Source organism: Pseudoalteromonas sp. Of11M-6, assembly GCF_022347905.1.
In the GTDB taxonomy this organism is placed as follows: domain Bacteria; phylum Pseudomonadota; class Gammaproteobacteria; order Enterobacterales; family Alteromonadaceae; genus Pseudoalteromonas.
The window spans coordinates 1-57,671 of sequence record NZ_JAKRFW010000028.1 but is presented as its reverse complement, the minus strand read 5'-3'; the positions used below and the strand labels follow the sequence as shown (position 1 = coordinate 57,671).

General features: G+C 43.3%; 39 protein-coding genes (1 of these 39 running past the window's edge). 14 read left to right on the top strand and 25 right to left on the bottom strand.

What is annotated here, in order from left to right; all coding sequences use genetic code 11:
• The 7 genes in view from MHN32_RS14355 to MHN32_RS14325 are tightly spaced (at most 28 nt apart) and all read right to left on the bottom strand, a layout consistent with a single transcriptional unit that may run on beyond the window.
• A protein-coding gene (locus MHN32_RS14355; protein ID WP_239422173.1) for a phytanoyl-CoA dioxygenase family protein crosses the window boundary here: on the bottom strand, window positions 1-735 show its 5' portion. It extends 36 nt beyond the left edge of the window; 735 of the gene's 771 nt are visible here — the first part of the coding sequence; the start codon lies at window positions 733-735; its stop codon lies beyond the left edge, outside the window.
• On the bottom strand, window positions 732-4,142 hold the full coding sequence (locus tag MHN32_RS14350) for an amino acid adenylation domain-containing protein (protein ID WP_239422172.1): 3,411 nt from the start codon (window positions 4,140-4,142) through the stop codon (window positions 732-734). The genes MHN32_RS14355 and MHN32_RS14350 overlap by 4 nt, the downstream gene beginning before the upstream one ends.
• A complete protein-coding gene (locus tag MHN32_RS14345) occupies window positions 4,139-7,432 on the bottom strand; it encodes a type I polyketide synthase (RefSeq protein ID WP_174171041.1) in 3,294 nt (1,097 codons plus the stop codon). Before MHN32_RS14345 ends, MHN32_RS14350 begins: the two co-directional genes overlap by 4 nt.
• A 6-nt stretch (window positions 7,433-7,438) precedes the next feature.
• The gene (locus tag MHN32_RS14340; protein WP_239422171.1) at window positions 7,439-12,844 is read right to left on the bottom strand and encodes a type I polyketide synthase; all 5,406 of its coding nucleotides are present in this window, start codon (window positions 12,842-12,844) and stop codon (window positions 7,439-7,441) included.
• On the bottom strand, window positions 12,834-15,971 hold the full coding sequence (locus tag MHN32_RS14335) for an amino acid adenylation domain-containing protein (protein WP_239422169.1): 3,138 nt from the start codon (window positions 15,969-15,971) through the stop codon (window positions 12,834-12,836). The genes MHN32_RS14340 and MHN32_RS14335 overlap by 11 nt, the downstream gene beginning before the upstream one ends.
• A complete protein-coding gene (locus MHN32_RS14330) occupies window positions 15,961-17,691 on the bottom strand; it encodes a cyclic peptide export ABC transporter (RefSeq protein WP_010604331.1) in 1,731 nt (576 codons plus the stop codon). Before MHN32_RS14330 ends, MHN32_RS14335 begins: the two co-directional genes overlap by 11 nt.
• Window positions 17,692-17,719: 28 nt before the next feature.
• Window positions 17,720-19,903 (bottom strand): penicillin acylase family protein, encoded by a 2,184-nt coding sequence (locus tag MHN32_RS14325; RefSeq protein ID WP_158299088.1) that lies wholly within the window; start codon window positions 19,901-19,903, stop codon window positions 17,720-17,722.
• Window positions 19,904-20,827: 924 nt separating this feature from the next.
• Between MHN32_RS14325 and glnA the strand changes: the two genes are divergently transcribed.
• From glnA to MHN32_RS14295, 6 genes are all read left to right on the top strand, one after another.
• Window positions 20,828-22,234: a glutamate--ammonia ligase gene (glnA, locus tag MHN32_RS14320; protein ID WP_010604329.1), complete on the top strand. Its 1,407-nt coding sequence runs from the start codon at window positions 20,828-20,830 to the stop codon at window positions 22,232-22,234.
• A gap of 266 nt (window positions 22,235-22,500) precedes the next feature.
• Window positions 22,501-23,007, top strand: a complete 507-nt coding sequence (locus tag MHN32_RS14315; RefSeq protein ID WP_239422167.1) for a DUF4124 domain-containing protein — start codon at window positions 22,501-22,503, stop codon at window positions 23,005-23,007.
• A gap of 547 nt (window positions 23,008-23,554) precedes the next feature.
• Window positions 23,555-24,637, top strand: coding sequence for a nitrogen regulation protein NR(II) (gene glnL / locus MHN32_RS14310; RefSeq protein WP_102055862.1), 1,083 nt, complete (start codon window positions 23,555-23,557; stop codon window positions 24,635-24,637).
• Window positions 24,634-26,031: a nitrogen regulation protein NR(I) gene (ntrC, locus tag MHN32_RS14305; RefSeq protein ID WP_010374447.1), complete on the top strand. Its 1,398-nt coding sequence runs from the start codon at window positions 24,634-24,636 to the stop codon at window positions 26,029-26,031. Before glnL ends, ntrC begins: the two co-directional genes overlap by 4 nt.
• A gap of 316 nt (window positions 26,032-26,347) precedes the next feature.
• A complete protein-coding gene (locus MHN32_RS14300) occupies window positions 26,348-26,524 on the top strand; it encodes a hypothetical protein (protein ID WP_157757218.1) in 177 nt (58 codons plus the stop codon).
• Window positions 26,525-26,684: 160 nt separating this feature from the next.
• Window positions 26,685-27,146: a cyclic nucleotide-binding domain-containing protein gene (locus MHN32_RS14295; protein ID WP_010374445.1), complete on the top strand. Its 462-nt coding sequence runs from the start codon at window positions 26,685-26,687 to the stop codon at window positions 27,144-27,146.
• Between the two features lie 33 nt (window positions 27,147-27,179).
• Here MHN32_RS14295 and MHN32_RS14290 read toward each other — a convergent pair whose 3' ends face one another.
• From MHN32_RS14290 to MHN32_RS14260, 7 genes are all read right to left on the bottom strand, one after another.
• Window positions 27,180-28,415 (bottom strand): cysteine desulfurase-like protein, encoded by a 1,236-nt coding sequence (locus MHN32_RS14290; protein ID WP_239422165.1) that lies wholly within the window; start codon window positions 28,413-28,415, stop codon window positions 27,180-27,182.
• Window positions 28,416-28,424: 9 nt separating this feature from the next.
• Complete coding sequence (locus tag MHN32_RS14285) at window positions 28,425-29,057, bottom strand: 2OG-Fe dioxygenase family protein (protein WP_010604322.1); 633 nt, start codon at window positions 29,055-29,057, stop codon at window positions 28,425-28,427.
• Window positions 29,058-29,302: 245 nt separating this feature from the next.
• A complete protein-coding gene (gene acnB, locus MHN32_RS14280; RefSeq protein WP_045989411.1) occupies window positions 29,303-31,900 on the bottom strand; it encodes a bifunctional aconitate hydratase 2/2-methylisocitrate dehydratase in 2,598 nt (865 codons plus the stop codon).
• Between the two features lie 310 nt (window positions 31,901-32,210).
• Window positions 32,211-33,260 carry an OmpA family protein gene (locus tag MHN32_RS14275; protein ID WP_102055859.1) on the bottom strand — a complete coding sequence of 350 codons (1,050 nt, stop codon included), beginning with the start codon at window positions 33,258-33,260 and terminating at the stop codon, window positions 32,211-32,213.
• A gap of 151 nt (window positions 33,261-33,411) precedes the next feature.
• Complete coding sequence (locus MHN32_RS14270; protein WP_211859019.1) at window positions 33,412-35,190, bottom strand: ABC transporter ATP-binding protein; 1,779 nt, start codon at window positions 35,188-35,190, stop codon at window positions 33,412-33,414.
• Complete coding sequence (locus MHN32_RS14265) at window positions 35,191-36,612, bottom strand: YdiU family protein (RefSeq protein ID WP_239422163.1); 1,422 nt, start codon at window positions 36,610-36,612, stop codon at window positions 35,191-35,193.
• A gap of 23 nt (window positions 36,613-36,635) precedes the next feature.
• On the bottom strand, window positions 36,636-37,316 hold the full coding sequence (locus MHN32_RS14260; RefSeq protein WP_239422161.1) for a DNA-3-methyladenine glycosylase I: 681 nt from the start codon (window positions 37,314-37,316) through the stop codon (window positions 36,636-36,638).
• A 498-nt stretch (window positions 37,317-37,814) separates the two neighbouring features.
• On the opposite strand from MHN32_RS14260, the gene MHN32_RS14255 reads away from it, so the two are divergent.
• A complete protein-coding gene (locus tag MHN32_RS14255) occupies window positions 37,815-38,327 on the top strand; it encodes a sigma-70 family RNA polymerase sigma factor (RefSeq protein ID WP_010604316.1) in 513 nt (170 codons plus the stop codon).
• 9 nt (window positions 38,328-38,336) lie between these two features.
• On the opposite strand, the gene MHN32_RS14250 is transcribed toward MHN32_RS14255, so the two are convergent.
• The gene (locus MHN32_RS14250; protein ID WP_010604315.1) at window positions 38,337-38,786 is read right to left on the bottom strand and encodes a TerB family tellurite resistance protein; all 450 of its coding nucleotides are present in this window, start codon (window positions 38,784-38,786) and stop codon (window positions 38,337-38,339) included.
• A 54-nt stretch (window positions 38,787-38,840) separates the two neighbouring features.
• On the opposite strand from MHN32_RS14250, the gene MHN32_RS14245 reads away from it, so the two are divergent.
• The gene (locus tag MHN32_RS14245; protein ID WP_239422160.1) at window positions 38,841-39,215 is read left to right on the top strand and encodes a hypothetical protein; all 375 of its coding nucleotides are present in this window, start codon (window positions 38,841-38,843) and stop codon (window positions 39,213-39,215) included.
• Window positions 39,216-39,426: 211 nt separating this feature from the next.
• On the opposite strand, the gene MHN32_RS14240 is transcribed toward MHN32_RS14245, so the two are convergent.
• From MHN32_RS14240 to fabR, 6 genes are all read right to left on the bottom strand, one after another.
• Window positions 39,427-40,020, bottom strand: a complete 594-nt coding sequence (locus MHN32_RS14240; protein WP_239422159.1) for a hypothetical protein — start codon at window positions 40,018-40,020, stop codon at window positions 39,427-39,429.
• An 87-nt stretch (window positions 40,021-40,107) separates the two neighbouring features.
• Window positions 40,108-40,707, bottom strand: a complete 600-nt coding sequence (gene leuD / locus MHN32_RS14235; RefSeq protein WP_010604312.1) for a 3-isopropylmalate dehydratase small subunit — start codon at window positions 40,705-40,707, stop codon at window positions 40,108-40,110.
• Window positions 40,704-42,107, bottom strand: a complete 1,404-nt coding sequence (leuC, locus tag MHN32_RS14230) for a 3-isopropylmalate dehydratase large subunit (protein ID WP_174171030.1) — start codon at window positions 42,105-42,107, stop codon at window positions 40,704-40,706. The genes leuD and leuC overlap by 4 nt, the downstream gene beginning before the upstream one ends.
• A gap of 15 nt (window positions 42,108-42,122) precedes the next feature.
• A complete protein-coding gene (leuB, locus tag MHN32_RS14225; protein WP_239422157.1) occupies window positions 42,123-43,199 on the bottom strand; it encodes a 3-isopropylmalate dehydrogenase in 1,077 nt (358 codons plus the stop codon).
• Window positions 43,196-44,743 carry a 2-isopropylmalate synthase gene (gene leuA / locus MHN32_RS14220; protein WP_211867459.1) on the bottom strand — a complete coding sequence of 516 codons (1,548 nt, stop codon included), beginning with the start codon at window positions 44,741-44,743 and terminating at the stop codon, window positions 43,196-43,198. The genes leuB and leuA overlap by 4 nt, the downstream gene beginning before the upstream one ends.
• 376 nt (window positions 44,744-45,119) lie before the next feature.
• On the bottom strand, window positions 45,120-45,743 hold the full coding sequence (gene fabR / locus MHN32_RS14215; RefSeq protein ID WP_010374371.1) for an HTH-type transcriptional repressor FabR: 624 nt from the start codon (window positions 45,741-45,743) through the stop codon (window positions 45,120-45,122).
• 125 nt (window positions 45,744-45,868) lie between these two features.
• On the opposite strand from fabR, the gene MHN32_RS14210 reads away from it, so the two are divergent.
• On the top strand, window positions 45,869-46,996 hold the full coding sequence (locus tag MHN32_RS14210) for a fatty acid desaturase (RefSeq protein WP_239422155.1): 1,128 nt from the start codon (window positions 45,869-45,871) through the stop codon (window positions 46,994-46,996).
• Window positions 46,997-47,031: 35 nt separating this feature from the next.
• On the top strand, window positions 47,032-48,468 hold the full coding sequence (gene sthA, locus MHN32_RS14205; RefSeq protein ID WP_019647413.1) for a Si-specific NAD(P)(+) transhydrogenase: 1,437 nt from the start codon (window positions 47,032-47,034) through the stop codon (window positions 48,466-48,468).
• Window positions 48,469-48,518: 50 nt separating this feature from the next.
• Here sthA and MHN32_RS14200 read toward each other — a convergent pair whose 3' ends face one another.
• Window positions 48,519-49,760 (bottom strand): hypothetical protein, encoded by a 1,242-nt coding sequence (locus MHN32_RS14200; protein WP_239422153.1) that lies wholly within the window; start codon window positions 49,758-49,760, stop codon window positions 48,519-48,521.
• Complete coding sequence (locus tag MHN32_RS14195; protein ID WP_102055850.1) at window positions 49,741-50,388, bottom strand: methylamine utilization protein; 648 nt, start codon at window positions 50,386-50,388, stop codon at window positions 49,741-49,743. Before MHN32_RS14195 ends, MHN32_RS14200 begins: the two co-directional genes overlap by 20 nt.
• A 201-nt stretch (window positions 50,389-50,589) precedes the next feature.
• Between MHN32_RS14195 and MHN32_RS14190 the strand changes: the two genes are divergently transcribed.
• Both MHN32_RS14190 and MHN32_RS14185 read left to right on the top strand, forming a co-directional pair.
• Window positions 50,590-52,623 carry a glycoside hydrolase family 97 protein gene (locus MHN32_RS14190; RefSeq protein WP_239422176.1) on the top strand — a complete coding sequence of 678 codons (2,034 nt, stop codon included), beginning with the start codon at window positions 50,590-50,592 and terminating at the stop codon, window positions 52,621-52,623.
• Window positions 52,624-52,738: 115 nt separating this feature from the next.
• The gene (locus MHN32_RS14185) at window positions 52,739-52,939 is read left to right on the top strand and encodes a hypothetical protein (protein WP_010374359.1); all 201 of its coding nucleotides are present in this window, start codon (window positions 52,739-52,741) and stop codon (window positions 52,937-52,939) included.
• Window positions 52,940-53,064: 125 nt separating this feature from the next.
• On the opposite strand, the gene MHN32_RS14180 is transcribed toward MHN32_RS14185, so the two are convergent.
• A complete protein-coding gene (locus MHN32_RS14180) occupies window positions 53,065-54,477 on the bottom strand; it encodes a glycosyl hydrolase family 18 protein (protein ID WP_239422151.1) in 1,413 nt (470 codons plus the stop codon).
• Between the two features lie 272 nt (window positions 54,478-54,749).
• On the opposite strand from MHN32_RS14180, the gene MHN32_RS14175 reads away from it, so the two are divergent.
• Complete coding sequence (locus MHN32_RS14175) at window positions 54,750-55,403, top strand: S24 family peptidase (protein WP_010604302.1); 654 nt, start codon at window positions 54,750-54,752, stop codon at window positions 55,401-55,403.
• Between the two features lie 34 nt (window positions 55,404-55,437).
• Here MHN32_RS14175 and MHN32_RS14170 read toward each other — a convergent pair whose 3' ends face one another.
• Window positions 55,438-56,610, bottom strand: a complete 1,173-nt coding sequence (locus MHN32_RS14170; protein ID WP_239422149.1) for an MFS transporter — start codon at window positions 56,608-56,610, stop codon at window positions 55,438-55,440.
• An 80-nt stretch (window positions 56,611-56,690) separates the two neighbouring features.
• Between MHN32_RS14170 and MHN32_RS14165 the strand changes: the two genes are divergently transcribed.
• The gene (locus MHN32_RS14165; protein ID WP_039491539.1) at window positions 56,691-57,503 is read left to right on the top strand and encodes a helix-turn-helix transcriptional regulator; all 813 of its coding nucleotides are present in this window, start codon (window positions 56,691-56,693) and stop codon (window positions 57,501-57,503) included.
• The last annotated feature ends 168 nt before the right edge of the window (window positions 57,504-57,671 follow it).

The following is a 57,671-nucleotide window of genomic DNA, read 5'->3' as shown; positions in this document are numbered from 1 at the left end:
GCTTGAAAGAGACTTGCTTACGTTACTCACTTTGTTGTAGGTCAGAATAAGCAATCGTCTATCCGTTGGCCCTAAGTTATTAGGGCTACCATGAATAGTTTGTGGATGGAAAACGATGACATCGCCTTTTTTACCTATTGCGGGAGCAACACCATTCATCTGAATTTGCTTGTCAACTTCTTCAATTGGCACTTGGAAAGTAAGCGCTGAAGCCACATCATTCGACCATGATTTATCAGGCTGAGCTTCAAGCGTTATATTTTGGCAGAGGTTCCCTTGCGTATGCGAGTTTGGAATAAACCACAAAGGACCAGAAATAAAGTCCACATCATCGAGAAATATGGCGATATTGACTAGTTCTTCTTTCTCTATATGGTCATTATTATGCCAAAACACAAAATCTTGATGCCATGGCCAGAATTCCCCAACCCCTTTTTTCTTAACATTTACTTTGGATTGATGCACATAGCAGTTGTCACCTAGGGTTTTCCGAACGATACCAAGTAATTTTTCCTGTTTTACTAATGTGGAGAAAAACTCATGGTACAAGTGAATACCATGAATGCCGCGTACCGTAACTCCATCTTGCTCATAGACAATCCCCCGTTTTTCAACACCAATATGATCTCGAAGGTGCATTTCTAAGGTCTCAATATCGTTTTGAGAAAACACGCCCTCTAACTTAACCACGCCTTCATGTAGATAATTTTCTAGTGATAGTTTAAGTTCTTTCATAGCACCCCCTCCTCCTTGATTGTTTGTCCAGCCTTTAGGCTCTCAACATTCTGCAAATAATTTAGCTCATCGAATAAGCGCGCTTGCTCCCTCAAAATAGGGGCTTCCATAATCGTTTTTACTGATAGTTTTATGCCGGTTTCTTGCTGGATCCCAGCAGAGAGTTGTGATGCAAGTAACGAGTGCCCACCTAAGTTAAAGAAGTTATCATTACGGCCTACTTTCTCAACATTGAGCAATGATTGCCACGCACCTTGAAGGCGGTACTCTGTCGGAGTTTCAGGTTCACTATAGTGACTTTCTAGTACCGAGAAATCAGCCTTAGGCAACGCATTTTTGTCTACTTTTCCGTTGATATTAAATGTAAATGAAGTGACTTCGATAAATAAGCTTGGACACATGTAGTAAGGTAGCTTGGAAAGCAAAAATTCATTTAGCTCAGTTTGTGAAGGTGTTCTTCCCTTTACAGTAAAGTAAGCAATTAGCTTGCTATCTCCGTTGAATTCATCACATTTTACGGATGCCATATCTACGTCTGGATGCAATGCTAAGGTAGTCTCCACTTCACTTAGTTCAACTCGGAAGCCTCTCAGTTTCACCTGTTGGTCGCTTCTACCTAAATACTCTAAGTTGCCATTTGACGTCCAACGAACCAAATCTCCCGTACGATAAAATCGCTCACCCAAATGAGGATAATGAGGTAGCTCAGTAAACTTTTCCTTCGTCAGCTCAGGCTCTCCGAGATACTGATCGGCCAAGCATGCACCTGTGATATACAACTCCCCCATAGCGCCTACAGGTACTTGATAGCCAAACTCGTCAAGTACCAAGCAGCTCACATTCGCTATTGGCGACCCAATATTAGGTATATCAGCCCAAGTCTCTGGTACTTTTGAGAGATTTAATGCAGTCACAACGTGTGTCTCTGTAGGACCATAATGATTAACAAGTTGTATTCGATTATTGCGTGAAAAGAACTTTCTGATCGCTGGAGTTATTTTTAGTTGCTCAGCCGTAGATATCACACAATTCAGTTGCGCTGGATTGACGTGACTTTCTACCCAATAACTCAATAAAATGTGCAGCATTGAGTGTGGCAAATTTAAAACGCTGACATCATGATCCACAATCGTTTTACTAAGATAGTCTAGGTCACTCATACACTCTCGACGAGTTAGTACCAACTTACCATGGTTACTAAGTGCCATAAAAATATCAGTAAAGCTCATATCAAAACCGATTGATGCGTATTGCAACCAAGTAGGCTGTTTCGTTAAAAGAGGTTGAGCAACCCCAATGGTCACAATCAAATTCAACAGCGCTTTATGTGACATCTGTACCGCTTTTGGCTTACCTGTAGAGCCTGAGGTGTGTAAAACATAGCAGGGCGACTCTAGTAGCCCCACTTCGAGCACCGGATTAGTAACTAGGTAATTACTCAAAATTAGCGATGACAGTTGCCTTTTATTATTGTGCTCACTGATGCACGCCTGAGAGCAGTCTCCATATATCAACAAGCTATTTGGGTAATTTTGTAATATCTGATCAATACGCTCTAAAGGTAATGCTTCGTCGATTGGAATATAGCCTGCACCCGCTTTCAATATGGCCATCAACGTTATGATTTGATCTATGCCCCTCGGAACTAAAAATGCCACTAAATCACCAGGTTTAACATTCTCAGTCTCAATTAAGTAATGGGCTAATTTATTCGCTTGCGCGTTTAAACTGCCATAGCTAATTGTCTCTTCTTTATCAACTAACGCGATACTCTCTGGGTAATCTCTAGCCGTGCTCTCAAATGCTTCTTGCACAGAGGCACCAGCAAGAGGAATCGCTTCTTTCGTCTGTAATTTCTCTAGCTGTATTTGTTGCTTCTTATTAACTATCGAGAAATCTGAACAATTTATTTCGGGATTATTTAAAAAGGTATCAATGAGCAGTATGAAGCTGTCATGCAAACTCTTAATCGTTTCTTCTTTAAAAAGTGCTGTTGCATACATCCAACTAATATTGAGCTCATCATTAAGCTCCGTGATGTGAAGCTCTATATCAAATCGCACAGTATGGGCATCAAAGTTTTTCAGCTCCATTTTTGTGTCAGCGAACTCAAGCATCATCTCAGGCGTGTTTTGCATCACAAATAGCACCTGAAATAGATTTGAACCGCCTACCAAGCGCTCTCCCGCCCTCTCAGAAATAAGCACATCGATTGGCACTTCTTGATGCGAAAAGTCATTCAATAGATTAGTTTTATTCTGTCGAAGAATATCAATTAAGCTTTGTTTAGCATCAATTTGTACTCTTGTTGGTAAGGTATTAACAAAAAAGCCTATTAATGACTCCAGCTGAGGATTCAGCCTATTTGCAATGGGTGCACCTATAGTGTTGTCGTATTGACCACTCACTTTAGCGATTAGCACACCAAGCAGGCCATGTAACAGCATGAACAAGGTTGTCTCTTCTCGTGCAGCAAGTTTTTTCAGTTTAGCCAGCCTCAGGGAATCAAGCTTAAACTGCTGTGTCCTACCGCTATAATCCAACTGACGTGGGCGTGGAAAATCATATGGAAGTTGATTTACTTTTGGCGCACCCTCTAGCCTTTCAAGCCAATATTCAATCCCTTCATTTTGCATTTCCATCCATTCAGGGGAACGCTGCCAAAATGCATAATCTGCATACTGAATATCTAATGGAGCCAAACTCTCATCTGATTTCTCAACCGCATGAAGATACAATTGACATAGCTCTTTACTACAAACACCACCGGAAAATCCATCTGTTGCGATGTGGTGTATAACAAACAACACTAAATATCTTTCTTTCGTTCTAAATAATTTAACTCTGATAGGAGCATCACGTTCCAAATCAAAATAGATATTTATACTTGTTCTAATCTGCGCTTCTATTTCTTCATCGTTTTTATGAACCACGGAAACAAGCTCGCAGATTTTTGTCATGTCGATACTTTCCATTGGCATCACAAACTGAAACGGCATTCCTAAATTTTCGCCATAACAAGTCCGCAATATTTCATGCCGCTCTATCAACTTGCGCACAGCAAGTTCAAAGCAGGAAAAATCAATCTCACCACTAATATCGAATAAGAAGTGACTGTTGTAATACTCGTTGCCTGACGCAAACTTTTGCGCTAAGTACAAGCTTTGCTGTGAAAATGACAGTGGTATTTCACAAGCTTTATCGACCTTTTGAATCGTGTGGCGTTTCTTATTATCTTTATAAAGCTTATTTAAAAACGACTTCAACGCTTCTTTATTACTTATCAGTGTCGTCTTCAGGCTATCAGGAATTCCCGTTTTTGGTAATTCACAAACCAGCTTGTCACCTTTGATATTTAATTTAACGTGATGAGCCCGAAGCTCTTGTAAAAGTGCCTCAACATTCATAGTTCAAGCACCTCAACAGGTTCAGTCGTATCGGCCTCACTATTTTCTTGCTCAAGTAACCACATCCGAGTTTCAATTAATTCGGAAAGTGCAGAAATAGTTGGTAATTGCAATAACTCCTGAAGTGGTATCTCAAATTCAAACTGCTTGCGCATTTTGGTTACTAAGGCAGCCGCCATTAAGCTATGCCCACCCATTTCAAAGAAATTATCTTCTATTCCAACTGGGCTATACCCCAAAACTTCTTGCCATTGCTGCGCTAGTAGTGATTCAAGCTCCGTTCTTGGTTCAACATAATCAGGCGCAAAACTTGGACGGCTATGATTGGAAGCCAATGCAAGGTCATCACTACTACCATCAATTTGAGACTCTATATTTGCAAACTTTAACTCTAAGCCTTCACCTTTGACATCCATACTACTACCAAGAATAGTCGCAAGCTGCTCTGTAACACCTTGTTGCATCGCCTTGATAGCTGCCAATTGTGCGTCTGACAACGTCGTATGTTGTTCAACCGCTTTTAACTCCCAACGTAATGCCCCCTCTACAAGCGGTTTTGTGGTGCTGGGCATATCAGAATCTTTCGTTAAAATTAAATCAGGTTTAAATAACTGCTTACCTGTTGCTGCAGGTTCAATCCAATATCTCTTTGGCTCAAATGCATAGGTAGGAAGACGAACTCTGTGGCGCTTTTGCGTAGAATAATACTCTTCAAAAGGTAGTGTGATCCCCGCTGCCCATATTTCAGCACGCGTAAATGCGATACTTTCCAGAGTCAACTCTTGCTCTGCAGGTTTAGGTAATGTACTTGCAACATGAGCTTGGTTATTGCTCAACGTCTTTATAAATGATCGTAAGGTAGTCCCTGGGCCAACTTCAACGTACACACGGCTAGTATCCTCAGACCATAATGTCTCTAATCCATCGTTAAATTTCACAGTTTGACGCAGGTGTTTAGCCCAATATTCTGGGCTGCAAACTTCTTCCTCAGCCCAATCACCCGATACATTTGAGATAAACGGGATAGTTGGTTTATTCATCGGTATTGTGCTTGCAAACTCTATGAATGGCTGAAGTGCAGCAGCCATCATCCCGCTGTGAAACGCATGAGATGTATGTAGCAGAGAAGCTTCAATTCCTGCTGCATTTAGTTCAGCTAATAAAGCGTCAACTGCTTCAGGCTGCCCTCCCAAAACCTGTGAATGTTCGCTATTTTGAACGCAATGCCAAACTCCCTCTCTTACCCAGTTAGACACTTCACTTGCAGCGATTGGAATCGACAACATTTTGCCATGTGGCATACCCGCCATGAGCTCACCACGCTTTGCAACGAGTCTTATTGCATTCTCCAGAGTAAATACACCGGACAAACACGCTGCAACATACTCACCGATACTGTGACCAATCATGCTTTGTGGTTTTACATCCCAACTTATTAGCAGTTTAGCTAGTGCATAACTAACACTAAATAAACTTAATTGAGCATTCTGAGTTTGTTTAAGTTGTGTACTGGCAGCAGTTGAATTCTCACAAAACAAAAGTTCTTTTAAGGACAAAGAGCAATGCGTGTGTATTAATTCAAAGCACTGATCTAAATGCTTTTTGAACTCAGCTTCATTTTCATATAAAGCTTTCGCCATACCGACATACTGACTACCTTGACCGGGGAACATAAAACAAATATCTCGCTCTGTTTTGTTCTGGGCACTTTGGATCGTGAATCGCTTGTCGTCTCCTGTCAGCTTATTCTTTAATTCATCTATTGAACTGACAACAGTGACAAACTTGTGTTTAAAATTTCTCCTACCGACTTGTAACGTGTAAGCAACGTCAGCAATATTTAGCTCTGGGCAGCACTTCAAGTGCTCAAGCAGGTTTTCTTTCGTTTTTACTAATGAGGATGCTGTTTTTGCAGACAACACGATTAGATGAAGTCCACTAGCTGAATCAGACTTAGGTAACTCAGGCGCTTCTTCTACGATTAAATGTGCATTCGTTCCACCAATGCCAAATGAACTAATACCAGCTCTTAACTTGTCACCTGCACTTGGTTCCCACGGGATCGTTTTATCAACAACGAAAAATGGGCTATTAGCAAAATCAATTTTTGGATTAGGTTGTTCAAAGTTTAGACTTGCAGGTATCTTGTGATGCTCCATCCCCTTCAACGTCTTTATCATACTGGCAACTCCCCCCGCTGATACGAGGTGCCCAATATTTGTTTTCACAGAACCAATGCCACAGAATTGCTTTTTATCCGTATAGCGTTGAAATGCTCTAGTCAAACCAGATACTTCTATCGGATCCCCCAAGTTAGTACCTGTTCCATGTGCTTCTATATAGCTAATCGTCGCAGGATCTATCTCTGCGCTTTCAAGAGCTTCTGTAATACACCTCGATTGCCCTTCAGGGCTTGGCGCGGTATAACTTGCTTTGTCCCCGCCATCGTTATTAATTGCACTGCTCTTTAGTACGCCAAGGATCTGATCGCCATCTTCTAGTGCATCTTCCATGCGTTTCAAAGCAACAAGCGCAATACCATTCCCAGCAACTGTACCGGCAGCCCTCGCATCGAAGGCTCTACAGTGACCATCAAAGGACCCTATGCCGCCCTCTTGGTAAAATAAAGCATCTTCTCTTGAGTTTGATATTGTAACTCCTCCAGCTACCGCAATGTCACATTGATATGCAAGCAACGCTTCCCTCGCATAGTGAACAGCAACAGCTGAAGACGAACATAAAGTATTAATATTGATACTAGGTCCAGATAAGCCAAGCTTGTAGCTTGCTCTTGTCGAGACAAAGTCTTGTCCCGTTGAGAGAGAGACTTTAAAGGTCCCAACGTCCCTTACATAGTCTTGGTGTGATAATAAGTTTCTCGACAGATAGGAACTAGCACCGGCTCCACTATAAACACCAATGATGTTGTCGCCTTCTTCAGCACCATAACCCGCTCTTTCTAACAGCTCCCAAATTACCTCAAGGAAGATCCGATGCTGTGGGTCTAACAATTCAGCTTCTCTAGGCGAGAAACCAAAGAATTCAGCATCAAAATTCTCAACGCCTTCAAGTACCCCCTCAGCACCAACAAAGTTCGGGTTTTCTAAAAGTGCAGGATCAACCCCTAAGTTCAATAGCTCTTCTTGACTAAAAAACCTGACTGACTCGACACCATTTTCAAGGTTATGCCAAAACTCTTCGACACTGTTTGCACCGGGGAAGCGACCAGCCATTGAAATAACGGCAATGTCATCCTGATAATATTCTTTTAATTCTTCTGTTGATTTCATTTTCTGTTAGTCCTTTTGTTGTTTTTTTCTGCGGCGAAGGGCTGCTGCTTTTTTCTTCTCAACTCGAGAAGAAACCTGAGATAAAGTATCGTCATCTTCGTTAGATGAAGAGTCTATATATTCGGCGAGTTTTTGAATTGTCGGATAGTTATACAGTTCAACAACCGCTATTTTTTCATCAAATGTTTGTTGTACTTTTTTATGGATCTGCATCAAAACGAGAGAGTCCCCACCAAGCTCAAAGAAGTCGTCTTGAATCCCTACTTTTTCTAATCCAAGCATTTGCTCCCAAATTGACACTAATGATTTTTGAGTGGGAGTTTTTGCTGCAACAAAATCCACTTCCAAATCAGGTCTAGGTCGTGTTTGTTGTGGTAACGCGTCATTCAGGTCGAATAAACCAGTGTCACCATCTGCGGAGTTTTCATAGCGCTTTATAAAATCCGATGCTGCATACAAAGTTACTGGCTGACGGTGAGCTAATGTCTGTTCGATAACACTCATTGCAGTACTATTATCAATGCCTGCAGGCATCGCTTTATGTTTATATACAAATTCACTAAGAGGTATATTGCTTACCTTACTTGAAGAGCTAGCTAAGTCTGTTTCAATTTTCTTCATCGTGAAATTTGAAATAGTTACTAGCTGCTCTCCTGTTAAGCTGAGTAAACAAATATCAAAGCTCATGACTCCCGATTTGCTGTCCTGACTCTGCAACTCGACAAAACTATAAAACTGACCTTCTAGCTTCGAATATTGGGTAAGCTTTGCATAGCTAATTGGTATATAGACGCCACCATCAATAAAAGCTCTCAGATAAGAGGTTGCGCAATCCAGTAAGGCAGGATGTAAACTGTAGTCATTAATATCAGTATCGAACTGTGCAGGTAAGTGCATTTTAGCTAGGCCTGAGCGCTCGCCGATCCACACCTTTTCAAAACAGTTCCATCTCTCACCATACTTCATCAACTGATCGTGCTGCTCTGCATTTCGGCTCACACCAAGAGCTTGAGCCCCAAGGTCTGCAGCACCAGAAACATTGTCGAATACTCTTCCTTGAATTGAATTAATTAGCTCATTAATCGACATGCTTTCTGGCTGCGCGCTCGAAACTCCACTTACCTGCCCTTTCGCATGAATTTGGTACAACTCATTACTCGGCTGATAACTCGTAATTTCGAATTGAGTACCATTGCCATCGACTGTTAGGTTGGTATATAAATCAGACCAATCTCCTGCAGATAGGGCTGCACCAGATAAAAAGTATACGTCTTTTAAAGTGATGTGCTTTGAAGGGGTTGAATGCTGAAATGCAGCTGCAGCCATCTCCAAATAGGTTGCACCAGGAATCGTTGGTAAACCCATAACCCAATGCTCAGCAAGCGGCCAATCCCTCTCTGTATGAAATTGCTTACAGTAGACTGTCTGGCCTGACTCATTGATAATTTGATCGCCCAACAGTGGATGAGTTTGATGCGCTGTAATCCGTCTTCTGCCATTTAATGCCTCTACAGCCATTCCAGCTTCTTTCCAAGCATCCCAGCGAATACTGAAAACTCTATCTATACCTCTACTGTGAGCTGCTTCTGCTATACAATCCAAACCAGCATTGGCTGAGCTATAGTCACTTTGACCCATGCCACCTAAAATCCCCGTAACCGAAGAAAATAGTACGACGAACTCCATCTCTTCACGCTCGCAAATATCAACCCAAGCGTTGGCAGTTCCCAGCTTTGCAGCTAGTACCTTATGCACAATTTCATTTGTTTGGTTCATCACCATCGTTTCACCTGGCAGTCCCGCTAGGTGAAATACACCGCTAACTTGGCCAAACTCAGTGACGGCTTTGTCCCAGATTATTTGAGCTGATCGCGGTGTACTTACATCCGCCTCAAGGCAAGTTACATTGGCACCATAGGAGTTCAATTCAGCAATAAGAGGAGAAGATGAACGGTCTGTTCGACTCACTAACACTAAGTTTGCTTTATATGTTGACGCTAAATAACGAGCAAGTTCTTGTCCTGCACCTCCGAATCCACCTGTAATTACATAAGTCGCATTATCACGAATAACTACAGGTGAACTGCTCTTTTCTAGCTCCTTGCCAATTTTTAGAAACTCTGGTTGCCAAAGATTTCTGCCTCGCACCGCACTTACAGTGGACAATTTTTTAGAACGTATTATTGGAAGTAACTGAGACTGACTAAAACTTGAACTATCAAAGTCAATTTGATGCGCTGAAATGTTCTGATGCTCTTGAGAAATTACTTTCAGTGTGCCGTACACCAGCCCTTGTTCGGGTTTAAGCAACTCTATACCTGTAACGTTACAAGCTTCTGTTGTTATCGCAAACCAACTCATCTCATCTTGGTAAGAGACATTTGAGAATGCTCTTGCTAAATGGAGATATGTGAGGATGCTATGATAGTTGTCAATAGTGCTTAAACTTGGCCAAAATGAGATAATTTTTGTCGGTAATGTCACTAACCGCGTTAATTCCGCAACTAGCTTTTCATAATCTTCAAATATTTCCGCTCTCATAATGTAGCGGTTTTCATCCTCTCGCTTAAATACTTCTCCAACCCTAACAGTCGTTATTGTGCTTGCTGTTTCCAACTCTAACTGCTTGATAATATTTTGGGAAAAATGACTGTTATCATCGAGAACGAGTATATTACCTTTATTGTCACTATCCTGTGATAGGAGTGATAGCGCTTGTTTACTCCACTGTTGCTTATAAAATCCTTCAACATCCTCTTCTGCCGTTTCTCTAAAACCTGAAAACTGAGTTTTATAAACTTTGCTATCAAATTGATAAGGAGGAAGGTCGGCGATCTTGTTAAAACCTTGAAGTACCCTGCTCCAATCAGGTTCAATATCAAGCGTATAAAGCTGCCCTAAACACTTATTGAATGCTGTATGTTCATTCTTTTCGTTTCTTTTTGCGCGGGTGGTATGCAGGACTAAACTCTGACTTTCTAATTGCCCATGGCGTGACACAATGTTGGCTAGCGTATTACCTGGACCAACTTCAACAAAAGCTCGACTTGGTCCTGACAACAGCGTGCTGATACCTTTGTGAAATTGAACCGTATGACGCAAGTGCTTAACCCAATAAGAGACATCACATAGTTCCTGCTCACCTGCCCAATCACCTGTCACATTTGAGATAATCGGCATATTGGGAGTATTCAGTTGAATCCCTTTGAACTCAGCTTCAAAGTCACTTAACAGTGGATCCATTAATGACGAGTGAAATGCACTTGATGTACTGAGCTCTGTAGTTTCTAATCCATTGCTTCGTGCATCTGAAATAAATATCTCAATATCCTGGACTGCTCCAGCAACAACATAGTTCTTTTCAGAATTAATAGCCGCAATTGATACATTCGACCACTTTGAGGTGTCAAACTGAGTCCAACTGCCATTCACTGCAATCATTTTCCCCGGCGTAGCACGAGACATAATTTGGGCTCTAGCGCTAATAACCTTTATCGCGTCTTGAAGGCTGAATACCCCAGCGACTGTCGCAGCAACATACTCACCAAGACTATGCCCAATTAACGCACTAGGCCGATACCCTTTATCAATTAGACTTTGAGCAATTGCAAACTCAACGGTGAACAGTGTAAGTTGCGCAAGTTTTGTTGCTCGTAACTGTTCGTCACTTGCTATCTGCTCAGTATTTCCCCAAAGTAATTCGCATACATTAACACCTGTGAGCTCATCTATGTGTGTAGAGCATAACTCTGCTACTTCTCTAAATTTTGTATCATTCTTATATAGCCATTGTGCCATCTTAGAGTATTGAGAGCCTTGACCACTAAACATGAATACCAGTGATTCAGGGTGCAGCTCCTTATTAAACGCTGTCGCTATGTATTGATTGTCGGCATCATGAACAAGTGCAGACTTAATACTCTGCTTTGAACGCTTAAATAACATAGTATAAGCAGCAGATAGTGAATCGTTAGTATTTGACCGCAACCAGCTCTGCATTGCGGCTAAGTTACGTTGTAGACTCTCTTTAGAATGACCAGTAACAGGAATAAAGGCAGCACTTTGTTGCACTGATTCCATTGCGGGTTTTCGATACTCTTCTAAAATAATATGCGCGTTTGTTCCACCAATCCCAAACGAGCTGACGCCGGCACGTTTTACCCCTGCTGATGGCCATTGCTGGAAGTGATCCGATACCATTAGCCCAGATTCAGAAAACTGGCACTTCTGATTTGCATCCTTGTAATGCAAGCTTGCTGGAATCCCACCATGCTTTATAGCGAGTACCGCCTTAATAAACCCAGCGATACCTGCTGCGGTATCTAAATGGCCAAAGTTGCTTTTTACTGAGCCAATTAAACAAGGCGTTGATCTATTAACGCCATATACTTGGTTCAAAGCCTGCACCTCTATAGGGTCTCCCAGCTTTGTTCCTGTTCCATGAGTTTCAATGTAACCGATGCCTTGTGGCTCAACACCAGCAATCTGTAGTGCTGTACTTAACACATCTCGCTGGCCTGCAACACTTGGTGCGGTATATCCTACTTTATTATTACCATCGTTATTAATTGCTGAACCTTTAATAACAGCATGAATTTGATCACCATCGGTAATTGCATCATGTAGTCGCTTTAAAACGACAAACCCGACTCCATCACTCAAGACCGTCCCCTGAGCACTTTCATCGAATGGCCTACATTGACCATCAGGAGCGAGGATCATTCCCTCTTGATAAACATATCCTTGTATATCTGGTTCAACTAAAGCTGGGTTGGTAGATAATGAAACAGCTCCAGCTAACGCAATATCACTATCCCCACTTAACAGACTTTGACAAGCTTGGTGAATTGCAACTAAGCCTGTTGAACAAGCTGACTGTACAGTCACAGCAGGGCCATTTAGATTGAACTTGTATGCCAAACGAGTATTAAAAAAGTCTCGACTAACGAGATTAATTATCTCGTAAGCTTGTGCACCACCTTCAGAAGCGGCTTGGCTAAATTGAGCTGTCCATAATGGGTTTGCTGAAGCTCCACCAAAAACGCCCAGCAACCTCTCATTTAACGTCTCTCTCCCACAACCAGCATCTTCAAGAGCTTGCCAAGCAGTCTCATGATAGAGCCTCAATTGAGGATCCATTAAAATAGCTTCACGCTCACTATATCCAAAAAACTCTGCGTCGAAGGCCATCGCATTTTCCACAACCCCCTTAACTGGAACATAAGAGTCTTGCGATATCAGCTCACTATCCACACCTGCACGCTCTAACTCTTCAGAAGAGAATGTTGACAATCCACACCGGCCTTCTCGCAACAATTGCCAAAACTCTTGTGTCGAGTTCACTTTGGGGAATCGCGAAGACATACCTATGACTGCGATTTCAGCACCATGATAATTTTGATTAGTACTCATTGACTTGTTTCCTTGTATTCAATCTTCTTTGAAGCCTTGATTTGCCTGATTGAAGTTGCTCTGTTCGGCTTTTTGCCTCGGAGTTGCGGGTCGCAGAGGCATCAATGACTTGAGCCAGCGCGTTAAGTGAGGGATAACTAAACATATCGACAACAGTTAGTGACAAACTCAATGCTTCATTCAACTTTGGCACAAGCTCAACCATTTCTTGGGATCTTGCTCCTGCATCAAAAAAGTTTGTCTCTGCATCAAGGTGAGGTATCTGAAGGTGATGGCAAATAACGGCTGCCAGCTCCTGTATCAAACGATCTTCATTTTCAGTTGTGCTTACTTGTGCAAAACTCGAAGGTAGTGAAAGCGACTTACTATCTAGTTTGCCACTTGGTGTTAAAGGAAACGCTTTAAGTGCTTGCCAATGGCTTGGAAGCATATGTAATGGAAGGTATTCAGAAGCGGCGGCTCTCAAATGTTCAGAGGATAACTCATCATTTTCAGAGATATAGTAAGCACATAAACACTGATGACCAGAGTCAGATGTCTTGATTAGAACAACTGCGTCAGAGATATTCGGTAACTTTTTCAGTATTGACTCTATTTCACCTAGTTCTATTCTGTACCCTTGGAATTTAACTTGAGTATCTATTCGTCCTACAAATTCAACACTACCATCTGGCTGTATTTTCGCTAAATCTCCCGTATTATACCAACGCTCTCCATTACAACTAATGAAGCGACTAGCAGTTAGCTCAAGTTGATTAAAGTAGCCTTTTGCCAACCCCTTACCACTGATGTATAACTCCCCCGTCCAACCCACAGGCATGAAGCTATGCTGGCTATCTAGAATTGCCATCTGTGTATTAGCGATTGGATGGCCTATTGAATTTACACTCCAACTCTCTTCCACTCGGATACAGCTTGACCAAATTGTTGTTTCAGTTGGCCCATACATATTCCAAAGCGCATCAACCTTGCTTGTTAGCTCAGTTGCTAAATGCTGTGGCAGAGCTTCTCCTCCCACAAGCGCCTTTAAGCTAGGTTTACCTTGCCAGCCAGAAGCTAATACCAACTTCCATGCGCTAGGAGTCATCTGTACGATGCTGGTATCAGGTTTGTTAATTTCATCAACCAAACCTTGCAGATCATGGGTTATACGTGAAGGAAATACTTTGACCGTCGCTCCACTTATTAACGGAAGTAATAGTTCTAAAATAGATATATCAAAACTAAATGGAGTGACGGCTAATAATCTATCTCCATGGCTGATTCCTGGTTTTTTCCTCATTGAGAGCAAAAAGTTAGCTAAAGATAGATTCGAAATTTCAACGCCTTTTGGCGTACCTGTAGAGCCCGAGGTATATATAACATAAGCAGTGCTATCGTTTTTGGCTACGGTAGTCGAGCCGATTTCAACAGCGGTATTTTCACAAAGTGACTCTACAATATAAATCTTATCTGTTAGCTCAAATGCTAACTCAGAGAAATCACTATCGATGACAAGCAATGAAATATTACTGTCATGTGCCATATGCTTTAGGCGGCTAACTGGATAGCTCGGATCCATCGGCACAAAACCAGCTCCAATTTTACTCAGCGCTACAATCGCTTCCACCATTCTTTCTGAGCGATGAAGCATTAGCCCTACGAGATCACCGGCTTTGACCCCGATTTCCTTGAATCTCAATGCAAGCCGCGTTGAAGAAAGATCTAAGGCTTCATAAGTAAGTTCTCTGTTTTGACACGACACAGCTACGGTATTCGGAGATTTCCGCACTTGCTCCAAAAATAAGGTAATAAATGGTTGTATTTCCTCATCAAGTCCAGTGTCGGACAGAGATAACGATTTATTTTTCTCAGATGTAAGCATTAATTCAGAGAGTTTTACCTCTGGATTATTTGAAACTTGTTCTAGAAGAGAAAAAAGTATTTCTAAAAGCTGTGCAATTTCCTCTTTTGAAAAGTACCCCATGTGATAATCCACCTGTAGCTCAACAGGCTGCACTTCTCCATTGTCCCAAATGGTTAAGTTAAAAGGAGTAGTTTGGAAAGGGTTTTCGATATAATGGTAAGATGCATGCGCTTTAGCAAAGCGACAACTATTATTTAATTTTAAGAAGTTCACACACACATCATAGAGACCACTTCTTGCTTCAGGGCCCATACCAGAAACAATATGACCAATTGGGTATTTCTGATGTCGATATATTTTTTTTTGCTCAGAAGCTACATAGCTAAGAAACTGATCAAATGAGGTGTCTGATGTATAAGCTAGTGATATAGGGCTAACACTTGTATATAGAGCTATATCATTCTTTTGTTTCGCTGATTTTCGATTGTGAGCTGGTAACCCTACATTAAAATTACGCTCTCTATATAGTCTAGAGAACATTATAAAAACAAGAGACAAAAATACAGTACCAGGGGACTTAGCTAGAAACCCTTTGTTTGAAAATAAGCTTTCATACTTATCTCGCGCTACTGAAAAAACAACTCTCTCACTTGAGCTTTTCGATTCCAACTTCCTATTTGGAACAAGTATATTCCTTTTAGAACAATGCAAGTAAGACTTCCAAAATTCCTTATCTTTCTGATACCGTTCTGACTCCAAGTATACTGAGTCTTGTTCAAAATAGTTTTGCTGCGCGTGCTCATTAACCTGATATTCTTTTGATTCATAAGCTTTTGAAAGTGCCTCAGCCCATAGCGCAAACCCCCAGCCATCAATCAGCAAATGATGCGCTACACCTACAAACCAGATCCTTTGATCTGTCAGTTGAATGATATAAGTTTTGTAGAGGCATCTTCCCTTAAGATCAAAGGGCTGAGAAAATATTTCTTTCACAAGCTCCTGCGCTGACTTAATCGGTTCAATAGCGTCTCTATAATCAACCACCGTAGACTTAATATGTAAAGCGTTATCAAATCTTGCCTTGGGACCATCATGCTCATGCTCAATAGTCAAACTAAACATAGGGTTACTTGCTATAACCTGATCACTTGCTTCTAATAAAGATGTGACATTTGCCGAGCTTATATCAACATATCCACCAATATTATATTTAGCATTACCAATACAATGTAGCTGATCGAAGTAAACATCCTTCTGCGCTAGAGAAAAATCAAACCTCATATGCGTTATCCTTATTATTTTCTGAGTTTTTAAAATTTGATTTTTCAGCCTTAGCCTCGCCATAATTTAACCTTGAAGCACTTAGCTGAACCTCTCCTTTATCTAAATGAACGAGCTGATCTGATAAGTTATAATATCTATCATCATGAGTTATAACTATAATCAACTTATTTCTTGACTTTAAAATAGGTAGGATTTCTTTGTAAAAAATCTCTCTGAATTGAGGATCTTGATCTGCAGCCCATTCATCAAATAAATAAAAATCTTTATCTTCTACAATACTAGCTATTAATGCTAACCTTCTTTTTTGACCATCTGAAAGTTCTAAAGTAGAGAATCCATCTCCTTCTAAAAACACCTTCTCATCGAGGTTAAGCTTCACTAACCAATAATTAATTTCATCTATAACATCACTATTTTCTAAATCAATTCCATGCAGCTTTTCAAATAAGTGATAATCACTATAGATAACACTTATTGACTGGCGATAACTATCAATATTGCTTTCATCAACTTTCACATCATCAAAGATAATATTTCCTGATGTTGCCCTATAATGAAGTGTAGCGACCTTACAGAAGGTTGATTTACCCGATCCATTCCCTCCAACAATAAAAGTTATTTCTCCGCGTCTACAACTAAAAGAAATTGGGCCAACTTCAAAATTAGATTTTTTATAAGAAAAGCAAGTATTATCGAAAGTTACTTTTTCCCAGTTACTAACCGGGGTTAATTCACTCTCTACCTCCTTAGACAAAGATGCAAGAATCAGATCTACTTTATTATATGACGCATTAGCTCTATAAATTGGAGCTATTGATTGCAATATCCATCGAATTGGGCCGGATATATATAGCAGAACCATAACTATACCCAGTAATTCACCATGACCAATCGAGTAGTAATTAACAAAAGAGAAAACCAAAACGGCGATAATTAGATAGGTTAATAGCATCCCATAGTTTTCAGCAAAGATTGTATAGTTATACGTTTTAGTAAGTGTTTCACGCATTTCATTTTCAGCTTTAAGCAACTCATTTTTAATAAATGACTCTCGCTTAACATTATTAACTTTCAACTCTTTCGCTCCCATTAGTAAAGAGCGAAATGATTTTTGAAGTTCATCTGTTTCTTGTCTTGATTTATTAAAAAACCTCATGGAATAGATGATAGGAATTTGATAGGTAATAACTGAAACAACTAAACAAACCAATAAAAATAGAAATGCCCCCATACTTAAAAAGTAGATATATAAAAATACACCTAACAAAATAACTGAACTGACTAACAGACCAGGAACTGCTTGCGCCCCCATCATAATTCGACTGATATCTGTACTTAATACAACGAGTAATTTAGAAGTTCCAACTGACTCAAGGTTCTCGATTGGAGCCCCTAGAATCTTTTCAAACAACCTTTTTCGGATATTACTCGCAAGCATTAATGCTGACTTTTGTAATGCAATCATTGACACTGATTGCAAAATAAAAATCGCAGCGCAAATACCTAAAAATAACAGCGCTAAATTTGGATGTGCTATTTGCACGCCCAGCACCTCAACAAAATCTGCGGTGCCGTCTAATACATAGCTAAACTCTTCAATTGCGATTAGAATAACTGGAACTAGCGACGCGTAGATAAGGCCTGCGATCGCGCCGCTCAACAGTGAAATAAAGACAGAGTTAGGCGCCGTCTTTCCTAATTCGGAGAGTAACCTCATTACAATTCCTTTTTATTAATTATTATATTTATTGCGGTGTTTCAGTAACTAATTGATTACTTTCATATAAGTCGATCATGTCATCATAGTGTGGGCTCATGATATTGCCGGACTGACCCGTTGAATTGATGTACCAAGACTTAAACCCTTCCTGCTTACTCGACACCATAATTTGGCGAAACCCAGCACCAAATATCTGCTCATATCCATCAGCACTATCAAACCGATAACCGGCGGCATTCACGGTATCTAATGAACCAGCTCCAGTGATCTGCCGCTCAAAAATTCGTCTCGAAAAGTCCGCTTCACTAAAGGGTTGATGCGCGAAAGTTCTCGGCGCAAGCTCTCCCCATGACCACGGCCTAGCGCCAAACTTACGCTCAAGTTCAACTAAAGTCGCTTGATAGGAATCCCTAATTTCATCTGTACATTTTTCTGAAGTGTCAGAACACCATAATTCATGGTCTTGTAAGGCGAGCAATAACTGTTTGTCGGTTAGACTAGATGCGGTTAGCCCGCCACCAAATTGTGTAGCAAGACTTTGTGAATGGAATAATTTGACTTTTAAATTTCTGATCATGACTTGGTATATAGCACCAACGTCAGGGTCAGATTTATAATCTCCGTCCCAATGTAGTAGCTCACCAAGTAAAGGCTTCAGATTTGGATAGTCATTTCTAAGAAGGTTGAGTAGATCTATCGCCCCTAAGTCAAGTACATCACCTTGAATACTCCGGAAAGTATCGATGGAAAGTTTGTGTCCTCGCTTTAACTCACCTTCTATAAGAGATGCTATACGTTCCGCTCTATATGAAGGAGCCCAGTCCATAGAAATGAAGTAAGGATAATCCTCAGAGACATGTTTTTGGTTGGCATTAATGATATAGCCTTTTTTAGGGTTGAATTCCGTTGGCATACTTTCCCAAGGAATGTACCCAGTCCATTCAAACTCATACTGATTAACAGGTATGGCTCCAGAATGTTTTTTGCGAAGCGGAACTTTACCCGCGCTATTGAGGCCTATATTGCCTAGGCGATCTGCATAAACAAAATTGATTGTCGGCGTGATAAGAAGCTGGAGCGCATTCCTGAACTCTTCCCAATTAGAAGCATAATTCAGGTCGATCAAGGCAGAAATAGAAGTATCACTGTCATTTAAAGCTGTCCATCTCAGTGCATACCCATGAGACGCGCCAGCACTATAATCTAGAATAGGCCCATATTTTGATTGTGCAACCGTATGTTTTATAGTCTCTGGGGCTTTTCTAAATTGAGCTGGGAAGTCAGCCTTAACCGCGATCTCCTCTACCCTTTGAACAATTTTCTCTCCTGCAGAATTCCCTCCTCGATTAAGGTCCACTATGACCAAATCTTGCGTATCCGCGGGCATGTTAGTACCGCCCCAAGCAATATGAGCATTATGTCCAAATACAATTACAGGCAATCCTGGAATGGTCATACCTGATGCGTTTACTTCGCCGCCTAACAAAGACGCTCGATACCATAATGAAGGCATTTGGAAAGAGAGATGAGGATCATTCGCCAACATCGCATCGCCCGAAGCACTTAACTCCCCAGAAATTGCCCAAGCGTTACTCCCGGCAAATTTGCCTCCAATCCCATGCTCTAGCAATAAAGCTTCTTCGATACTCGCTAACTGGCTTAACGTCTCATCCAATTTAGCGACACGTGATATATCCTCTGATAAAGATTGCTGATCATTAAGCTCTGGATAGATTGAGTGTAAATAGTCCACTGGTAATTTAGCGGCAGCTTGTACTCTGGCGCGTTCATAATTAGCAGCAAAACTCAGAGAGTAAGAAAGTAGCTTACCTACCATTAATGAATCTTCAGGAGACCAATTTGAAGCAACGACACCAAAAACCCTAAACTCAATTGGTAGGTTTTCAGAATCTCTGATATACGCATTCACTCCTTCAGAGAAGGCAACTAAGATGCCTTTTTCCCGCTTCCCTAAACTTTTTAGCGCCTCTTTTGCAGCATCAGCAAGCCCCAAAGTACGCATATATTTATCACGCTCAATTGTTGATGCTCCAAAGACCTCACTCAAAGTACCTTTAATTAGTCGGCGCTGTAACTCCATTTGCCAAAGCCGATCTTGAGCTTGAACATATCCCATAGCGAAAAAAGCATCATGATCACTTTTCGCGCTTATATTTGGAACTCCGTATTTATCTCTAGAGATACTCACTTTGTTACTCAAAGCGCTATCGCTTAATGTGATATTATCCAGAGGTAAAGTTTCTCTCTCGTCTAAGTAAAAATAAGAGATGATTATAAGGAGGGGAATAAATACTAAAATAACAAATCTTAATGCTAATGACTCTCGAGAAAACACCTTACTTCTTCCTTGCATATCAACAGTAACAAACGAAAATTTAGCCTATTAGAGTGCATCAAGTAGCCCCTTTAACATTAGACTCAACTTATTAATATCAGGTACATAGTACCCAAAAAATGAAACTGATCAACACAAAAAACAAAACAAAAATTAACTCAATTAACACAATTAACACACAGGACACAATTGAGAAATACAAAATTGCATAATGTACATACAACTTCCTCACATGCAGTATCATTCACCCAAATACAGACAAATAAATGGTGAACAAAAAGTCGCCTATAAAATGCGGGCTCTTTGGTGTTAGCGTATATAAACAAAAGATGTAAAAATTAATCTAAGAAGCAGTTAATGAGCAAAGAAAAGTTTCGATTAAATACCTAAAGAAAGGTGCTTTATATGCAATATTTAGAATGTATTTTTTCTATAAATTTAGAAATTAATTTCAATTTTCTGCTCAATACCAGACCACCATTAGTGCAGACAACTGAATATACTCGAGCAATTTTTAGCTATTCGATATCTTGATACCTTGAGCATTTAATCAATATCAACTACAACAGAAATGGAAAGTGTCGTTGTCAGGAAAAATATTACGCACCACCATGGAACACTTACGCACCAATTTAGTGCAAAACATCCGTTCACAGATCAGTGAATTTAAATAAATTACTAAAAATCAAACAGTTAAACAATTGGCACGATTAACGCTTATCAAGGTGCAATTGCAGTACATTGCAGCAAAAAATAACCCAACGAGTCGGAGGACACATGTCACAATCGGTTTTAGATTTTATTAAAGAGCACGACGTAAAATTTGTTGACTTACGTTTCACAGATACAAAAGGTAAAGAACAACACGTATCGATCCCGCATCATCAAGCCGATGAAGACTTCTTTGAAGACGGCAAAATGTTTGATGGCTCATCTATCGCTGGTTGGAAAGGCATCAACGAATCTGACATGGTACTTATGCCTGACGCAGAAAGTGCTAAGCTAGACCCATTCGCAGAAGAAACAACCCTTATCGTCCGTTGTGACGTGGTTGAACCAAACACACACCAAGGTTACGAGCGTGACCCACGTTCAGTAGCTAAACGCGCTGAAGAGTTCATGCGTTCAACGGGTATTGCAGACACCGTATTATTCGGTCCTGAGCCAGAGTTTTTCTTGTTTGACGATGTTAAATTTAAAACTGACATGTCTGGCTCAATGTACAAAATTGATGCTGAAGAAGCGGCTTGGAACTCAGACAAAGACTACGAAGGTGGTAACACAGGTCACCGTCCTGGCGTAAAAGGTGGTTACTTCCCAGTAGCACCGGTAGATTCGTCCAATGATTGGCGTGCAGCTACTTGTTTAGTACTTGAAGAGATGGGCCACGTTGTTGAAGCGCACCACCACGAAGTAGCAACTGCTGGTCAAAATGAGATTGCGACTCGCTTTAATACTATGGTAACTAAAGCAGACGAAATCCAAGAGATGAAGTACGTTATCCACAACATGGCTCACCTATACGGTAAAACAGCAACCTTTATGCCTAAGCCAATCGTTGGTGATAACGGTTCAGGCATGCATTGCCACCAATCACTTGCTAAAGACGGCAAGAACATCTTCGCAGGCGACAAGTACGGCGGTCTATCTGAAGAAGCGCTTTACTACATTGGTGGTATCATTAAGCATGCTAAAGCAATCAATGCATTCACTAACCCAGCAACAAACTCTTATAAGCGTCTAGTACCAGGGTTTGAAGCGCCAGTTATGCTTGCATACTCAGCACGTAACCGCTCAGCATCAATCCGTATCCCGGTGATCCCATCAGAAAAGGGTCGTCGTATCGAAGTACGCTTCCCAGATCCTGCGGCTAACCCATACCTAGCTTTCGCAGCGCAGTTGATGGCTGGTCTTGACGGTATCCGCAACAAGATCCACCCTGGCGATGCAATGGACAAAGATTTGTACGACCTACCAGCGGAAGAAGCAGCAGAAATCCCAACAGTTGCAGCATCACTTGACGAAGCGCTTGCTTCTCTAGATGCTGACCGTGAGTTCTTAACTCAAGGTGGCGTATTCACTGACGACCTAATCGATGCGTACATCACACTTAAGTCGAAAGAAGTTGAAAAATTAAACATGACAACTCACCCAGTTGAGTTCGAAATGTACTACAGCGTTTAATCGCTAACAGACTACTACGCTCAGTACCGCGGTATTGAGCTTGTAGAGCCAAAACTCATTATGCGTTTCTGGCACTCTTAATCATATGTGTTCTCAAGCCCGTAATTACGGGCTTTTTTAATTTAATTCAAAAGGTTAAATTAAATATCTCGAATAAATTTATTCTCGGAGTTACTCATTTGTAACTCGCAATTCCAACAACACTATACTAAAGTATGAACAGTAGTTTACTGTGGAGAGTTGTGGTGCGTCAGTGGTTTCTTATAATGTCGGTTAGCATGACGCTAACCCTAACAAGCATTGATGCTGCAGCAGAGTCCAATCCAAAAATCTATCGCTGGAAAGACAAAAACGGCCATTGGGTCTATTCGGATGTACCGCAACCAGGTTCAAAAGAAGTCAAACTCAACGCCAGCGCTTTAACCATGCCAAGTGTTGATACTAAAATTCTCGAACAAACGGATACAACACCAACGATTCAATATACAGCTAAAATCACTTCTCCTGAGCATGAGCAAACAATCCGTGATAATAGTGGCAGTGTATACGTAACTGGCACCATAGAACCAAGATTTACCCAAGGTTTAAGCGTGCAACTCTTTCTCAACGGAACAGCCACAGGGCCAAAACAAAGTAATACTCAGTTTTCTTTGCGTGGTATCAATCGTGGCGAGCACTCTTTGGTTATGAAAGTGTTTAATCAAAAAGGTATATTAGTCGCCCAAAGCGATGCTCATAAGTTCTTTTTGCACCGCAATACCGTGAATAATTAGAGCGATATTGCTTACCTACACTGACTTTTAACCAGTAGTTGCAAACACACCATACTCATCCCTCCTGCTATTGAGGAGGCCAAACTCGACATTTCATTGTGTTCAATCCACAACCTTTGCTCACCCACCTGGATTTGATAGTAGACTTCAGCCTTTGTTTGCAGTAGATATTTATCTCGCCAGTTAGGTTGAACGACCCGCATTACGCCTGTAAGGGTGGTTTTCTCGCCATTCGTAGCCCGATGTAAATTAGCGGTGTGAGGAGGAAAGCAACCCGTATACTCGGTAACATTCCTAGCGCCTTGAAAGTCACAACCACTCATGCAGAACGTGACAAAAAGGCTCCCCCCGCAAGCACAAGCTAAATGTATTTTTTGACACAAAGCATTAATAATGTGGGCACCTTAAAGTTGGCATGCTTTATTAATACCAAGTTTAGGATACGAGTTCGAAAACCCCTAGTTTCTGAGCTCAGGTAATAATTTAATCCAATGGATGCAAAGCTATGCTATTCTCATTGCACCACATTGGTGCACGGTGAACATATATGGATCAACATAACTCGATTGACTTGGATAAAGTTTGGCAATCTCTCTCAACCGCGATTTTAGTGCTCGATCAAAATTTAATGATCCACTATGCCAATTACAGCAGTAGTGAACTACTGGGACTCAGCACTAAACGGCTTGTTGGACTGGCGATTGATAGTGTGTTTAATCATCATCATATAGACTTGCCACGGCTCTCTAAATACGTGCTACAAGATGGTGTAGACTGCCAGCAACACAGGGTAGACGTGGTATTTGTAGATAATCGTGTTGCGACACTAAGTCTGCATGCCAGACGAGTTTACCTTGCAGAAGAGGCGTTCATTTTAGTGGAATGTCGCCGTGTTGATGATGCCCTGCGTTATGACCAAGCATCCAATCAAATGCACCAATTTCAAGCAGCTCGAAATCTCATTCGTGGTCTTGCTCATGAAATAAAAAATCCACTTGGTGGGATCCGCGGTGCGGCGCAATTATTGCAGTACGAAACTGATCAACAAGAACGGGAAGAATGTGCCACGCTCATTATTGAGCAAGCAGATAGATTGCGCGAGTTGGTAGATAGATTGCTTGGACCCAATCAGTTACCACAAAAAGAGCCGTGTAATATCCATCAGGCGTTAGAATCGGTGATAAAGTTAACCACCTTGGAGCGCGATGCCGATATCACCTTGGTAAAAGATTATGATCCCAGTATTCCGGCTATCGTGATAGATCAAGCCAAAATTCAGCAGGTTCTGCTGAATATGCTACGCAATGCTCAACAAGCGCTACAGCATGACGGTACGATCACCATAACAACGCGCATTAAACACCGTCTTCATCATGGTGAGCGACTATTGAAAAAAGCATTACTCATCCGTATCAGCGACAACGGTCCAGGGATCGCCGATGAGGTAAAAGAGACATTGTTCTTTCCGATGATCACGAATAAAGAAGGAGGCTCTGGACTTGGGCTCTCTATCGCGCAAACTTTGGTAGAGCAACACCAAGGATTTATCGAATGCGATAGTTGGCCAGGACACACTGAGTTCAGTATCTACCTTCCCTTTGACAACACCGAAACAGGAAACGTGCAATGAAATCAGTTTGGTTAGTCGATGATGACGCTTCAATCCGATTTGTTTTAGAAAAGGCATTAAAGCGAGCTGAGTTTGAAACCGAGAGCTTCGCCAGTGGTCAAGATGTATTGACCGCGCTTGAATATGAGCAACCCGCGGTGCTGATCTCAGATGTACGTATGCCAGGTATCGATGGCATGGCCTTGTTAGATAAAATTGCAGGGCTCTACCCAAACTTGCCGGTGATCATTATGACCGCGCACTCGGACTTGGACTCTGCGGTCAACGCATTTAAAAAAGGGGCGTTTGAATATCTCGCCAAACCTTTCGACTTAAACGAGGCCGTTTCCCTTGTGCAACGTGCATTTCGTGCAGGCCAGCAAACTAAAAAGCAAAAGCGCCAAAGTGAAAAAGCCAATAGCCCCGACATTATTGGTGAAGCCCCAGCGATGCAGGAAGTGTTCCGCGCCATCGGTAAACTTTCCGCTTCAAGCATGAGTGTATTGATTAACGGCGAATCTGGAACGGGTAAAGAGCTTGTGGCAGGCGCACTGCACAATCACAGCCCGCGCAAAGAGGCTTCTTTTATCGCGCTCAATATGGCCGCCATTCCCAAAGATCTCGTCGAGTCTGAGTTGTTCGGCCATGAAAAAGGCGCTTTTACTGGCGCTGACAGCATGCGCCGTGGCCGCTTTGAGCAAGCCGATGGCGGCACCCTATTTTTAGATGAAATCGGTGATATGCCACTGGACGTGCAGACTCGGCTATTGCGCGTACTCGCCGATGGTGAGTTTTATCGGGTTGGTGGCCACAACAGTGTGAAAGTCGATGTCCGTATCGTCGCGGCTACCCATCAAGACTTAGAGACACTGGTCAAGCAAGGTAAATTCCGTGAAGACTTATTTCACCGCCTCAATGTCGTCAGGTTAAAACTACCAGCCTTACGTGAACGCCCTGAAGATATCGCCGCCCTGTGCGATCACTTTCTTGCAAAAAGCGCCAAAGAGCTAAAAGCCGAGCCAAAAATTATCTCCAAACATGCTCTGCAAAAAATGCAAGCGTATCATTGGCCTGGCAACGTTAGACAATTGGAAAACACCTGCCGTTGGTTAACGGTAATGGCGCCGGGCGAGCTTGTCACCCCAGCGGATCTGCCCGAAGAGCTAGAAAAACCACAACAGATTGACGCCTTAGAGCATGGCAATTGGCTGGACGCATTCCAAACTTGGTTAGACTCAGAGTTACGTAAAGGAAAAGACCATATTTGGCCCGATGTACAGGCACAATTAGAAACACGGCTGATCAAATCCGCACTCAATGCCTGCCATGGCCATAAACAAGATGCGGCGTTAAAGATAGGTTGGGGACGCAATACGTTGACCAGAAAGCTAAAAGAGAGAAATATTCAAGATTAGACGACAAGCTGAGTATTATGACTCAGCTTTTCCCCCACTACTCCAGTTCCCAAAATGAATAATATCTGATTGAAAATCACACAAATAACCAGTAGCTTGGACTATGCCGTATCTTGTTACTCGGCATAATACCAATTGAATTAATTCTCTAATCAATTTGAAGGGTGAAATAGCATATTAGCTTCGTTAAAAATTTCTTATTTAGAACAACTAAATAGCAAAATTTTTGCCTTGCTACTAAAGCTATTTTCCCGCTTCAAGATAGATCATTTACTTAATACAACTGGTATAACTTACATTTTGTAAAGGAATCGCTATGAAAATTACATTGAATAAAAAACCACTAAAACACCTATCTAACAGCAAGAAGCTAGCAAATGAGCTTACACCGCAAGCAGCTGGTGGTTATGATGTTACCTCACCACACAATAAAGGCTGTATCAGCTATCAGGGGATGACATGCCCTACTTCACCGTACGATCCCGCTTGCTAGAATGATTTAACTCATGTCGCTTATCGTTATATACCAATCCACATAGATAGTTGGCGACATAATCGAGTAGATTGGTGTAAGCGACAATAAAAAATCATTGCTCTAATCAAAAAAAGTCGCCACTATTTAATAAAGACAATGTACTAACTTATGTAAGCCTGTGAAACTGCTTGAAAATGTCCCACTGTTTAAACAACTAGAGATCATCAATCGCTTAGCTTTTTTTAAAGAGTTTACGCTTGCCGAGCGCCAGGTGTTGCTTGAGTCTTTTGGTCACTTATATCTGGTGCAACAAGAGCGTCATGCTTTCAAACGCTTTGAAAAAGACAATCGCCTGTATATTGTATTAAGCGGTGAGTTTTTGATTTTTAAACAAGATGCGGCCCATGATTTAGGTAAAGTTGGTCCTGGAGAGTTTTTAGGTGAAGGTGCATTTATCACTAACCGAGAACGCAGCACTAGCGCACAAGCGTTAAAAGACAGCATCATATTGGCGATAACCCCAGATGCATTAACACGCTTGCCCAATGTGATCCGGGAAAAAATCAAAGATAAACTCATTGAAGGTATGAGCCATCGCATTGCTAAGCTCAATGCATTTATTGAAGGGCAAGAAACCTAAATGAGCAGTGGGAGCCGTAGCTCCCACTTTGTATTATGCTAACAACTCACTGAATGCATCAAACAAGCTATCTAGTTCTTCTATGGTGTTGTAATGCATACAACCGATGCGAACAACCCCACCTTTATCCATCACCCCTAGCTGCTCGCAAAGCCCTTGGGCGTAGAAATTACCATCCCATACGCACATGTGCTTTTTACCTAAGAATTCCGACACGGTACGTGGCTCGATGCCATCAAATGTCAAAGCAAACGTTGGTGTACGCTCAGCGAGTCGCTCACGTGACTCGATACCAAAAAGTTTAATCTTTTTAAATTCGGCTAAACGCGTTAAGAAGTGCTGGCTAAGCTGCATCTCATGCGCTTTTGTGCGTGCAAACGCCTCAACCAGTTTCTCACGGCGTGGTGCATCTACACTCATCTCGCTAAGTGAAGCAATGTAGTCAATCGCCGCAACAACACCCGCTAGTCCTTCGAAACTCTGCGTACCAGTTTCCCAGCGGCCTGGGATAATGTCTTTTGCCGGCTCCACCTTATACGGCGTAAAACCTTCTAAATGCTCACACTTACCATAAACAATGCCCACATGCGGACCAAAGAACTTATAAGCAGAGCACGCAAGGAAGTCGCAATCCAAACCTTGTACATCGATTAGCTCATGAGGTGCATAATGCACAGCATCAACATATACCAATGCACCAACTTGGTGCGCAAGCTCCACAATGCGTTTGATATCGTTGATTGAGCCCGTTGTATTCGATGCATACGTCACCGCAACTAACTTAGTCTTGGCATTTAGTAGTGATTCAAAATGCGCAAGATCAAGCGTGCAATCGGTTTCATTAATACGCACCGCATGTACCGTCGCACCTTTATCTTCGGCAGCTTGACGCCATGAAGAAACGTTTGAATAGTGATCGGCATTGGTCACAATAACTTCATCACCTGCTTGCCATTCGCGAGATAGCGCACGGCTAAAGCTAAAGGTTAAGCTAGTCATGTTGGCACCAAATACAATTTGATCTGCACTTGGCGCATTGAGTAAGTCCGCAACCGCTTGGCGCGCTTCACTCATCAAACTGACGGTCTTATCGCTCGAGAAAAATGCACCACCTAAGTTAGAGTTAAAATAACCAAGGTAAGCAGACATCGCGCTCAATACGGATTGCGGTACTTGAGAGCCACCCGGACCATCAAGGAAAATTGGCGCGGCTCCACCAATACTTTGCATAAGCGCAGGGAACTGACGACGCACTTGATTTAAATCCATACTACCCTCTTAGGCTGTAAATACGAAGCAGTCTAGGTAACCGACTTGCTCGGCATCTAGCTTGTTCATCGGTGTTGCGTTATGCCACACTTCACGGTCATTCACCAGTGCAAATAAACCATCTTTGATTTCCATTTTGAAACAGGGCTCAGCTTCTTTGTGCTCATAAACCAATAGCTCGCCACCAGCAATATTTTCGTGAGAAACACCGCAGACACAGACATGGTCAAAGCCATCTTGGTGCACACCTTCTGGCGCAGGAGGGGTATCGCTTTCAATCGCTAACATGCGAAACTGATGCACTTCTATGCTGGTATCGTCTGCAATTCCCGTCATGGCTTTAAATTCAGCAAGCATATGCTTAAAGCCATCGGTGTTTAACATGTCCTGCTCAAGGTTTTCGTAAACACGCTCAATATTACCTTGGAAAGTATTAATTGAATCGTCTTGCACGAAAGCCTTAGTCGGCTGCAATGTCACTTCACCGTCAGTGAATTTAACCACTGAATAGCGGCGCTTTCTGAATGCACCATCGGCATAAGGGTTATCTGGGAGTTGATTGAAGAAAGGCTTAACTGCGTCGATATGTGACTGCGGTAAAAAGCGTAGTTGTAATAAATTCTGGTTGTTTACTGTTGTCATGATCCTCTCGCCCATTGATGAGAATTTGCCGACAATTCTAATAAAACCAGAGAAAATTACTGTTTAAAAAAACGGGATTTTAACAAGCAAAACGCAATAAAAACCCACTTATAGCCACTTTAATAGATTACTTATCTAGATTTAAAATAATGCTTGATAACACCATTTAAATTGAGTGCTTTATGTGCATAAAAAAAGCCAGCATGCGCTGGCTTTTTTCTTTCAATGTATTCTAGAGCGAGTAATTAAACCGCTTGTTGAATAATCACTGAGTCTGCCTTTTTAGTGTACTGAGGCATCTTATGGAAGTTCAAGTAACGGTATGTGTCCGCAGCCGTTGCATTGATCTTCTCTGCATACTCTTGATATTCAGCAGGTGTTGGTAGTTTACCAAGAATAGCAGCTACCGCTGCAAGCTCTGCTGATGCAAGGAATACGTTTGCACCTGTACCTAAACGGTTAGGGAAGTTACGAGTCGAGGTAGAAACAACCGTTGCTTTATCAGCAACACGTGCCTGGTTACCCATACATAGTGAACATCCAGGAGTTTCGATACGTGCACCTACACGACCGTAAATACCGTAGTAACCTTCGTCAGTTAACTGATCGCGGTCCATCTTCGTTGGTGGAGCAACCCATAGTTGCGTTGGTAGACGACCACCGAAATTATCCAGTAGTTTACCAGCTGCACGGAAGTGACCGATGTTAGTCATACACGAGCCGATGAATACTTCGTCGATCTTCTCACCAGTTACCGCTGAAAGTAGACGAGCGTCATCAGGGTCATTTGGTGCACAAAGGATTGGCTCTTTGATATCAGCAAGATCAATCTCAATGGTGTGCGCGTATTCTGCATCCGCGTCAGCAGTCATTAGCTCAGGATTCGCTAGCCACTCTTCCATCTTAGTGATACGACGCTCAATGGTGCGTACATCACCATAGCCTTCAGAGATCATCCACTTAAGCATCACGATATTAGAGTTTAGGTACTCTTCGATAGACGCTTGTGAAAGCTTAACAGTACAACCTGCCGCACTACGCTCTGCAGATGCGTCAGATAGCTCGAACGCTTGCTCAACCGTTAAATGCTCAACACCTTCGATTTCAAGGATGCGACCAGAGAATTCGTTGATCTTACCTTTTTTCTCAACCGTCAATAGACCTTGCTGGATTGCATAGTAAGGGATAGCGTGTACTAGGTCACGTAATGTGATACCCGGCTGCATTTCACCTTTAAAACGAACAAGGATTGACTCAGGCATATCCAACGGCATTACGCCCGTTGCTGCTGCAAACGCTACTGCACCTGAACCGGCTGGGAATGAAATACCTAACGGGAAACGAGTATGTGAGTCACCACCTGTACCTACTGTATCTGGAAGTAGCATACGGTTTAGCCATGAGTGGATAACACCGTCACCAGGGCGTAGTGATACACCGCCACGGTTCATGATGAAATCAGGAAGTGTGTGGTGTGTGTTTACATCGATTGGCTTAGGATAAGCTGAGGTATGACAGAATGACTGCATTGTAAGGTCAGCAGAGAAGCCAAGACAAGCAAGATCTTTAAGCTCATCACGCGTCATTGGACCCGTAGTATCCTGAGAACCTACTGTTGTCATTGTTGGCTCACAGTATTGACCTGGGCGTACACCTGCCATGTTACATGCTTTACCAACCATCTTCTGTGCAAGCGTAAAGCCTTTACCAGAATCAGCCACTAACTTAGGCTTACGGAAGATATCTTCAGCTTCTAGGCCTAGTGAAGCACGAGCTTTATCAGTTAGACCACGACCGATGATCAATGGAATACGGCCACCAGCACGCACTTCATCAAGAATTACGTCTGATTTCAGTGAGAACGTTGAGATAACTTCGTCAGTACCGTGACGCTTAACCACACCTTCGTATGGGAAGATGTCGATTTGGTCGCCCATATTTAGTTCGTCAACTGGAAGCTCAATCGGTAGTGCACCTGAATCTTCCATGGTATTGAAGAAGATTGGCGCAATTTTACCACCTAGACACACACCGCCAACGCGCTTGTTTGGTACGAATGGAATGTCATCACCCATGAACCAAAGTACGGAGTTAGTTGCAGATTTACGAGATGAGCCTGTACCAACAACGTCACCTACGTACGCTAGCGGTAAACCTTTACCATTAAGCGCTTCCAGTTGTGCAATTGGACCTACTTCACCTGGCTTATCAGGGTTGATACCGTCACGCTCGTTTTTAAGCATAGCCAGTGCGTGTAATGGGATATCTGGACGAGACCAAGCATCTGGTGCTGGAGACAAGTCATCTGTATTTGTCTCACCCGTTACTTTGAATACAGTCACTGAAATCTTGTCTGCAACGGCTGGCTTCTCAAGAAACCATTCTGCATTTGCCCATGACTCAATCACTTGCTTAGCAAACTCATTGCCTGCTTTTGCTTTTTCTTCTACATCGTAGAATGCGTCAAACATCAGTAGTGTATGAGATAAACCCTTAGCAACGATAGGTGCAAGTGCTGCGTCGTCTAGTAGGTCGATCATAGGCGCGATGTTGTAACCACCAAGCATAGTGCCAAGTAGTTCAGCTGCATACTCTTTTGAAATGAGTGGTGATTCAGCTTCGCCTTTCGCTACTGCAGCCAAAAAGCCTGCTTTTACGTAAGCGGCATCATCTACACCTGGCGGTACACGATTGATAAATAGATCAACGATGAACTCTTCTTCACCTGCAGGTGGAGTTTTTAGTAATTCGATAAGGTCAGCAGTTTGCTGCGCGTCTAACGGCTTAGGCACGATACCTTGCGCGGCACGCTCTTCTACGTGTTTACGATATTCTTGAAGCACAATATTGCCCTCTTGGTGACGTGGACAGACAAGTAAATGATCTGGCTGCGATTATTGATGCAATCGGCTGAACCATTCCCTTGACCATAAAATATAATGAACAATTATAAGGTCTTTGAGTATAGATGAAAATCTTGCATGCGATACCTCGCCTTATAGTCACTATAAATACAATGAATAAGCATACCGAAACAAGTATATTTTGATGAATATTAGTCAAACGAGAATCATTTTAATTTTGCGAAAAGGTACGCTTGGTGGGATTAAAAAAGGCTCCCGAAGGAGCCTTTTTGCATAAGTTAAGTAAAAATTAACGCTTAACTTTTACTTTCTCTTTAGAAGAAACGTGCGCTTCTACGCGACGGTTTTCAGCATGCGCTTCAAGCGTATTAGCTGGGTTTTTCAAACGCTCTTCACCGTAGCCTACTGTGGTAATACGCATTGAATCAATACCCATATCTACGAGTTTCTCAGCAACGTTTTTCGCGCGGCGCTCAGAAAGCTTTTGGTTATAATCCGCATCACCTACTGCTGATGCGTGACCTTCAATCACTACATCTGCATTTTTATGTTCTTTTAAGAACTTAGCAACCGCGTTGATATCATCAACATATTGCTGTGAGAAAGAAGCATCATCGTGCGGGAAACGAACAAGTAGATTTACTTTGTCTTCATTCGTTTCATATAGAGTACAACCTGACGCATCAACAGCATCGGTCATTGGTGTATTGGCACATTTATCTTCGCTGTCCACTACACCGTCTTTATCACTGTCTTGTGGTGCTTCTGCAACTACAGGTGCCGGAGCAGGTGCAACTTCTTCCGTTTTAGCCGTGCTACCGAATGAGTAGTTGATACCAATTTTACCGCCAACATCAGTAAAACCTGCTTCTAAGCCTTGGTAAACTGCCGCTTCTGCATTCACGAACAAGTGATCGGTGAAGTAGTGACGAACACCAGCACCAACGTTAGCAAAAGTGTTATCTGAAATGACGTCCAGATTCATCTTTTTGATACCCACTAGACCATAGAATGGGCCACCATCAAAGTGATATAAACCATCGATACCATAACGCTCTGCGTCTAGTGAACCATTGCTGATCCCACCAAGATCAAAATCCATGTCTGCATACTCAAGACGACCACTCCAATATTTATCAAAACGGTAGCCGATTTCAGCACCCCAACCAGTAGACTCTTCTACGTCTAAGCCAGCCATATCACGGTGATTTTGCCAGTCAGCATCATAGTAATCACCGAATACACCAAGATATACACCTTCAGTAGGTTCAGTGGTGTTTGCATTTGCATTGGCTGTTACTGCCATCGCAACTAGTAAGCTCAAAGTTTTAATTTTCATCATTCCTTCCCATCTCTGTTAGTTAACGCATTGAGTATTGACTCGGATAGTCTACCAGAAAATGCGTCTACTGATTACGTTGCATAGATAATATTAGCTCGTCCATTAATGTTTACTTAACGTTACATAAGGAATTTTTGCTATTTATGAATTAATTTTGATGACCAAATAGGATTTGATACAGACCTTGTTCCTTTAACAAATCCTTATGTTCTCCATACTGGGACACTTCACCATCATCTAAAACATAAATTAAGTCGGCTTGTTTTATTGCGCTCAGTCGATGTGCAATAATCAAAGTCGTTCTATCAGCCAAAAACGCTTGCAAATTGCGATGAATTTTTGCCTCAGTCTCAATATCAAGTGCCGAGGTTGCTTCATCCAGCACCACCACTTTAGGATCGGCAACAACCATTCTAGCAATGGCTAACCTTTGCTTCTGTCCTCCGGACAATTTAATCCCATTGCGACCAACTTGCGCATCTAATTTGTCAGCCAGAGCAAGTACGGTATCAGCTAGCTCTGCAACTCGGAGTGCCTGCCACAGCACTTGGTCAGATACCTCTCGTCCCATTGCTAGATTTTCACGGATGCTGGTATTAAAGAGTATCGGCTGCTGCAATACGGTCACTATATTATCTCGCACTGCTTCGTAACCAATTTGCTCTACTGGCGTGTCATTTATATGAATCTCGCCACTTTGCTTTTCATACAATCCCAAAAGCAATTGCACCAAAGTAGATTTACCACCTCCAGACACCGCTACTAACGCTACTTTCTTCCCTGCTGGAATATGCAAAGACACCTGCTTGAGCACGGGTTGCTCTGCAACGTAAGCGAAGTCTATATTGGCAAATTTGATATCAACCTGAGATGAATCAAAGACGGTTTTCGTAGCGGGATATTGTGCTTCTGTCGCAAAATTAAAAACCTGATTTAATCTGCTAAGCGCCGCCGAGGCACCATAGTACGCATATTGAATACCAAGAATTTCCTGTACAGGCCCCATCATGAACCAAAGGTAACCAAATACTGCAAATATCTGGCCGACCGTTAAATCAGAAAACACCACCATAAACATAGCGACAGCACGGAAAAACTCGAACCCCACCAAAAACACGGTAAAGCTTAAGCGGTTAACGGCATCCGTTTTCCATTGTGACTGCACCGCGTAATGTTTAAGATCTTTGGCGGCAACTTTAACTTGTGCAAAGTAGTTACCCTCTCGACGAACGGCTTTTAGTTGAGAAATAGCATCTAGCGTCTCGACTAGTGAAGTTTGTAGTGCCTCAAATGCAGCATTCTCTTCCTTTTTCAGCTCTTTAACATGTTTGCCAAACTGCCGAGAAAAATAGATGACCGCCGGATTGAGCAACAAGATCACCAGCCCCAACATCCAATCAATCCAAAGCAAAATCGCCGCGGTGCCAATGATTGTGAGTAAACCGATTAAAAAGCGTGACAAGGTTTGACTGATAAATTTATCCAAGGTTTCCACATCGGTAATACAGCGAGAACTAATTGCTGCACCGCCTTGGCTTTCGTACTCCTTCAGTTGAACTTTAGGTAAATGCGTAAGTAAGCGCTCACGGATTTGATAACTAATGTCCTTGCCAATAATAGTAAACTGGCGTGACTGCATCACCCCTAACACCAAGCTGGCCAAACGCATGGTTATTACAGCCAACAAAATAACCACGATATAGCCACTGGGGCCATGCCATTGCTCGGGCAATACAGAGTTCATCCAAGCGACTGCTCTACCTGGTGTGTCTAGTAAGACTTCATCGACCAGCAACGGCATCATCAAAGGGATAGGGACACTCACCAACGCGGCAAACAAGGCGATGATATGCGCCTTAATAAGTGGCCGTTTGTGCTCAAGGACTTTACGTTTAATTTCTTGCCAAGAAAGCTGCTGTTCTGCCATTTAGGTTCCACAAAAAGTTTGATAGTGGGCCGGTGTAGACGCGCTGGTCCACGATTCAGGATAATCTTTGTAATCATAGGGCGACGTCAACGCAGTTAGCCAATCCTCTAGCGTTTGACTCATGCCTTGCTGATTAAACAGCGCAATCTCAGCCTCCACCAACGCATTACGGGGGATAAGTATCGGGTTAGCTTGACTCATCAAGTTAGTCGCAATGTCATCGTGAGCACGCCTTTGCGCCCATTGTCGCTGCCAGCTCTCCAACTCCGTTGGCACGGGTAAAGCTTTGTTTGGATGACCAAGCAAGCTATTAGTTAGTGCCGCAAAGGTATTGGTAAAGTCTAGTTCGTGCTCCGTCATCAACTTGAGTAAGTCACTAAGTAGAATGTCGTCTGCGTCGCTCCATTCATCAATACCAAGCTTAGCCGCCCACATATCTTTGTACTTGCGATTAAACGATTCAGAAAACTCCGCCAAAATTTGACTAAACGCTTCAATTCCCGCTTGTTCATCCTGCCATAGCACCAATAAGGCCTCGGCAAGTCGCGCACAGTTCCAATTCATGATGTTTGGCTGATTACCAAACGCATAGCGGCCTTGGCGGTCGATAGAGCTAAACACGGCGTTAAAATCAAACTTTTCCATCATTGCACAAGGGCCAAAGTCTATCGTTTCACCACTGAGTAAAATATTGTCGGTATTCATCACGCCATGAATAAAGCCAACCCGCATCCACTCGACAACTAAGTCCACCAACTGCTCACACACTTCACGAAACAATTCGAGTACATCCTGTTCGGTCTCAACTTTAAATCCCTCAAATAATTGCTCGCCCAGCAAGTTAAGTAGGCTCCATAGCTCATCTTTATCTTGCTGTGTAGCCAGATATTGCAAGGTACCGATGCGGATATGACTTTTTGCCACACGACATACAACTGCACCAGGTACTTCACCTTGACGATAAACATGGTGTCCAGTGGTTACAACAGCTAGGCATTCCGTAGTTGGAACCCCCAAGCCAACCATAGCTTGGCTCATTATAAACTCACGTACCGCAGGTCCTAGCGCACAAAAGCCATCACCACCTCGAGAAAATCGCGTCGCTCCAGAGCCTTTCAAATGCAGGTCGTATTGACGTCCGTCATCGAGCTTCACCCCGCCAATTAAATGCGCTCGGCCATCACCAAGTAACGGGTTAAATTGCCCAAACTGATGACCACTGTAGGCTAAGCTCGTAGGTTCAATATTGCCTAAAGGGCGCTGACCACTTAACAGCTCAGCAAGCGCTGTGGTGTCGTATTCCTTTAGCTCAAGCTTAACTAGCAACGGCGTATTAGATAGTAGTAATGTGGGCTGATTAAATCTTGCTGGTTGCTCCTTAAAGAGCAGAGCAGAACCCTGATAGGGCTGAAAAAATACCATGCGATCATCTCTATTTTTAGCGCCTAGCGAATATTATCACCAACACTCATTGACACAATTTGGCTTAACTCTTGTAAGCTAAGCCCGCTATATTGACGCATTTCATTGAAAAACTGCTGCGCCGATTGCAGTGACTTCTGACTTTGTAAGCCTCCGTCTATGATCTCCTCGGCACGTAGCACCGTTTCGACGTCTTTACTCAGTAAAAACGTATCTTTACCTAACACACGAAGTGCGTAAGGCCCGGTATTCCCACCGAGTCTCGAACCATGCTTTTTCAAGTACAGCCACAGACCTACGATATTGTCTTCAGGCCAATGTGCGACGAAATCACTAAAGCGACCATACTGTTGTTGCACTTCAAAAATCATATGACAATTGTCAGCGATACTTTTTACCTTTTCAGCATTACGAATGATCCGTTCATCCTGACTACGTTGCTCATACATTTCAGGTGACATCATAAGCAACTTCTCAATTGAGAATTGCCAAAATACTTCTCTAAAGCCATCCCACTTATTATCAACCACCGCCCAATAAAACCCGCTCTGGAAAATCTTGCGAGTAAATTCTTCTAGCCATTGATCATCACTTAATGCCAATAGTGATTCGGCACTCAATGGTTGGTTAAGCTTAGCTTTTAGCGCCGCCTCAGAGCCTTTGCGCTCGGCAGCTCTATGATAAATTTTTTCGAATACTTTCATGCTCATGACCGAGTTTGATTGTTATCAAATACAGGGTAACTTATCTGACTTTTCGGTGTGAGTTAATTTTAATAAAAGTAGATTGCTCAGGTTGCTCTTATACAAGACAGATATCCCTTTAACATCATACCAACACCATCAATATTAAGAGCAGCTCAAAGCCGACTCTTTTTTCCAAGCACCCAACAAAACACATTGTGATTACCGCTCCCTAACGAACAGTCACACAGTTAGTTTTCATTTTGTTAACTTAACCATTTCCATTGTTAGAGAGCACCAAGCTCACCTTGCAGAGATAAAGCCCATGTTGACCGTAATCTGCTAGCAACTTTCTCAGTAATTGTAATGACAATAGAATGTTAATATATGGTGCAAAAAATTGCGTAAAAGTATTAATTTAACTTGACATGAACCCATAACAGAAAATAAGATCGCACAGTAAATGATAAGTGTTTTCATTTGCAATGGTAAAATATAATTAACATAGGAGTGTGATCTGTGTCCAAGTTTGCTATCAAGTGGGCTAACGTTATTTCAGACAACAAAGGGAAGGTACTCGCGTATCTCAACAGTATCTTAAAATGCCCCTATCTTGCCGAAGATGCGTTACAGGACACTTTTATCCGTCTTAGCAGCATGTCACATACACAAAATGCGCAAATCAATAACACAACGAGTTTCTGCTTCCAAGTGGCTAGGAATATTGCAATCGATATGCTTAGAAAGCAAAGTCGAGAAAGCTTAGTTGCCCTTGAGGCAACGCATGTAGAGTACATGTCAGACACAGATTCAGATATCGAAAACAAAGTCGAGTCGGCGCAACTGGATAGACGCATGGACTCAACAATCCAAAAACTGTCAACTCGCCATCAAAATATCATTAGCTTTTATCGTACTGGTCGATTCAAACAAAAAGAAATTGCGAAGCTTTATAAAATCTCACCAACCTTGGTTAACTTTATGATAAAAGAGGCTGTACACAGCTGCCAAAAGGAGTTTTTAGCTCACTAGAATAGAGGATTATACACTAGCTGATTGTTGTACTCGTAGCTTCGCAGCAATGAAATCAGGGTGGGCAACATAAAACAGCCCGGCTATTTTCCGAATTATATGGTCTTCATGACTGTCTAACTCACCATCAGCATAAGCAACGTGCCACAACAGCTCAATGACCTCGATGCGCTCAATGTCGCTGGTGTGATTGTTCACTTGCTTGGCAAAAGAATACATATCTACTGCCTGTTCCACCAATTGCTGCGCTTGTGTTATCAGTGCACTGACTTGTGGTTCAGGCAATTCACAACGTGTTTTGAGTAACTCCGCAATTTTATCGAATTCCGACTGTTGTAGTTTGCCGTCCGCTCGCATCACTTCGACCAGTAATGCAGCAAGCGCGGTATTAAAGTCGATTTCTTGTCTCGGTGACGACTCCTGCAAACTTTGAAATAGTTTTTTAAGTTGGTTAAGCAAGTGACTAAACTCCCATGTGATATACTAGTAATGTAGCAGACTAAAAGGATGGTTATGCGTAAGTTATCATTGAGACTAAATTCATTAAAGCTAAGTTCCCTAATTGTAAGCGTAACATTGCTCTCAGCGTGCCAATACACACCGGTTCCAAGAGGCGAACCTGAAAAACTTTATGACTTTGACCATAAAGTACATTATGAGCAAACCACGTATAACGATGACCACTTTCGACTGGCAATTAAGCCAGATAGTTATGCACATTTTAGGCAACAAAGCGTTTTTTTGCTGCGCCATGCCAAACGCTTATGCCAAGGTAGTAACCCACAATTGACATTACTCGGTGGCGTCCAAGGCTTTGATAAGATGCCATCAGAGCCAAGACCTTACCAGAATGACTTAACAGTAGACGTAAAGTGTGTGGCCAAATAGCCAAACATTTTTGTTAGCGCTATAAATCTTTTTCTGTAACCCGCTCTGGGTATAGTCTTTATACCAGTTGTATTAAGTAAATGATCTATCTTGAAGCGGGGAAATAGCTTTAGTGGCAAGGCAAAAATTTTGCTATTTAGTTGTTCTAAATGAGAAATTTTTAACGAAGCTAATATGATATTTCACCCTTCAAATTGATTAGAGAATTAATTCAATTGGTATTATATCCCCAAGGCGCTTTTGGTGCGGTTACCGGTTTTGTTAAATCAAAGTCCACTCGGAACTCTCGCCCTTCACGCACTAAACGATAGGTAAACTGCTCTGGATAGATATACATCTGCCATGTATTTCCAATTGATTGTGGGATCCCTTGCTGGACAAATAACTGTTTTGAGTATTCATCAGCAGGGAACGACTGCACGGTATTAAATCCCGCATCTAGGGTATGACCACCATACATAGTAGAAACATCGTCACTGCCATCTTCATGGCGGTGATCGTGCTTTAAGCTCAAACCACTCCCTGTTTTGGTGATGATCCAAGTTCTTGAAGCATCTTTTCCTACATGAAATGGGACTTGAAGCTCAGCGTCGCCACATTTACGAACGTGCATCACAAGACGCGCATCGCTAAAGCTGCTTGGGCCTTGATTATCCACCGTTACTTTGCCTTCGTAGGCTTTACCACAATGCGCTTTAATAGCGTCAAAAAATGCATCATGGCTTGGGATGGAAACCAGCGGGGCAGGACGCGCGAAGGCTGCACAGCTCAAGGTTACGAGTAGCGCTAAAGTTAATTTTTTCATTAGAGGCACCTAAAACAAATAAAGCCAGAGCTTAATCAGCTTCTGGCTTTGTGGCAAAATTATTCGACTAAATTGAGTAAACAGCTATTATTGCCAAGGTCTTGTCGTAGCAAGCTGCTGCTCAAAGGCATCAATTTGGGCATTTAATAATTCGGTCTCACCGATAAAGTCAAGGCCACTCAAGAGGCGTGCTTTGATGTCTTCTCGCACCTCAAAGTCAATTGGTGCAATACCCGCTCCGCTTATCTGCTGCGCTTCTAGGTCAATACTCAAATGCACTTGTGATTGTTGCTCACATGCATCGAAGAGCGTATCTAACGTGCTGGCTGGTAACGCAATGCAAAGCATTTGGTTATTACCACAATTGTTAAAAAAGATATCGGCAAAACTCTCGGCTAGGATCACGGTAAAACCATATTGTTTTAGTGCCCAAGGAGCATGCTCACGAGACGAGCCACAACCAAAGTTGTCACGCGTTAACAAGATTGACGCGCCCCGATATTGTCGATAGTTAAGTACAAAATTCGGATCTGGCTGGCCATCGTCAAGATAGCGCCAATCATAAAACAGCGCTTTATCAAACCCATCGCGGCTGGTTGAAGTTAAAAACTGCTTGGGAATAATTTGGTCTGTATCAACATTGTTTTTGTCTAATGGCGCAACTAGGCCCTGATGAAACACGCTCATGACGCCTCTCCTCGAATATCAGTAAAGTGACCAGCAATTGCCGCTGCGGCAGCCATTGCTGGACTCACCAAATGCGTACGACCGCCTCGCCCTTGACGCCCTTCAAAGTTACGGTTTGAGGTCGATGCACAGCGTTTTTCTGCGCCAAGCCGATCATCGTTCATCGCCAAGCACATAGAGCAGCCCGGTTCTCGCCACTCAAATCCCGCAGCTTTAAAAATATCGGCTAAGCCCTCTTGTTCGGCTTGCTGCTTTACTAATCCAGATCCTGGGACGATTAGCGCTTCAACGCCTGCCGCTACGTGCTTACCCACCACCAGTTGTGCCGCCGCACGCAAATCTTCAATACGGCTATTGGTGCAAGAGCCAATAAATACGGTGTCGACTTTGGCATCGCTTAGCCTTTGTCCTGCTGTGAGGCCCATATATTTCAACGCGCTGCGCATCGCATCCGCTTTGACTAAATTAGGTTCATCGTCAGGGTTCGGTACTAAGTCATTAATACCAATGACTTGCTCTGGACTTGTCCCCCACGTTACTTGAGGTTGTACACTGTCAGCATCCAGCTCCACGACACGATCAAATTCAGCATCCGGGTCGCTATGCAAGGTTTTCCAGTAGTGCACCGCAGCATCAAAGTCTTCGCCTTGAGGTGCAAATGGGCGACCACGTAAATACGCAAAGGTTTTCTCGTCAGGTGCGATCAAGCCAGCTTTCGCCCCCATTTCAATACTCATATTACACAGCGTCATCCGCGCTTCCATCGACAGCGCTTCGATCCCCGTCCCACAAAACTCAGCCACATAGCCAGTGCCACCAGCTGTGCCTAATTGCCCAATCACAGCGAGGATCAAGTCTTTTGCAGTCACGGTCGGACGCAAGACGCCATTCACTTGAATTTTTAACGATTTGGCTTTTTTCTGCTGTAATGTTTGCGTGGCCAGCACATGTTCAACCTCTGATGTACCAATACCGTGAGCCAGCGCACCAAATGCACCATGCGTTGAGGTATGGCTATCGCCACATACAATCGTTGTACCCGGCAAAGTGATCCCTTGCTCAGGTCCCATTACGTGCACTATGCCTTGGTTAATCGAATTTAAATCGTAAAGTACAATGCCGAACTCTTCACAGTTTTGTGCCAACGCCTGTAGCTGGTTTTTGCTCACCTCACTGGCAGCATCAATCGAACGGCTCTTGGTCGAGACATTATGATCCATTGTCGCAAAGGTTTTTTCCGGACATCTTACCGGACGATTCTGCTCTCTTAAGCCCGCAAATGCCTGCGGTGAAGTGACTTCGTGTACTAGATGACGGTCAATGTACAAGAGATCGGTTTGCTCGTTTAATTTAGCAACCACATGGGATTGCCAAATTTTATCGTATAATGTTTTTGCCACTTGCTCTTACCTTTATTAAACCCTGTCGACGATCGCTTGCGCGACATCCATAGTAGTAAACCCTGCTTGAGGATAGATATCCGGTGTACCTACACCATCTTTCACCGCCTCTGCTACTGCCTTTTCAATTGCGCGTGCCGCTTCATCCTGCCCCAATGAATAACGTAGCATCAGCGCGGCACTTAAAATTTGTGCGATTGGGTTTGCCACCCCTTTCCCGGCGATATCTGGTGCTGAGCCGCCTGCTGGCTCATATAAGCCAAAGCCCGATTGATTTAGACTTGCCGATGGTAATAACCCCATGGAACCCGTGATCATTGCACATTCATCAGAAAGGATGTCACCGAACAGGTTGTCGCACAGTAGCACGTCAAACTGGCTTGGTTGCTTTACCAACTGCATCGCAGCGTTGTCGATATAAATATGATCAAGCGCCACATCTGGGTATTCTTTCACGACTTCATTGACTACTTCACGCCACAGTACACTGGTTGCCAACACGTTGGCTTTGTCTACAGAAGTCACATGATTGCTTCTAAGTCTCGCCGCATCAAAAGCAAAACGGGCGATGCGTTCGATTTCTTTGCGCGAATAGGTTTGCGTATCAAACGCCGACTCGCTTTCGCCCTCACCTTGACGACCTTTTTCGCCAAAATAAATCCCGCCAGTAAGCTCACGGACGCATAAAATATCAAAACCTTGCTGACTAATGTCGCTGCGTAGTGGAGAGGCAGCGCTCAATGCGGGTAATAGCTGCGCAGGACGCAGATTACAAAAAAGCTGGAAGTGCTTTCTAAGCGGTAATAAGGATGCCCGTTCTGGTTGCTCATTTGGTGGTAAGTGCTCCCACTTAGGCCCACCCACAGAGCCAAACAGAATCGCATCAGCGGCTTCACATGCGGCCAATGTCGCCGCGGGTAAGGCTTCGCCAAATTGGTCTATGGCCGCACCACCAATCGCTTGTGGTGATTTTTCTAAAGCAAAGTTGAACTTAGTCGCCACTTTATCTAATACCAGCTCAGCGGCTTGCATCACTTCTGGACCAATTCCATCTCCAGCTAGTACTGCGATTTTATAGTTTGTTTGACTCATCCTGCTTTCCTTTGTTGTTTTAGGCTAGACACTTTTTGTGCTCTATCAATTAGGTTATATACTCGGATCATCGCTCTCACTGACGCTTCAACAATGTCGGCTGCAAGTCCCACACCGTGATATTGCTTACCATCAAACTTGGCAATAATATCGACTTGGCCCAGTGAGCTTGCCCCCTTACCCGTCGCATCAAGGTTATATTCCACCACTTCCACCGCCATGCCAGTAATACGCTCGATAGCTAAAAACGCCGCTTCTACAGGACCGTTGCCGGTTGCTGCTTCTTGCTTAAGCTCACCATTCAAGGCAATCCCCACAGTCGCGCTCGCGATGGATTGAGAGTTAGAAGATGCATTGACGAACTGTAATTGGTAGCGCTCGTCTTTATCTTTTATTTGGTTGAAATAAATCATCGCTTCAAGGTCATAGTCGTAAACCGTGCCCTTTTGATCGGCTAATGCTAAGAAGCTTTCATACAGGCTATCCATATCGTAATCCGATTTCTGATAGCCAAGCTCGGTAAGACGATGCTCGATAACATGTCGGCCAGAGCGTGAAGTCATATTTAACTGATTACTCGGCACGCCAACGGTTTCTGGTGCCATGATTTCATAGGTGTTTTGTGCTTTTAAGACGCCGTCTTGGTGAATACCCGAGCTATGTGCAAAGGCATTTTCACCCACAATTGCCTTGTTTGGCTGCACCGGCATATTGCAGATTTTAGCAACTTGGCGCGACGCGCGATAAATCTCTTCGCTACGAATATCGGTGTGCACTTTTAGGTGGTCTTGGCGCATCTTCATGATCATCGCCACTTCTTCTAGTGAGCAGTTACCTGCACGCTCACCAATACCATTGATGGTACATTCGATTTGTCTTGCACCGGCTTGTACCGCCGCGATTGAGTTTGCCACCGCAAGTCCTAAATCGTTGTGACAATGGACGCTTAGTCTGGCTTTGTCGATGTTAGGCACATTATTACGAATATGGTAAATCATCGCTGCATACTCGTCTGGTGTGACGTAACCTACGGTATCAGGCAAGTTAATCGTGGATGCACCGGCATTAATCGCCGCTTCAACAATACGACACAGATCAGCATGTGGCGTACGGCCGGCATCTTCACATGAAAACTCAACATCATCAGTGTACTTTCTGGCTTGAGAAATGGCCTTAATCGCCATGTTAGTCGCATCATCTAGACTCATTCTTAACTTATGTTCTAGGTGCAGAGGACTGGTTGCAATAAAAGTGTGAATGCGACGCTGCTCAGCACCTTTAAGGGCTTCGCCACACGCGTCGATATCTTTACTAACCGCACGCGCAAGGCCGCAAATCGCTGGACCTTTTACCTCGGCAGCAATGCGTTGTACCGCACGAAAATCAGCCGGACTTGATACTGGAAAACCCACTTCCATGACATCCACATTGAGACGACTAATGGTATGCGCCAGTTGTATTTTATCTTCTTCTGTTAAGCTGGCTTTTAACGCCTGCTCACCGTCCCTTAATGTTGTATCGAAAATCCAGACTTTATCTTGCATACCCTTATCCTCAGCCAAAAAAAACCCCGCAAGTGCGGGGTGTCTACAGTAAATGTCGCTCAATTCGCGCAATTACACCCCATCCCTCTGGTTTACCAGTAGGAGGTTAAGAAAGAGTGAAATACGCGCAGTCATTTTCATTGAGCTAAGTGTTCCTGTTGATGAATTGGTTATGTTTTAACATGCTTTAAAAGCGACAATCAAGCATAAATTATCCCAAAAATAGAGTTCAAACCTCGACTTATTGGAAACTTAAATCACAATAACGCCAGTTTTAGAAAATATATTTCAAGATCAGAAGTGAACACAGATAGGATATGAAGTGAGCAGGGTTATTTTGAATTTTAATTACCAATAAAAAAATAGCCAATTTAGGCTATTTTTTTATTGGTTCTGGATGTTTTGCATAACCAGAGGCACCTTTTGCGATATACCGCAACTGCCACTTCAAACGCTCGGTCAGTTCAGCGCGTTGAGGGGGGTCTTGATCCAAAGCCTCAGCACCAGAGCTAAATACTAAGGTGACCATTGCTTCAGCCTGCATGTGGGCGTGATGGGTATCTACTCCCGTTTCTGTTTCAAGGTAATGAGCAAGCTCTAAGATAAAATGTTTGATTTCTCTAGCAACGGCGGCACGAAACGCAGGCGACGTACCCGAACGTTCACGCAGTAATAAACGAAACTGGTTGCTCGACTGCTCAATAAATTCCATGAAGGTGTGCACAGAAGTATTAATCACGCTACCACCTTTAGCGATGCGACGTCTTGCTTGGCGCATTAATTGTCGCAAGGTTAAACCCGCTTCATCTACCATAGTCAGCCCGAGCTCGTTCATATCCTTAAAATGACGATAAAACGAAGTGGGTGCGATACCCGCCTCTCGTGCGACTTCACGCAGGCTTAAATTCGAGAAACTATGCTCAGCACTTAGTTGATTAAATGCCGCTTCGATAAGCGCTTGACGGGTCTTCTGTTTTTGTTGGGCGCGTACACCAGCCATGGACTTTCCCCAATTCGCTTCGAAAAATAAGAACAATAAACCGCAGTCTAAACCTTGACGCAGCAAGAATGAAATACTATTTTAGCGTACAGTTGTACGCTGAAATTAGATTTTGAGATTAATTGATGAAAAAACCACCCATTTTATGGACCAATGTGCTGTTCTTTAGCTTATCGTTTTTAGCTGCGATCACTTTGGTGCCTTGGTATGGCTTTGAATACGGCTATACCACCAGCCACTGGGTAGCTTTTGTTGCCTGTATGTTTTACGCCGGTCTGTCGATCACCGCAGGGTATCACCGTTTATGGGCGCATAAAGCCTATGACGCCCATCCTGTGATTCAAGTTATTTTTGCGTTGGGTGGCGCATTCGCGTTACAAAACAGTATATTACATTGGAGTAGCGATCACCGTGTACACCACGGCCAAGTCGACGACCCAGTAAAAGATCCGTACGCCGCAACACGAGGCTTCTGGTATAGCCATATCGGTTGGATGCTGAGAGATTATCAAGGCGAGACTTACGGTGATTATAATAACGCCAGAGACTTACAACGTAACCCTATCGTGATGTGGCAACACAAGCACTATATGAAATTGGTGTTACTTACGAATATCGGCATCCCGTTAGTGCTAGGTTTATTACTCGGAAATGTGTTTGGCATGTTGTTACTTGCGGGCGTACTCAGACTCGTACTCAGTCAACACTTTACCTTCTTTATCAATTCACTGGCGCACATTTGGGGTAGTCGTCCTTACACCGAAAAAAATACCGCGCGAGACAATGGTTTGCTAGCCCTATTCACTTACGGTGAAGGCTACCATAACTTTCATCATATTTTTGCCAGCGACTACCGTAATGGCATTCACTGGTATCACTATGACCCAACTAAATGGCTGATCCGTACTTTTGCAGCACTGGGCCTTGCTAGTAAGCTAAAACGCACTCCGGTTGAACGCATTGAAAAAGCTAAGGCGGAGACCTTGTTGAATAAGACTAAAGTCAGTCTCGCAAAATTGCCTTTGGCGCAAGATAAGCTTACATTGTTACAACAAGAGTATGATTTACTTCTTAAAAAGCTTCAAAACTACTGTACTGTGCAAAAACAGGTACTCGAGGCGAAGAAAGAAGCAGTACTTGCACAGTGCGAACATTCCGCACTGATGCAACAATATAAAGAGCTAGAACAAGCTTGGGAAAGCCAAAAACAAGCTTGGATTGCACTAAATTCGAGGCTACTGAAAACGGCATAACGTTCAGCGGCCTCAATAACTAAAGGGGTGAGGCCGTGAGCAAAAAAGCTGCAGAAAAAACCGAAACTGTTCCACAATCCTATCAATACGATGCCATTATTATAGGCACCGGACCTGGCGGTGAAGGCGCCGCCATGAACCTCTCTAAAAGTGGTAAGAAAGTCGCGGTTATCGAACGCCAGCATGCAGTTGGCGGTGGCTGCGTTCACTGGGGCACCATTCCCTCAAAAGCGCTTCGCCATTCTGTCAGTCGTTTAATTGAGTATAAAGCGAATCCACTTTATCGTTTTACTGAGCGCCCGCAGCGCCATACCTTTCAAGATATTTTGCACCATGCCAGTGATGTGATCTCAAAACAGTCAACATTGCGTTCTAGCTTTTATGGTCGTAACCGCATTCACTTATTCCAAGGCGATGCCAGCTTTGTTGACGCAAATACGGTACAAGTCATTCATCAAGATGGTTCACAAGAGCTACTCACCGCCAAAACCATTGTAATAGCCACAGGCTCGCGCCCATACCGCCCACCAGGCGTTGATTTTAACCACCCTCGCGTCTACGACAGCGACACTATTTTAAGCCTTGAGCATAATCCTCAGCGCGTATTGATATACGGCGCGGGGGTCATAGGCTGTGAATATGCCTCAATCTTTAAAGGACTTGGCGCAAAGGTAGACCTCATCAACACCCGCGACCGCTTATTGGCCTTTATGGATGCCGAGATCTCTGACGCACTCAGTTACCATTTTTGGAATAATGGTATTGTTATTCGCCATAACGAAGAGTTTGCGAAGGTAGAGACCCATGACAAAGGGGTTATTGTGCATCTACAGTCTGGCAAGAAAGTACGTGCTGACTGTATTTTATGGGCCAATGGCCGCTCCGGTAATACCGAAACACTCAACCTTGCAAGCGTAGGCCTAAAGGCTGATAGCCGTGGCCAGCTTAAAGTCAACGAACACTATCAAACTGAAGTGGACAACATTTTCGCAGTAGGAGATGTGATTGGCTATCCCAGCCTAGCCAGTGCGGCGTTCGATCAAGGGCGTATTGCGGCCAATGCGATTGTGCATGGTGCCTGTGATGATCGTTTGATCACCGATATCCCAACCGGCATTTACACCATTCCAGAAATGAGCTCTGTTGGTAAAACAGAGCAAGAACTCACCGCTGCGCGCATTCCCTATGAGGTGGGCCGTGCCCAGTTTAAACATTTGGCTCGTGCACAGATCACAGGCACTGAAGTCGGTAGCTTGAAAATTTTGTTCCATGCAGAAACCAAAGAGATATTAGGTATTCACTGCTTTGGTGAACGTGCATCCGAGATCATCCATATCGGCCAAGCCATTATGGAACAAAAAGGAACGGGTAATAATATCGAGTACTTTATCAATACTACCTTTAACTATCCAACAATGGCCGAAGCCTATCGCGTTGCAGCATTAAACGGCATTAATCGTCTGCTGGATTAGCGCATCGTATGGCATGAATAAGCGTGACACCTTGAGCGTCACGCTTATTGTTATAAATTAAAACGATACTCCGCGCTGAGTCGCCACACATTATCGCTTTGCTTGGGCTTTCCGTTAAAGGCCTCGCGGTTTGCAACTGTGGTTGTCAGCCTCAAAAACTCACCGCCTACCAGCCAATTGCTATTAATTTGATACTTCACTGTAGCGGTTAGTGCATGGCCATCACTTTGGTTTGGGTCAAACTGCCAATCATCGTTATCGATGACTTTGAACTGCTCCCCCCGTAAGGAAAAGCGCCACTCATCGCGCTGATGTGTGAGTAGCAAAAACCAACTATTAAAGTCATTATCGACGCCGCGATTGACACCCATGGCGGTATTACCCAGCATGCCTTGTACGAGTATATGCGTCTGCGGGGTTAACTTGTAACGCCAAGCTGCACTAATAAATTTAGTATCCCACGCATACTGCCCAGTTTGGTAGTTGATCTTACTTGGATCGCCATTATTATCGTACCAATAGACATTGATCTCACTACGGTTTGAAAAGTCGCGATGATACCCAACATAATAACCAAATCGGCCATCTACTTCCGAAAACGGTTCAACATGCTGTGCTTGATGTTGTAGCTGCGGTGTGTTCAACGACTCTACCGCAGCAAAGGGGAGACTTTCGTTAAACACCGACTGCCTATCATGCACGGTAAAGCCTCGCCATGCGAGTAAAGTGCCAGCCGGATCATTACCCTTAAAAACACCAAACACACCTTTGAATCCCTGACCGCGGCTACGACGCGTCTGCGGCTGCTCAATCGCGACTTCACCTCCAAATACTCGCACTTCCTCACCTATCCAAGCGTTGATAGCCGAATACTGGTATGTATAGGGTGATGACCAGCCAATATCTGGGTTCTCAATAGAAAACTTCGGATAAAAGCCGCCCGCTCGAACAATAAAGCGGCGACCATTTTTAGGCAGTGTTCGATACTGCAAATACAGTTCTGTAAAGCCGAGCTTGTCATCTGGGTCTGGCACATACTGTGTTACCCCGTGCAAAGACCAAGCGCTAGCAAAATCTACACGCCAATCAATAGCGCCTCGACTAAGCGTAATATCTGGCTCCCCTTTCCCAAAACGCGTAACGCCCCATCCAGGTTGATACCAAGCTTTACGATTATCATCATGCTGCCAGGTCGTTTGCAGTTGCCCTTGTCCAGAAATCTCAACGGCACCTGCTTGCCCTATGGCGAATAATGCCAAAGCGGCGCTTAGCTTAGTAATCATCGAAGCCATCGGAGAAATCCTGAAGTGGAGCAACCAGTGTTTGCTTAATTTGATAGGTAATTGCTTGAGTGTTATTCACGATGGAGAGCGGATGCTGTTCTATTTTGTCTATATTTTCGAATCTTTCATGCCATACATTCAGCTTTAGTGCGCTGGCTTGCTGAGCACCTAGGTCGATTGATACTTTGCCGCTGCTATCCGTTACCGCAAATAATGGGCTATCTACAACCACGATATAACCCAGCATCCAATCGTGAATATTGCAGCCAAGCTCAACCACACCGGTTTGATCAAATAATACTTGTTTCGGGTCATCGCGATACAGCTTAAGCTCGAATGGCTTTGCAGCAGAGAACGAATAGACGTGATGGAGAATGGGATCTAAATTTGGAAACGAGACTTGGGTGCCTGCTTGCACCATCAAAATATGTGGCACAAACGCTTTGTCCTTTTGCTCCATTTTATAATCTAGCATCGTTCTTTTGTTATCAAAGCTATCTCCTTGCAACCACACCGCGGCATTCGCGAGCGGCTGTTTATCAGCATCGACTATTTGCACTTCAAGGGCATTGACTAGACCGGCTTGTAGCATTGCCATCACAACAGCAATACGCCCAAAAATTGTTAGGTTTAGCATAAGCAGTTCAACCTATCCTTATTATTTTTCTTAGCTTGTCTACACTAGACCGAGCGGAATAATTATTACATTCATCGCATTTACAGCATGAATACGTATGCAACTTTTACGTGAACGTTAGCATACAACAGTAAGCTTAGCTTATGTGCAAAAGAACACGAATTTTCGTGCCGACAACAAGAAGGAAAAACTATGCGCCCCATGTCACTTTCCCTGATCGGATTAAGCTTGTTTACGACTACGAGCTTTGCCGCATCTTTAGCTGTGAGTTCGCCAGATGGCAAAATCACTTTTACCTTGAGTGATGATAATAGCCAGCCGACCTACCAAGTCAGCTTTAACAACAAAACCATTATTCAACCGTCTAAACTTGGTTTTGATTTCGCAACAGCTGCATCGATGCGCGATGGCTTAAGTATCACCACACATCAGCGTAATAGCGTCGATAGCAGTTGGCAACAGCCTTGGGGCGAAGCCCGAGTGATCCAAGATAAGCACAATGAGCTTGCTGTCACCTTTGCTAAGCAGGCAGACAAGTCGCCGCAATATACTGTGCGTGTAAAAGTATTTGATGACGGTGTCGGCTTTCGCTATGAGGTTGCTCAAAATCAAGCGCTTAATATCACCAGAGAATTGACCGAGTTCGCCTTTGCACAAAGTGATAAAAGTACCGCGTGGTGGATCCCTGCTCGTGGCTGGAATCGCTATGAATATGTATACAACACCACACCACTGCACGATGCCTCACATGTGCACACCCCGTTTACCTTAAAGAATCAAGACGGGGTTCATATCAGTGTCCATGAAGCGGCCCTAATTGACTATGCGGGCATGACCTTAAACCAGCGTCGCCCAGGAACATTTGTTGCTGATCTAACACCTTGGTCAGATGGCGTTGCAGTAAAAACCAATGGTAAGTTCAATACACCTTGGCGCACCCTGCAAATAGGCGATGAAGCCACCGACTTATTGAACTCTCACCTTATTTTAAACCTCAACGAACCAAATAAACTCGGTGATGTATCTTGGGTTGAGCCAGGTAAATACATCGGCATTTGGTGGGGCATGCACATCAACAAAAATACCTGGGGCAGCGGCGATAAACATGGAGCGACTACGGCGCGTACCAAAGAATATTTGAGCTTTGCCGCTGACCATGGCTTTGATGGCGTGTTGGTTGAAGGGTGGAACATAGGCTGGGATGGCGACTGGTTCTTCAACGGTGATGTCTTTAGCTTTACCGAGGCCTATGCTGACTTTAATATTGATGAAATAGCCAAGCACGGAGAAAAAGTAGGTGCACGCTTAATAGGTCATCACGAGACGTCTGGTAACGTCAGCAACTATCGCAATCAAATGGAGGCGGCTTTCGCACTCTACGAAAAAGCAGGCGTTCGCCAAGTTAAAACTGGTTACGTAGCCGATGGCGGCAACATTAAACGCATTGATGCCAAGGGCAATGCCAGATTCGAATGGCACGACGGTCAATTTATGGCAAATGAGTACTTAGACAACGTCAAACTCGCGGCTAAACACAATATCAGTATTAACACGCATGAACCAATCAAAGATACCGGCCTGCGTCGTACCTATCCAAACTGGATTGCGAGAGAAGGGGCAAGAGGGCAAGAGTTCAACGCTTGGGGCACGCCACCAAACCCACCAGAGCATGTGCCAATGCTTGCCTTTACCCGCATGTTAGCAGGCCCAATGGACTTTACTCCGGGTATTTTTGACATGGGCTTCAACGGCCTTGGCGATAAAACCAACCGCCCACAAACCACCCTCGCCAAGCAATTAGCGCTTTATGTTGTGCTTTATAGTCCAATTCAAATGGCGGCCGATTTGCCAGAAAATTATCTCGCTAAGCCAGATGCTTTTCAGTTTATTAAAGACGTACCCACCGACTGGGAACACAGTATCGCACTTGCAGGAGAAGTGGGTGATTATGTTGTCTTTGCCAGAAAGGAGCGCAAGCATAAACAATATAGTGGTAACGATTGGTTCTTGGGCGCAGTAACTGACGAGGAAGCAAGAGAAATTCCTATTACTTTAGATTTCCTTGAGTCAGGTAAAACCTTTGAAGCGCAAATCTACGCGGACGGTGAGAAAGCCGAATGGAAACAAAACCCGTATGAAATGAATATTTACCGTAAAAAGGTAACAAGTGCCGACAAGCTGACATTAAAACTGGCTGCTGGCGGCGGTGTTGCTATTCGTTTTAAAGCGCTTTAAACATAAGGTGACTACTCAAAAGCTGGGTAGTCACCGCTTTGATCTGTACATTTAATAAACTATGCAGTAGGGTAAAATAGTCTATTAAGACATTCTTATTTCAAAGGAAAATAATATGAAACTTACCCTAGCAAAGAAAAAACTAAAACAATTAGACTATCAACAAAGTCAACTTGCCGTAAAACTAACACCGCAAGCAGCTGGTGGTAGAGGACCAGAAACCGGCGTTATGTGTGAAACGACTAATAACGATTACTGGTGTCAACGTCCAAGTTCACCGGCTGTTACCTGCAGCGTAATGGAGCGCTGTTTATAAGCATTTCCCACCATATATAGGCTAGATATTATAAAAATATGTAGTTAGCCTATTTCTCAGTCGAACTCTCTATATGCTCAACGGCCAGCTCTCACTCGCCGCCGAGCTGAGTTATAAGTAATAATTTACTGACATTGATAGCTTGGTGTTACACCATTAGCAACTTCCCATTTCGCTGTTAATAGCGACGCAGGGCCATTACTGTCATGGGATAGCTCCCAATTCATAATGCCACCGGCATTGAGCTTAGCGTACTGCGTTTTTGCGCGGATCGTAGGGATACCATTGTAGTGACTACTACCATCACTATCGCGACAGGCATTAGCAGGGTTCTCTTGTAGTAAGGTGCGATACGCTTTCCAAGTGGGTCTTGCATAAAATGGTACACCTAATACGGTTTTTTCTTTACTGAGCCCACGACCTTGCCAGTAAGCTATTGAGTCTTTGGCGTATTGCATAGAAGCATGATCAGTATTGTTCGCGTCGTACGCCATCAAATTTAAAAAGTCGATATCTTGGAATACAGATTCCAACACGCCACCACCGGTGTAGCCAAGCGCCACCACAGCTGCCGTCAAGAATTTACCTCTGGCGCGTAACTCAACGCTTAATTCCTTCATCAGTAATGCATAGTTATTTGCCGAAGCACCGGGATCTGGATATTCCCAATCCATATCAACGCCATCTAGATTATGCTGCTCTACAAACGCAATGACCTCTTGCACGAAACGGGCTCTGCCTTGCTGTGAACTAGCGAATGTCTCAAATGCACTATCGTCGCCCCCGTTCCAGCCACCAATGGCGATCCCCACTTTTACATTGTTGGCGTGAGCCGAATTTACTAGCGCTGTCATTTTGCTTAAATTTTCAAGCGGTCTCAGTGTACCATCTGCATTGGGTAGTAAAAATGAGTAATTGATATGGGTGAGTTTATCAAACTGAATATCACTCACGGCTCCCTGCCAACTTGGGAAATAGCCGACAATTTTAAAATTAGGATCGCCAGGAGGAACCTCGTCAGACACGACACTGAAGTTCACCGCACTCGATTCTCCTCGTGCCCCAGACACATCAGTTGCATAGACAGTTAATGCGCGATTACCTAGTCCCTGCGCTTGCCACATCACCTCATAAGGTGCACTGTTGTCAGAGGCGACAAGCGTGCCATCGAGATAGAATTCAACACTGTCGATTGCCGTGTCTTGCGGATGGCTTACTGCCGCCGCTAGGCTAACTGATGAACCCACTAACACTCGTGCGTTACTGCTTGGAGAGGTGACCGAAACCTGGGGCAATGGCGTTACAGGATCACAACTGCCGTTTGCTTGCCAGACATCATAAGTATTAGAATTTTGCGCTGGGTTTTGGTTTTGTGTCCACCATTTCGCGGTGTATTTAGCTGACTGATAGGTGACAGCATCACCACCTGTATATACCTGCTGTGATTGCCATTGTGTTAAGTTGCTACAGTCAACCGCCAGTGCAACTTCCATCGCGCCCAAGAGCGGAAGTGCAATTAATAAATTTGTATATTTCATTACCTTTTTCCATGTTGTATGTCGGCTAAAGCAAGTCGTGCCGAGTTTAAATAAATGTTAACTTGCGATTCTAGCCTACCAGCATGGACAAATTTCGTACAACCCAACTCACTACGACCTTAGTCTAATGAAATAACCCCTCTGTTTAGGCCATTATTCGTCCTTGATTATACTCGTTTATAAAATGTCCAACTAGTGCAGCGAGACTGTACAGATAAGGCGTAGCTCAGTATGCTTGCGGGTTTAGGCGCTATAAAGAGAATAATTAAGAGATGAGTACGGCATTTTCAAGACGATTTGTAACCTTAGTCGAGCAATTTGCAGGCGGCAATAAGCGCCAATTTGCCCAGTTAACAGGTAAATCCCCTTCCCATATTTACCGTATTTGTCGCGGCTTAAGTCGCCCTTCAATGATATATCTTGAGCACCTTTATAGCCTATTTGCCGTTGATCTGAACTGGTTACTCACCGGTGAACAACCCTTAGATAAACCACAAGGTCAGCTTAAAGATGAACTTACCCTCATACCTAAACTTGATATTGAGGCCAGTGCAGGTATGGGCAGTGTAATTGGTCATGAAGAAGTTACCGAGCAGTTTGCACTCAACCGTCGTTGGCTAAACTCCCATCTTGGCGTGTATTCAGAGAAGCTCGCCTTTGTCTCTATCCGTGGTGATAGTATGCAGCCCACGTTGCTAGACGGCGACATGGTACTCGTTGACCTTTCACAGAATCAACCCAGTAAAGATGCGGTTTATATCATTCAAACAGAAGAGGGTCTCATGGCTAAGCGAGTGCAACAAAAGCACTCTCAGCTCAAAGTGATCAGTGATAACCCTGATTACCCGAGCTGGGAGATCACCGCTGATAATGCCGACAGTCACGGCATTGCAGGGCGTGTTGTTTGGTGTGGTCGCAGTATCTAAACTGCAATGTCACTATTCGTGTGATGCTGGAGCATCACACGGATTTAGCCAGCTTTTCCTGCACATTGGCTGTATTCACAAATTGACTCAACACCAATGAGCACACCGCAAGTGCAGCACCAAAGTAAAACACTAAGGATTGATCGTATAACCATACTAAGCCAAAGCTTGCTGGGATCACTACTGCTGCAATATGGTTAATAGTAAAGCTAACCCCAGCTGTTGCTGCGATATCTTCTGGCCGAGCAATTTTTTGAAAATAAGTTTTGAGTGCAATGGCCATCGCAAAAAACAGATGGTCGATGACATAAAGCGCTGCTGCAAAGCTTGCTGACTCTACCAATGCATAACCAATAAATACAAAAATGAGTCCCACATATTCGATTGTCAGTGTTTTACGCTCACCAATATGCCCAATCATTTGACCAATTTTGGGGGCGATAAATATGTTTATCAAATGATTCAATATATAAAGCGCGGTGATCTGTGCAACATCAAAACCAAATTTTTCCACCATTAAGAAACCCGCAAACACCATAAATATTTGTCGTCTCGCACCCGAGAAGAAAATCAAGGCGTAATATAGGCTGTACTCTTTTCTCAAAATGAGCTTTTTATGCTGCGTAGTATGCATTTCAAAGGTTGGAAAGCCGATAAACATAAATAGCGCAATGATAAAGCCAACCCCTCCAATAAGCAGATACATCCACTGATAGTCTGCGGAGAAGTAGCTAAAACCCAGCCATATTACCGCATAGGTGATCAGAGAAGCGATGGATTTAATAGAGAGCAAGATACCTAGTTTGGCCGGTGCCTCATCTTTATTGAACCATTGTAAACTGAGAGATTGATTCAGCGTCTCGAAATAGTGAAAACCTATCGACATTAACACTGTAGTTGCATACAAACCATAAATAGTAGGCAACAAGCCGGTAATGGCGACGCCAAGCGACAGCAAACACAAGCTGATCAGTGCGAAGGTTTGCTCCTTTAACACCAATAAAACAAATACCGCTGTAAACGCTAAAAACCCGGGGATCTCACGCAGGGATTGCAACATTCCCATATTAGCGCCATTGAAGTTTGCGGCTTCAATCGCAAAGTTATTGAGCATGGCCATCCAGCCTGCGAATGTAACGGCCATAACTACGGTAGCGAGCACTAAGAAATTAAAAGGACTTTGCCATCCTTGAGAAGCATTCTTCATGATTATCTCCACATAAAGCACAACTATTAAAAAGTTATGGCTATAATATGGCCACACGTTAATTTCTGATATACATAATTATGCCAAGTTCTTTATCAAAACAGACAACTTCTCCTTGGCGTATTCAGCCCAAATATAAGCGCTTCTTAAAGCCAACCCTTGGCCGGCCAATCCTGCCAAGAGCGGTAAAAAAAGCGGAGTGGGAGCATGTTCAACGGCACCAACATGAGTGGGGGCAGCTCGCATATACAAGCAATGGAGTCATCACAATTGTAACTCCTGAAGGCACTTTCGTGATCCCTCCCGACCAAGCTTTGTGGCTACCTCCGGGCCTTCCGCATGAGACGTATTGTCGCTACGGTGGAGATTTTCGTAGTGTCTATATCGACAATAAATACACCGAGTTGCTAGGGAATAAAGCGAAGCTAATTGCGGTAGATGAACTACTGAAGCAATTTATACTGGAGATCTGTACTTGGCAGGAAGAGTACCACTTAGATGAAAAAACAGAGCGATTTATTACGGTCTTTATTGATAGATTAACATCAGCTACAACGTGCCACTTTTTTATTCCAAGTGCACAGGATGCTCGGATCTTACCCATTGTGACCGAGCTACATACAAATCCAGGATGCAAAATAAGCTTGGAGGCCTGGAGTGATCAAGTCGGCGCATCAACTCGCACACTCAACCGCTTATTCCACAAATGTTTTATGATGGGCTTCAGTGATTGGCGCCAGAAATTAAGAGCTATCAAAGCAATTGAGCTGCTGAAAGATGGGTACTCTCAGCAACAAGCAGCTGAATATTTGGGTTTTGAATCTACCGCCGCATTTAGCAATGCGTTTAAAAAAGTCTTTGGCAAACCACCGGGACAGTACATTAAAAAGTAATGGTAATTTGGGATCAATAAATACTTTCCCACAGAATATTATGAATTCACAAATCGGCGGGTAAACCGTCTTATATGGACTCCTCCAATTGTACAAGCCATTTTTAGCATTATTGGTGTGATTGCGTGCTTATATCCGGGCTCTTGATGAGGTGCTACCTCGGCCTCT

Bases quoted from the DNA above. Each gene is read 5' to 3' on its own strand.
- MHN32_RS14350 (WP_239422172.1), bottom strand. From the start codon at position 4,142: ATGAATGTTGAGGCACTTTTACAAGAGCTTCGGGCTCATCACGTTAAA.
- MHN32_RS14345 (WP_174171041.1), bottom strand. From the start codon at position 7,432: ATGAAATCAACAGAAGAATTAAAAGAATATTATCAGGATGACATTGCC.
- MHN32_RS14340 (WP_239422171.1), bottom strand. From the start codon at position 12,844: ATGAGTACTAATCAAAATTATCATGGTGCTGAAATCGCAGTCATAGGT.
- MHN32_RS14335 (WP_239422169.1), bottom strand. From the start codon at position 15,971: ATGAGGTTTGATTTTTCTCTAGCGCAGAAGGATGTTTACTTCGATCAG.
- MHN32_RS14330 (WP_010604331.1), bottom strand. From the start codon at position 17,691: ATGAGGTTACTCTCCGAATTAGGAAAGACGGCGCCTAACTCTGTCTTT.
- glnA (WP_010604329.1), top strand. From the start codon at position 20,828: ATGTCACAATCGGTTTTAGATTTTATTAAAGAGCACGACGTAAAATTT.
- MHN32_RS14315 (WP_239422167.1), top strand. From the start codon at position 22,501: ATGTCGGTTAGCATGACGCTAACCCTAACAAGCATTGATGCTGCAGCA.
- glnL (WP_102055862.1), top strand. From the start codon at position 23,555: ATGGATCAACATAACTCGATTGACTTGGATAAAGTTTGGCAATCTCTC.
- ntrC (WP_010374447.1), top strand. From the start codon at position 24,634: ATGAAATCAGTTTGGTTAGTCGATGATGACGCTTCAATCCGATTTGTT.
- MHN32_RS14300 (WP_157757218.1), top strand. From the start codon at position 26,348: ATGAAAATTACATTGAATAAAAAACCACTAAAACACCTATCTAACAGC.
- MHN32_RS14290 (WP_239422165.1), bottom strand. From the start codon at position 28,415: ATGGATTTAAATCAAGTGCGTCGTCAGTTCCCTGCGCTTATGCAAAGT.
- MHN32_RS14285 (WP_010604322.1), bottom strand. From the start codon at position 29,057: ATGACAACAGTAAACAACCAGAATTTATTACAACTACGCTTTTTACCG.
- MHN32_RS14275 (WP_102055859.1), bottom strand. From the start codon at position 33,260: ATGAAAATTAAAACTTTGAGCTTACTAGTTGCGATGGCAGTAACAGCC.
- MHN32_RS14270 (WP_211859019.1), bottom strand. From the start codon at position 35,190: ATGGCAGAACAGCAGCTTTCTTGGCAAGAAATTAAACGTAAAGTCCTT.
- MHN32_RS14265 (WP_239422163.1), bottom strand. From the start codon at position 36,612: ATGGTATTTTTTCAGCCCTATCAGGGTTCTGCTCTGCTCTTTAAGGAG.
- MHN32_RS14260 (WP_239422161.1), bottom strand. From the start codon at position 37,316: ATGAAAGTATTCGAAAAAATTTATCATAGAGCTGCCGAGCGCAAAGGC.
- MHN32_RS14245 (WP_239422160.1), top strand. From the start codon at position 38,841: ATGCGTAAGTTATCATTGAGACTAAATTCATTAAAGCTAAGTTCCCTA.
- MHN32_RS14240 (WP_239422159.1), bottom strand. From the start codon at position 40,020: ATGAAAAAATTAACTTTAGCGCTACTCGTAACCTTGAGCTGTGCAGCC.
- leuD (WP_010604312.1), bottom strand. From the start codon at position 40,707: ATGAGCGTGTTTCATCAGGGCCTAGTTGCGCCATTAGACAAAAACAAT.
- leuB (WP_239422157.1), bottom strand. From the start codon at position 43,199: ATGAGTCAAACAAACTATAAAATCGCAGTACTAGCTGGAGATGGAATT.
- leuA (WP_211867459.1), bottom strand. From the start codon at position 44,743: ATGCAAGATAAAGTCTGGATTTTCGATACAACATTAAGGGACGGTGAG.
- fabR (WP_010374371.1), bottom strand. From the start codon at position 45,743: ATGGCTGGTGTACGCGCCCAACAAAAACAGAAGACCCGTCAAGCGCTT.
- MHN32_RS14210 (WP_239422155.1), top strand. From the start codon at position 45,869: ATGAAAAAACCACCCATTTTATGGACCAATGTGCTGTTCTTTAGCTTA.
- MHN32_RS14200 (WP_239422153.1), bottom strand. From the start codon at position 49,760: ATGGCTTCGATGATTACTAAGCTAAGCGCCGCTTTGGCATTATTCGCC.
- MHN32_RS14195 (WP_102055850.1), bottom strand. From the start codon at position 50,388: ATGCTAAACCTAACAATTTTTGGGCGTATTGCTGTTGTGATGGCAATG.
- MHN32_RS14190 (WP_239422176.1), top strand. From the start codon at position 50,590: ATGTCACTTTCCCTGATCGGATTAAGCTTGTTTACGACTACGAGCTTT.
- MHN32_RS14185 (WP_010374359.1), top strand. From the start codon at position 52,739: ATGAAACTTACCCTAGCAAAGAAAAAACTAAAACAATTAGACTATCAA.
- MHN32_RS14180 (WP_239422151.1), bottom strand. From the start codon at position 54,477: ATGAAATATACAAATTTATTAATTGCACTTCCGCTCTTGGGCGCGATG.
- MHN32_RS14175 (WP_010604302.1), top strand. From the start codon at position 54,750: ATGAGTACGGCATTTTCAAGACGATTTGTAACCTTAGTCGAGCAATTT.
- MHN32_RS14170 (WP_239422149.1), bottom strand. From the start codon at position 56,610: ATGAAGAATGCTTCTCAAGGATGGCAAAGTCCTTTTAATTTCTTAGTG.
- MHN32_RS14165 (WP_039491539.1), top strand. From the start codon at position 56,691: ATGCCAAGTTCTTTATCAAAACAGACAACTTCTCCTTGGCGTATTCAG.